This window comes from Leifsonia sp. CL147, assembly GCF_900114565.1.
Classification (GTDB): domain Bacteria; phylum Actinomycetota; class Actinomycetes; order Actinomycetales; family Microbacteriaceae; genus Leifsonia.
In genome coordinates, this window is sequence record NZ_FOTM01000013.1 from 56,575 (window position 1) to 113,743 (window position 57,169).

Consider the following 57,169-nt stretch of genomic DNA (forward strand, 5'->3'; position numbering starts at 1 on the left):
GGTGTAGTCGACGGCGTTCGCCGCAGCCGGGGCCGCAAGCAGCAACCCCGCTGTCACAGCGATCGCCGCCAGGATCTTCTTGAACATGGGGCCGCCTTTCTGGTGGGGTCCGGCACGGAGTCCGGGACTTGAGCAATCCTCACCTTACGATGGAAGAGCACTGCACGACAATGGGGGCGACCGAGTCGTGCACCCCCACAACGGGGGACGTGCCATCCCCGGGAAGCGTCGGAGTCGTGACGACGCTGAGCGCGGTCGAGGTCTGCTGCTTGTTCAGGAACTGCACCGCGACGGTCTTCGACTGCCCCGGCGCCAGCTCCACCGTGAAGAGGCTGACCGGACGCGCCTGATCGACGCCGGCGACGGTGGGGTAGTCCCCGCCGTCCTCGCTCTGCGTCGCAGCGAGAAGACCACCGGTCGGGCCGTACACCGCGACGCGGGTTCGGATGGAGCCGGGAGGCACGCCGTAGGTCCCGCCGCCGGTCACATAGCGCGGCAGCGACGTGGCAGCATCCGCCGGGGCGTGATTCGTCAGGGTCACCCGCACCACGCTCGACGGCAGGCCGTCGGCCCGGCACACGGCGGACCCGGCGGCGACGGAGGTGCTGAGGTAGTAGTCCATCTTGGCGCCGGTGGCGTCGTCGAAGTAGACGCCGATGCCGGCGGTCGAGAGGTCCGAGGCGGGAAGGGCTCCGGCGATGGTCGTGGTTCCGAGGATCTTCTGTTCGGAGTCGTGGGCGCTCCAGATGAGGACGCGGTGCGACGCGCCCGAAGCGGCGAGCGCGCTCACGAGCTTCCGTGCGTCGACCTGGCCGGACGACAGCCGATCGAACACCGCACTGGCCGCCGAGGCGAAGAAGGCGTCCTGCTGCGCGGGATCGGAGAACCGCTGGTAGACGTCGCTCAGCAGCAGTTTCACCACGTTGGAGGACGTCAACCGGTCGGCACTGGAGAGGGTGATCGGGCCTGTCGAGGTCAGGAGTGCGCTGAGCACGACAGGGTCCACGGCGATGACCCCGTCGATCGTGCCTCCGTAGGTGGTGGTCCACATCCGGGCGGCCGTCGCGGCGGCGAGAGGGAAGTGCGGGGTGAGGTTGGCATCCTGCAGGTATCGCCCGACGAGCGGGCCGTAGAGACCCTCCGTGCTCAATGGCACGTCGGCGACGGAGCTCTGCCAGGGCCCGATCGCCGTGCCGGCCGACTGACGACCGAGCGTGATCGCCCCCTTGTCGGCGTGCAGGAGCGCGACGGCGCCGATGAGGCCACCCGTCGCCCGCAGCTCCGCCGGGTTCTGCGCCGCCAGCAGGTAGTCGCGTGGACCGTCCGCGCCCAGCATCCCCGGCAGCAGGCGGACGGAGTTGTCGAGTGCTTCGATGTCCGGAGCCGCGCGGCCGAGCACGTCCTTCAGCCGGTCGATCCCCGCGGCGACCGGGTTCGCGATCGCGCCGGTGTCGATGCCGGCCACGCTCGCGCGGGCGGCGGTGAAGGCGGTCCGCGCGCGAGCCACCGCCGGCTGCGCTGCGATGATCGGGGCGAGATCCATGCGACCGTTCGCGATGGCCATGGAGCGGAGGCCGACCGCGGCGCTGACAGTGACGAGGGGCTGCACCACGCGCGCCGCCACGGTGTCCGACGCAGCGGCCGCGGTCCGCACGGCGGTGAGGTTGGGGCCGAGCCACGGCACGGCCTCGACCGTCAGCCAGACGGGGTCGGAGGTGAGTGCTGCTGCCGTACGGGTGTGGTTCCGCAGGTCGGTCGCCGCCCGGCCCGCGGCGGCGACATCGTCGGAGGCGATCGCGGTCTTGACCCGGGTCGCTGCCGGGATCGCGTCGTTCAGCTCCCGCTGGGCGAGGAGGCCGCGGAACCCGATCCAGACGGCCGTGAAGAGGAGGAGGACTGCGACGCCGAGGAGCACTCCCGTGGCTGCGGGATGGCGCAGTCGCCGGCGACGCACCGAGGGCGATGGGGACCCCTCAGACACTCCGGAGGGCGCCGCGGCGGGCCCCGGTAACACGCTCGGCACGTTGAGACCTGTCGCCATGCAACAAATCTAACAAATCCTCACTTTTTTGGCTCCCCCCAAAATCGGGCGAGTCGGCCGGTCTCAGCGCCCCAGACCGCGGTAGGTCCATCCCGCTGCACGCCAGCTCGCCGGGTCGAGGGCGTTCCGGCCGTCGATGACCGTGCGGTGCGCCACCAGCTCGCCGACAACCGCCGGGTCGAGCTCCGTGAACTCGGGCCACTCGGTGATCAGCAGGATGACGTCCGCCTCCCGGACCGCCTCCTCCGCGGTCGCCGCAAAACTCAGTCCCGGCGCCCGGCGGCGGGCGTTCTCGAGCGCTTCCGGGTCCGTCGCCGTGACGATCGCTCCGGCCTCCGCGAGCCGCATGGCGATCTCGAGCGCCGGCGAGTCCCGGATGTCGTCCGAGTGCGGCTTGAACGCCAGACCGAGGACGCCCACCCGCACGCCGGCGAGACCGCCCGCCTCCTCGCGGACCAGCTCGACCACCCGGGTGCGCCGCCGCAGGTTGATCTTGTCCACCTCGTCCAGGAACTGCACGGCCTCCCCGCGCCCCAGCTCACGTGCGCGAGCGCTGAAGGCACGGATGTCCTTCGGCAGACAGCCGCCGCCGAAACCGACGCCGGCGTTGAGGAAACGGCGGCCGATGCGCGCGTCGTGACCGATGGCATCCGCCAGTTTCGTCACGTCCGCGCCGGTCGCCTCCGCGATCTCCGCCATGGCGTTGATGAACGAGATCTTCGTCGCCAGGAACGCGTTCGCCGACACCTTGACCAACTCGGCCGTCGCATAGTCCGTGACGATGACGGGCGTTCCCGCGGCCACGGCGGACGCGTACACCTCGTCGAGCAGGCGCGCGGCCCGCTCCCCCGCCTCACCGTCGGGCACTCCGTAGACCAGGCGGTCGGGGCTGACGGTGTCCTTCACCGCGAATCCCTCGCGCAGGAACTCCGGGTTCCAGGCCAGGGTCGCGTCCGGCTGCTTCCCGGCGATCAGCTCCGCGAGGCGAGCGGCCGTGCCGACGGGGACGGTGCTCTTGCCGACGATGAGGTCACCGGGCTTCACGTGATCCAGGAGGGAGGCGAACGCCGCATCCACGAACCGCATGTCGGCCGCATCCCCATCGGCGATCTGCGGCGTTCCGACGGCGACGAAGTGCACGTCCGCGTCCTCTGCCGCAGCCAGGTCGGTCGTGAACCGGAGCCGGCCGGTCGCTGCGGCCGACTGCAGCACCTCCGGAAGTCCGGGCTCGAAGAACGGCGCCCGGCCGGCTGCGAGGGAGGCGATCTTCGCCTCGTCGACGTCGATGCCGACGACGTCGTGCCCGAGGTGCGCCATCGATGCGGCATGGACGGCACCGAGATAGCCGCAGCCGATCACGGAGATTCTCATGGGTGTCCCCTTCGTTCGGGTGGGGTTGCCGTCGGGCGGAGCGAGTTCCGCGCCGTGGGGCGTCAGGTGAAGTCGGGGTCCGGCTCGTCGACGTACGCGGGGGCCGCATCCACGGGCCAGTGCCTGCGTCCGTTGTTCAGCACGCCCCGGCTCTCGTCGAGGTAGCAGTTACCGCAGAGGGATTCGTAGGACACGGAGGCGCCGTCGATGGCGACCTGGTCGCCGTCGAAGACGAAGACGCCGTCGATCTTGCGCGCGTTGAAGATCGCCTTGCGACCGCAGCGGCAGATCGTCTTCAGCTCCTCGATGCTGTGCGCGACCTCCAGGAGCCGGCGACTGCCGGGGAACGCGACCGTCTGGAAGTCGGTTCGAATGCCGTAGGCGAGCACCGGGACGTTGTCGAGCAGCGCGATCCGGAGGAGGTCGTCGACCTGCGCCTCGGTGAGGAACTGGGCCTCGTCCACGAGCAGAGCGCTGATGTCCGTGTCGAAGCGCTTGATGGTGCGCTCGCGGTGCCGCTGGAACGCGCCGTACGCATCCGTCTCGGGCGTGATCAAGAAGTCCACCGCCCGGGTCACTCCCAGCCGGGAGAGGACGCCGAGGTCGCCCTTCGTGTCGATCGACGGCTTGGTGAGCAGGACGCGGTGCCCGCGTTCCTCGTAGTTGTACGCGGCCTGAAGCATGGCCGTGCTCTTGCCGCTGTTCATCGCGCCGTAGCGGAAATACAGTTTTGCCACGCCCCGATCCTATTCGGGCCCGGCTGTGAGACGGCGAGGACGACGGCGACGGCGCGTCAGGTGAGGTAGCCGTCCTCTGCGGCCCTGCGGATGAGGTCGGCCCGGGAGCTGGTCGGACGGCCCGCCTTTCCGTACTTCTCGCGGACGCGGCGCAGGTAGGTCTTCGCGGTCTCGTACTGGACGTTCATCGCCTGTGCGACCTCCGAGGTGGTGCGTCCGTCGGCGTAGAGCACGAGCGCCTGTCGCTCGCCGTCGCTGAGGCGCGGCCGCGCGGACTCGGGGATGAGCGGCTTCGGACGCCATGCCTGCTGCGTGGGCGCCGTGCGCTCGGGTCCGCGGCCCGACGCTGCGAGGGCAGCGGTCAGCAGCTCGGTCATCGGCTGCGACTTCGTGACGTACGCGACGGCGCCGGCGGCGAGCGCCGCATCCCGGTCCTCTGGCGTGTCGACGGCACTCAGGACGACGACCTTGGCCCCTGCCGCCCGGCAGGTGCGAACGCGCGCGCCGATCGAGACCGATTCCTTCAGCTGGAGGTCCATGATGACGAGGTCGGTGGGGAACGCCTCGCTGTGGACGAGCTCCAGCCAGCTGCTGGCGCGGACCACGAGGTCGAACTGGGGCGCGTTCTTCTCGATCCAGGAGGCGAGGCTGTCCAGGAGGATCTCGTGGTCGTCGAGAATCGCCAAGCGGATCGGAGGCTCGCCGTCGCGGCCAGCGGCCGGCGGGGTGGTCGCCGCCGGATCGTACGGAGGCGTTCGGGTCATCGTCTCCCCCTTTCGGGAACCGGGAAGCCGGCTTCGGGATAGGCGAACCGGACGGTCAGCTCGCTGCTCCGGAAGCGCATCGTCGCGCGCATGGCGACCGAGTTGAGGCAGCTGACGAACGGCAGCAGCGCGCGTCGCAGTTCCGAGCGGGGCTCCTCCACGTGCGCCCGCAGCAGGAAGACGGGCCGCTCGGGCTCGCTCGCCGAGATGCGTACCGTCGAGGGGTCGAGGCCGGGACGCGCGGCGAGAGTGGCGACGAGCGCCCCCACGATCGCGCGCTGGTCCGCCGTCAGCACGCGCTCCAGCCGGTCGGGGTCATCGACGCGGGAGGAATCGGCTTGAGCTGCGGAGGTGGCGGGGGCTGCGGCGGCGGCGGGGGCCGCGGCTGCGGCGGGTTCAGAAGCTTCACCGGCCGCGAGCCTCGGTGCCAGAGCGAGCTGCACGGTGTCCTCGAGCCAGGTCCGTCGGACTGCTCGCACCGACATCGCGCGCAGATCCTCGGCGATCGCCCGTGCGCGCTCGCTGTCGCCGTGCGTGACAGCTCCGCGGCGCAGGAGGGCAGCGAGGAACGGGACGGCCTCCGCATCCAGAGCGGTCATCTGGTCCTGCACGATCATCCGCTCCGCCGCCTGGCGCAGCTCGCCCTCCAGCCGGGTCTGGCCCTCGCGGGCGACCTCCCGCCAGCGCAGTGTCTCGCCGGTGAGCGTCCAGGCGTACCCGGCGCCGCCGGCAGCGAGCGCGAGGATCGGCGTCGCCGACACGGTCGCGTACACGAGCGGCACATTGGCGATCACGAGCGAACTCTGGGCCGCGGCGACGCCGCCTATCACGAGAGCCGAGACGATGGCACTGGCGGCCACCTCGCCGACCGGCCGGTACAGCGGCATCCAGACGAGGAGGAGCGCGACGGCGATCTGGCCCCAGTCGTCCTGGAGGAGCTCGTTGCGTCCCCAGACCGACGAACTGAACAGGCACGCGGCCACCACGGTGACGCCGATCACCGAGAAATGCGACCACCGTCCGAACGGCGCCAGGCCGGGGTGCGAACGGATGGAGGCGACGACCACGGCGATCAGCAGCACTCCGATCGCGATCACGGCGAGCGAGACGTCGCGCAGCTGGCCCGCGTGCAGGACCGTCGAATACACGGCGTAGGCGACGGCCACCCCGCCGAGCAGAGGGACCAGCAGCCAGGCCGACTGGGCCCCGATCGGGTCGAGCCGCTGCGGCGTGCGCTCCAGGGCAACGGAGCGTGCGCCGACGATGGTGCGAGCATTCAGACCGCTCATGCGGCGCCCTTGGTGACCGCTGCCCCGGGAGCGACGGGGATCGTCATGATGACCGTCGTGCCGATGTCCGCACTGGAGTAGATGTCGACCGAGCCGCCGACCCGCGCGATGCGATCCTGGACGGACTGCCGGAGGCCCAGCCGGTCGGCGGCGGGTGCGGAAGCGGGGAACCCGCTGCCTCCGTCGACGACCATGACCGAGACGGATCCGCCGCCCGCCGACAGTGCGACTTCGGCACTCGCGCTTCCGGAGTGCCGGAGGACGTTGACCAGGCACTGCCGTACGGCGAGGCCGAGCGCGCGGCGCGCATCCTCCCCCAGCCGGGCATACGAGGTGCGATCGCCCGAGATATCGATGGCGAGCCCCTCGTCGCGCGCCGCCTCGATGGCGTGGTGCAGCTCGCTGTCGTACCAGGGATCGGCCGGTGCGGGGCGCTCGGACGGGCTTCCGGCAGCACCGGGAGGGCCGCTCGGGAGTCCGGGGAGCGTGCGGAGGTCGGCTTCGATCCGCCGGGCGAGACGGTCGTCGAGGGGGCCCGGCCGGGATCCCGCGAGTGCCAGGAGCTCGCTGAGTACGGTGTCGTGCAGGTCGGCAGCCGATGCCGCCGCCCGTTCCCGGCGGAGGTCGACGAGTCGCGCGTCCCGCACCGCCCGGTGGAGCGCCGTCTGCGCTCGGGACCGGGTCCCGCGCGTGAGTCCGTCGTACGCGAGGACTCCGACGAGCAGGAGGTAGGCGCCGAGGGAGACGGCGTCGGGAACGTACGCCCGCGAGGCGGTGGCGGCGCCCAGGATGACGGCGGTCTCCGCCAGGGCGAACCCCAGGCTCGCCCACAGGATGCCGGCCGGGGCTCCCGTACCGGTCCCGCCCACCAACGTCATCGCGATGACCGGCAGGGCGATCACGAAGAGGTTCGTGTCGCGGTACGACGGCGTGCCGAGGAAGAGCGCCACGACGTAGAAGTAGGTGCACGCGGTTCCCACCAGGAGGTACGCGATCGTGAGCGCCACCGTACGGCCCCGGGAGAGTGCGAGCAGGACGACGACCATCGGGATGAGGACGAGCAGCGTCACCCACGACGCCATGGTGCCGTGCATCAGACTCGCGCTTCCGACGTTGACGACGGCCGCGGCGAGGCAGACGAGGCCCGCCCACCGGGCGGCTGCGGCGAGGGCGCGGGAGTTCGCGGGTCGCGCCAGGTGGCTGGGCAGACCGAGCGACACGTCGCCGTCCCTTCTGGACGCGAGCACACCTCGGTCCTTTCGGGATTATGGCATTCCGGACCGCTGGTGTGTACCCCGGGCGCCGTGTACCCCGCGGCGCCGCGTACCCCGCGGCGCCGTGTACCCCGCGACGGCGTGCACCCCGCAGCGCCGTGCCCCCGCGGTGCGATGCACCCGCAGCGCCGTGCACCCCGCGACGGCGTGCACCCCGCGACGCCGTGCACCCCGCAGCGCCGTGCACCCGCGGTGCGATGCACCCGCAACGCCGTGCACCCCGCGGCGCGACAGCCCCATTCCTAGAAGAGCGTCGGCTGCACCCCCAGTCCCGTGAGCGACGCACTCACGACGGAAGCCGCATCGGGCGCCGCCGCCGGCCCGCCCGTCCGCATCACAGCCCCTTTGGGCCGGCGCTCGCCCTCGCCGTCCCGCAGCATTCCGAGCGCCGTCGACCGCACGCCGCCCGTCGCCGGGTCTTCCCTCCCCCGCTCGAGCCCGTGTGCGCGGATGAGCGGCTTGATCCGGGCCGCCAGCCACGTGCGGTACTCCTGCGGCGCGTACGTCCCACGGCCGTACAGCTGTCGATACTGCGGCAGCAGCTCGGGATGCTCGCGCCCGAGCCAGAGGTAGAACCACTCCTTCACGCCGGGCTTCAGATGCAGGGCCGAGTACAGCACGGACGTCGCCCCCGCCTCGTGCGCCTGCCGCAACGCCTCGTCGAGGTGGGCTTTCGTGTCGGTGAGGTACGGAATGATCGGCATCAGGAACACCCCGCAGTCGAGCCCGTGCTCCCGCACCGCCGTCACGGCGGCGAGACGCGCTTTCGTGGACGGCGTACCGGGCTCCACGGACTGCTGCAGCTCGTCGTCGTAGACCGCGATCGACATCGCCAGGTCGACCGGGACCCGCTTGTTCGCCTCCGCCAGCCGATCCAGATCACGTCGGAGCAGCGACCCTTTGGTGAGGATGCTGAACGGCGTGCCCGACTCCGCCAGCGCATCGATGATTCCGGGCATCAGCGCGTACCGCCCCTCTGCCCGCTGATAGGGATCGGTGTTCGTGCCGAGCGCCACCGGATGATGACCCCAGCTCGGCTTCGTCAGCTCTTTGCGCAGCACCTCGGCCACGTTCACCTTCACGATGATCTCGTTGTCGAAGTCTTTGCCCGAGTCGAGGTCGAGGTAGGTGTGCGTGGGACGTGCGAAGCAGTACACGCAGGCGTGCGAGCATCCACGGTACGGGTTGATCGTCCACCCGAACGGCATCGGCCCTCCCCCGCCCGGGATCTTGTTGAGCGCCGACTTCGCCAGCACCTCGTGGAACGTGATGCCGGCGAAGTCGGGCGTGCGCACCGAGCGCACGAGATTGTTCAGGCGGGCCAGCCCGGGCAGGGCCGACGGCTCGTCTGCCGACAGTTCCTGACCGCTCCACCTCATGCTTCTATTCGAACATACGTTCGAAGGTTAAGCAAGGTGCACGGCGTCTCCCGTCCACCCGGATCGCAGCCACCGATCGTGACTGGCCACGACGACCGCGCCCGGATACGCGCCCAGCGCCTCCTCCAACTCCGTCGCCAGCGCGAGGGAGAGGTGGTTCGTCGGCTCGTCGAGGAGGAAGAGATGCGGAGGCCGCGCCACGATGAGCGCCAACGCCAGCCGCCTCTGCTGCCCGACCGAGAGCGAGCCGACCGGGCGATCCGCATCCCGCGGGGCGATCAGGCCGAGCGAGGTCAGCGGAACGGCCTCGGCCCGCCGCTCCCCCACCGTCGCCTCGTAGATCCGGCGCGGGCTGGAGGTCGGGTCGGCGAACCGCACATCCTGTTCCAGGAGTGCCACCCGGAGGCCGCGGCGGCGCTGCACGGCGCCCGACTCCGGCTCGAGGCGGCCCGCGAGGACCGACAGCAGGGTCGACTTCCCGGCGCCGTTCGCCCCGGTGACGAGGATGCGCGCGCCCGGGGGAACCGAGAGCTCGGCCAGGTCGAGACGACCCGGGATGCGGACGCCTCGAATCAGGACCAGCACCCCGGAACCGTCGCCGAGCGTCTGGAACCCGGACGGAATGCCCGGGAAGCTGAGCGGCGCCGGCGGCTTGCGCACCTGGCCGTCGCGCAACTCATCGAGCCGCCCCTCCGCGTTCCGGATGCGTCGACTGATCTGGCGATCGAGCGCATTTCCCTTCACGGACTTGACGAACTTGTCGTTGTCCCGGACCTTCCCCGACCAGGCGATCGAGCGAGCGGTCACATCCACCGCGTGTTTCAGCTCCTTCAACTCGCGCTGCTCGTCGGCGAACTGCTTCTCCCAGCGGGCCCGCTCGGCCGACTTCTCGGCGAGGTAGGCGCTGTAACCGCCTCCGAAGACCGTCGTCCCGGACCGCGACGGATCGAGATCCAGGAGTGCGGTCGCGACGGCGTCGAGGAACGTGCGGTCGTGGCTGGCGAACACGACGGGACCCCGCCACTCCCGCAGCTGCCGCTCGAGGAAGGCCGCGGCCTCGTCGTCCAGGTGGTTGGTCGGCTCGTCGAGGAGGAGCGCGTCCGGTCGCCCGAGCAGCAGCGCAGCCAGCGCGAACAGGCTGCGCTGCCCGCCGGAGACCTCGCTCAGCCGCCGGGCCAGCGGGATGTCGCCGACGCCGAGCCCGTTCAGCAGCTCGTCGCGGCGCGCATCCACACTCCACAGCTCGGCGCGTTCGGCCGCCTCGAGGGCAGCTTCATAGCGAGCAGCGGCATCGACCTCGCCGTGGGCGAGAGCGGTGGAGGCCAGCTCGAGCTCGCGCTCGATCGCACGGACCTCGGACAAGCCGCTCTCAAGGAGTGCGCCGACGGTCTCGCCCGGCTCGAAACGCACCTCCTGCCAGAGGAAACCGGTGCGCGCCGGGCGCGTGAAGACTCCGGCATCCGGGGTCTCGGCGCCGGACAGCACACGCAGCAGCGTCGACTTGCCCGCTCCGTTCTCGCCGATCAGGCCGAGCCGGGCGCCGGGCGCGACGGTGAGCGAGACATCGGTCAGCACGCGACGCTCGCCGTAACTGACGGAGACGCCGTCGGCGCGTACGGGTGTGAGGGCGATGGTATGCATGGGAACCGTCCTTCCGGGCGCTCCACAGGGAGCGGGTTCCCGCCGGGCGATCTCCGTCGTGAGCGGCGCCGGAGCGCCCAGGTGCCTGACCAGGCAGCGCAGCGACCGAAGGGTCCTCACTCACATCGACGGCGCCTCAGGCGCGGGATGTCAGGAGGTTCTCACTTCATAGCGCTGACGACCATAACAGGTCAGGCGCGCGTGTGTCCAGCACCTCGCGGGCGGCGGACCTGCTCCGGGCCGCCGCCGGGCGGGGGCACGACATTCGTCACGAATGTCGCCCTGCGCCGGGTAAAACCGCACATTCGTCACGAATGTCGCCCTCCGCCGGGTAAAACCGCACATTCGTCACGAATGTCGCCCTCCGCCCCCGCGAGCACGACATTCGTCACGAATGTCGCCCTGCGCAGCGGCGAGCACGACATTCGTCACGAATGTCGCCTTGCGCAGCGGCGAGCACGACATTCGTCACGAATCTCGCCCCGCGCCCCCGGGAGCACGACATTCGTCACGAATGTCGGTGGGGGGCGGGGCCGCGGCGGCGGTGAGGTCTAGGCCTGCAGCTGCAGCGTCTCGGCCGTGGAGGCGAGCACCCGGTGCGCCTCGTCCGGCTTGTCGTTCAGCGTCGTGCCCACGGTCGGAATGAGTTCCTTCAGCGTAGGCAGCCACGCGCCGAAACGATCGGGGAAGCAGCGCTTCAGAAGGTCCACCATGATCGGGACGGCCGTGGATGCGCCCGGCGAGGCGCCGAGCAGGCCCGCGATGGTTCCGTCCTCCGCCGCGACCACCTCGGTGCCGAACTGCAGCACTCCGCCCTTCTTCGCATCCTTCTTCATCACCTGGACGCGCTGGCCCGCAGTGATGAGCTCCCAGTCCTCCGGCCGCGCCGTCGGCATGAACTCCTTCAGCGCCTGGAACTTCTTGTCCCGGCTGGCCAGCAACTCGCCGATGAGGTACTTCATGAGGTCGAAGTTGTCGCGCGCCACGGCGAGCATCGGGCCGAGGTTGCCGGCCCGGATGGAGCCGGGCAGGTCGAACCACGATCCTGTCTTCAGGAACTTCGGGCTGAATCCCGCATACGGTCCGAACAGCAGCGAGGCCTCGCCATCCACCACGCGGGTGTCGAGGTGCGGCACCGACATGGGCGGCGCGCCGACGGCGGCCTTGCCGTAGACCTTCGCCTGATGCTGCGCGACGAGCTTCGGGTCGCTGGTGCGCAGGAACTGCCCGGAGATCGGGAAGCCGCCGAAGCCCGCGATCTCGGGGATGCCGGCCTTCTGCAGGAGGTGCAGGGCGCCGCCGCCCGCGCCCACGAACACGAATCGGGCGGTCACCGCGTGCGAGGTGTGACCGACGTCGTGACGCACGCGGAGGCGCCAGAGTCCGTCCTTCGTGCGCGAGATGTCACGGACGCTGTGGTTGAGGGCGAGCTCGGCGCCGTTCTCGACCAGATTGTCCATGAGCGCCCGGGTCAGTGCGCCGAAGTCGACGTCGGTGCCCGAGGTCGTGCGCGTCGCCGCGATGCGCTGCTTGGGGTTGCGCTTCTTGGTGAGCAGCGGGGTCCACTCGCCGATGACGGCCGGGTCCTCCGAGTACTCCATGCCGGAGAAAAGGGGCTGGTCTTTGAGCGCCTCGAACCGCTTGCGGAGGTAGCGGACATTGTCCCGCCCGCGGACGAATGTCATGTGCGGGGTCGAGTTGATGAAGGTGCGCGGCTCGGGCAGGTCGCCGGCGGCCACGAGGCTCGCCCAGAACTGCCGGCTCAGCTGGAACTGCTCGTTGATGCTGATCGCCTTGGCGGGATCGACGCTGCCGTCCGGTGCCTCGGGCATGTAGTTGAGCTCGCACAGCGCGGCGTGACCGGTGCCGGCGTTGTTCCACGGATTCGACGACTCCTGGGCCACCTCGCCCAGACGCTCGTAGATGCGGATGCTCCAGTCGGGCTGCACGCGCTGGATCATGGCCCCCAGCGTGGCACTCATGATGCCGCCGCCGATCAGGACGACGTCGATGGGAGAATTGCTCACCCGCCAATCCTATGATGCGGGCGCGTCACGACCGCCGCGCGAGCACCACGATCTCTCGATGTCGAGAGATCGGGTGTTCGCGCGGCGGATGCGTCGACGCCGACAGGAGCGATCGGGCTACGCGGTGACGGGGTTCGCCAAGCGCTCGGCGACCAGCTCGGCGATCTGGACGGCGTTGAGCGCGGCACCCTTGCGCAGGTTGTCATTGCTGACGAACAGTGCGATGCCCCGGCCCGCGGGAGCGCCTTCGTCGGCACGGATGCGGCCCACGAAACTCGGGTCGCTGCCTGCCGCCTGCAGCGGCGTGGGGACGTCGGTGACCTGGACGCCCGGCGCCTCCGCCAGAAGCTCGGCGACCCGCTCCGGACTGATCGGCCGGGCGAACTCGGCGTTGATCGACAGCGAGTGACCGGTGAACACGGGGACGCGGACGCACGTTCCGCTGACCAGCAGCTCCGGCAGACCCAGGATCTTGCGCGACTCGTTGCGCAGCTTCTTCTCCTCGTCGGTCTCGTTCAGCCCGTCGTCGACGATCGAGCCGGCGAGCGGGATGACGTCGAACGCGATCGGGCGGACGTATTTGACCGGTGCAGGCAGCGCAACGGCCGAGCCGTCGTGCACCAGATCGAGCAGATGCTCGTCGGCGACGGCCGCACGGGCCTGCTCGGCCAGCTCCTCGGCGCCGGCGAGGCCGGATCCGGAGACGGCCTGGTAGGTGCTGACCACGAGACGGGTGAGGCCGGCCTCGTCGTGCAGGGGCTTGAGGACCGGCATGGCCGCCATGGTCGTGCAGTTCGGGTTGGCGATGATGCCCTTGCGCGCCTCGGCGATGGCATCGGGGTTCACCTCGGAGACCACGAGCGGGACCTCGGGGTCCATGCGCCAGCCGCTCGAGTTGTCGATGACGATGGCGCCCGCCTCGGCGAACCGCGGCGCGTGCGCCTTCGATCCGGTGGCTCCCGCGGAGAACAGGGCGATGTCGATCCCGGAGATATCGGCGGTCGCGACATCCTCCACGGTGATCTGCCGGCCTTTGAACGGCAGGGTCGTCCCGGCCGAGCGGGAGGAGGCGAAGTAGCGGATGCTCTTCACCGGGAAGTCTCGCTCCTCCAGGAGACGGCGCATGACGCCGCCCACCTGGCCGGTGGCGCCGACGACCGCGATGTCGAAGCCGTTGCTGTCGAAATCGGTGGGCTCGCTCATGTCAGTCCTTCGGATCGTTTGTGAGGTCAACGGCCGTGTCGGGGCCGGCATTCCCTGAGGTTCTGGATGGTTCTAGCGGCCGGTCCCGGCGTAGACGATCGCCTTCTCGTCGCCGTCCAGCCCGAAGGCCGTGTGGACGACGCGGGCCGCCTCGGCGACCGTGTCCGCCCGGGTGACGACCGAGATGCGGATCTCACTCGTCGAGATCATCTCGATGTTGATGCCGGCATCGTAGAGGGCCTCGAAGAGCTTGGCGGAGACACCGGAGTTCGTGCGCATCCCGGCTCCGACCAGGGCCAGCTTGCCGATCTGGTCGTCATACTGCAGCGACTGGTAGCCGACCTCGTCGCGCTCCGCGGTCAGCGCGGTCAGCACGCGCTGTCCCTCGGACTTCGGCAGTGTGAAGGAGATGTCGGTGAGGCTCGTCGCGGCGGCCGACACGTTCTGGACGATCATGTCGACGTTGGCGTTGGCCTTCGCCACGATCTTGAAGATCTGCGCTGCCTTGCCCGGCACGTCGGGTACGCCGACGACGGTGATCTTGGCCTCGGTGAGATCGGTGGCCACGCCGGAGATGATGGGCTCTTCCACGGTTCCATCCTTCTTGGCCGCCTGCGCGGCCGCAGCTTCGTTGAGGACGTAGGTGCCCTCTTTGTTCGAGAACGAGGACCGCACGTGCAGGGTCACGTTGTGGCGTCGGGCGTATTCCACCGCACGGATGTGCAGCACCTTCGCACCCGCGGCCGCCAGCTCGAGCATCTCCTCGCTGGTGATGCGGTCGATCTTGCGGGCGAGGGGCACAACGCGCGGATCGGACGTGAAGACGCCGTCGACGTCGGTGTAGATCTCGCACACCTCGGCGCTCAAAGCGGCCGCCAAAGCGACGGCGGTCGTGTCCGAGCCGCCGCGGCCGAGGGTGGTGATGTCGCGGGACTCGCGGCTGAAGCCCTGGAAGCCGGCGACGATGGCGATGGCACCCTCGTCCAGCGCATCCTGGATGCGGCCGGGCGTGACATCCACGATGCGGGCCGCGCCGTGCTGCGCGTCGGTGATCATGCCCGCCTGGCTTCCGGTGAACGAGCGCGCGTCGTAGCCCATGCTCTTGATGGCCATCGCGAGGAGCGCCATCGAGATGCGCTCCCCGGCGGTCAGCAGCATGTCGAGCTCGCGGGGGGCCGGGATCGGGGTGACCTCGTGAGCCAGGTCGAGGAGCTCGTCGGTGGTGTCGCCCATGGCGGAGACGGCGACGACGACCTCGTTGCCGGCCTTGCGCGTCTCGACGATGCGCTTCGCGACGCGCTTGATGCTCTCAGCTGTCGCGACGGACGAACCGCCGAACTTCTGGACGATGAGGGCCACGAACACTCCTGAACTCACGGGCTTCCCATCTTACCGGCCGCCCTATGGCCCCTTCTTCATGTGACGAAACGGTGCGCGGGTTGGATGTCCGCATCCCGTTCTCCTGCGGGGGGCCGTCGGAAACGGAGGTGTCCACGGTGAGTGAGGGGCCGTTTTCGCGGGAAGCGGAGGGGATTTCGAGGTCGGCTGGGCGAGTTCGCCTCCGTTTGCGCCGATGGGAGGTGAGGGAGGGTGGTTGGGAGGTTGGGAGGTTGGGAGGTTGGGGTGGGTCAGGAGACCTGGCGGCGGCCCTCGAAGGCTCGGCCGAGGGTGACCTCGTCGGCGTACTCGAGGTCGCCGCCGACGGGCAGTCCGGAGGCGAGCCGGGTGACACGGAGGTCGAGCGCGACGAGCAGCCGGCTCAGATAGGTGGCGGTCGCCTCGCCCTCCAGGTTCGGATCGGTCGCGATGATGACCTCCTGGACGGTGCCGTCCGCGAGCCGCTGCATCAGCTGGCGGATGCGCAGGTCGTCGGGGCCGACGCCGTCGATCGGGCTGATCGCACCGCCGAGGACGTGGTACAGACCGCGGAACTCGCGCGTGCGCTCGATCGCGACGACGTCCTTCGCCTCCTCGACCACGCAGATGAGAGCGGGGTTCCGGCGCGGATCCCGGCAGATGGAGCACGTGGCCTGCTCCGAGACGTTGCCGCAGATCTCGCAGAAGCGCACCTTGTCGCGCACTTCGAGCAGCACCTCGGCGAGGCGGGTGACGTCGAACGTCTCGGTCTGCAGGATGTGGAACGCGATGCGCTGGGCGGACTTCGGGCCGATGCCCGGCAGCCGCCCGAGCTCGTCGATCAGCTCCTGGACGATGCCTTCATACACGGCCTACCTCATCCCGGGATTGGGAGGCGCGGGCTGCTCCTCGATGAAGGTGGCGCCCAGGATCTCGCGCACCACGGCCTCGCCGTAGCGCTGAGGCTGCTGGAACGTGGGCGTACGGGACCCGGCCGCGGCCGGGGCCGACGCCGAGCGCGCTGGGACGCCGGGTGCCGCGGTGGAGGGCGCGGGCGCGGAGGCTCCGGAAGCGGAGGCCCCGGAAGCGGAAGCGGAGGGCGCGGAGGCTCCGGAAGCGGAGGGCACGGAGGCTCCGGAAGCGGAAGCGGAGGGCACGGAGGCGGCGCGCGCGGAGGTAGCGGCCCCCGGGGTCGCGGGCGCGGAAGGCGTCGAGGCGACGGGTGCAGCAGCGGGGGGCGCCGAGGCCGCCAGCGCGGAAGCGGGTCGCGCCGGGCGGGCGGCGGCGGTCGGGGCCGCTGCCCAGTCCCCGGCCGGCTCCTCGGGGACCGGAGGCTCGAACGGCGGCTCGATCTCGGGCGGCGGGACGTCGTCGTAGGGCGGCTCGTCCGGAGCGGCCTCTCCGCGTGAAGCCGGAGTCCGGTCCGAGGCCGCTGGAGCGGATGCAGTCGCGGTCTCGGCGGGCCGCTCCATCGTCGCCACGGAAGCGGTCGCGTTCACAGGCATCGATGAGCCCGCATCCTGCGCAGACGCGGACGGAATGGTCACGGTCGCCCACTCGGTGACGATCGCAGCGGAATCGGGAGCCGCCGAGGCAGGCCCGGCCGGCCCAACGGAGGACGACCCCGCCGAGGCAGGCCCTGCCTGCCCCAGAGACGAGGATGCCGCTGAGGCAGCGGGCGCCCCACCGGTGTGCGCCGGGTCCGCGCCGGATGCGGTGCTGGCCGGCACGGCCGACCCGGCAGTAGCGGAGGCCTCGGCCGTTGCACGCAGGCCGGAGGAGTCCGCTCCCGGCCAGGTCTCGGCCACGGGCACGGTCGGCGCTCCCGCCGAGGGGCGGGGCGCTGCGCCCGGTCCGGGCGTCGAGTCGGCCCGGGCGATGAACTTCACCCGGATGCCGAGCACGTCGACGATTCCCTGGCGGAGGTACTCGCTGACGCCCGGTGCGCCGCCGGCTTCGGGCTGACGGAAGCTCTGCACGTCGTTCTCGCTCGGGAAGGAGAGCGTCAGCACGTCCCCGTTCAGCGAGCGGACCTGAGCGGTGAAGACGACCATCCAGGCGCTGCGCTTGGCGCGCTGCACCGCATCGAGGATCTGCGGCCAGGCGTCCTTCACCTGCTGCGTCGTCACCGCTCCGACGACCGCGGCCGTCGGTGCGGCCGCACTCGGCCCGGCGGCAGGCGCGGGCGATTCCGGGGACTGGGAAGACCGGCCCGTCTGGGAGGCCGGCGCCTCGGCGGTCCGCCCTTCAGCGGTCTGCCCCTCCAAGGTCTGCCCCTCGGAGGTCGGCCCCCCGGTGGTCCGCCCCTCAGTGGTCCGCCCCTCAGTGGTCCGCCCCTCAGTGGTCCGCCCCTCAGTGGTCCGCCCCTCAGTGGCCCGCCCCTCAGTGGCCCGCCCCTCCGGGCTCCGCAGCTCGCCGGCCCGCACCTCGCCGGCCCGCGCCCCGGCAGCGCTCTGCGACGAAACAGCGGACCCCGCGGCCGGCGACTCCGCCACGGCAGCTACGGCAGCCGCAGCAGGCGCGCGTTCCGGCTGCGCCGCCCGCCCCGGGCCGACCGCGTCGCTGACGCCGACGCGGCGCTCCAGCCGCTCGACGCGCGCGAGCGCGCCCCGCTCGCTCTCGTCGCTCGAGGGCACCAGGACGCGCGCGATCATCAGTTCCAGGTGGAGTCGCGGCGAGGTGGCGCCGGTCATCTCGGTGAGCGCGGCGTTGACGATGTCGGCCGCGCGGCTGAGTTCGGCCGCGCCGAACTTCATGGCCTGCACGCCCATCCGGTCGAGCTCGTCCTGGGGCACTCCCCGCAGGACCGCGGCTGCACCCTCGACGCTCGTCGCGGCGACGACGATGAGGTCGCGCAGCCGCTCCAGCAGGTCTTCGACGAAGCGCCGCGGATCCTGCCCGGTCTGGATGACGCGGTCGACCGCCGCGAAGGCGCCCGCCGCATCCCGGGCCGCGATCGTGTCGATCACGTCGTCGAGCAGCGCCGCGTGCGTGTACCCGAGGAGGGCGACCGCCCGCTCGTACTCGATCGCACTGCCCTCGGAGCCGGCCATCAGCTGGTCGAGCAGCGAGAGCGTGTCGCGCGGCGAACCGCCGCCGGCGCGGACGACGAGGGGCAGGACGCCTGGAGCGACGGTCATCCCCTCGCTGTCGCACAGGCTCTGCACGTACTCCAGCATCTGGGCCGGAGGAACGAGCCGGAACGGGTAGTGGTGCGTGCGGGAGCGGATGGTGCCGATGACCTTCTCGGGCTCCGTCGTCGCGAAGATGAACTTCACGTGCTCCGGCGGCTCCTCCACGATCTTGAGCAGAGCGTTGAAGCCCTGCGGGGTGACCATGTGCGCCTCGTCGAGGATGAAGATCTTGTAGCGGTCGCGGGCCGGCGCGAAGATGGCGCGTTCGCGGATGTCGCGGGCGTCATCCACACCGTTGTGGCTCGCGGCGTCGATCTCGACCACGTCGAGCGAACCGCTGCCGTCGCGGCTCAGCTCGATGCAGCTCGCGCACTTCCCGCAGGGGGTGTCGGTGGGGCCCTCCGCGCAGTTGAGGCAGCGGGCCAGGATGCGCGCGGAGGTGGTCTTGCCGCAGCCGCGCGGACCCGAGAAGAGATAGGCGTGATTGACGCGGTTGGTGCGCAGCGCCGTCATCAGCGGCTCCGTCACCTGGGACTGGCCGATCATCTCGGCGAAGGTGTCGGGCCGATAGCGGCGATACAGGGCGGTTACCACTCACACATGGTACTCACCGCCGCCGACATTCGGGTGGGCCCGGGCCGTTCAGGGGCCGCGGACGTTCAGCGCCCGGGCGATGGCCGACCACAGCGTCACGCGGGCGTCCTCCGTCGCCTGCGCCTGGGGTGCCGGAGGCAGGTACAGCGGCGTGTACGGCGGCGTGTAGAAGACGTGTCCCGACTGCGGCGCCCGGACATACGCGTCGCCCCCGTGCGCCGGCCGGAGGGCCGCAGCGGCGTCGAGCCACTGGCAGCCGTTGTCGAGCTGCTCGTCGCGGCCGGCGCATCCCAGGATGACGGGTCCCGGGATGCGCCGGAGGTCGAGCACGGACGCCGGCGACACCTCCCGGGTACCGCTGACGCACGGGACCCACGCCCCGCCCACCGTCACGGCCGGGACCGGAACCGGCGACGGGCAGACCAGGCCCGTGGTGCCGGCGGGCGCGATGGCGCCGTACACCAGCTCGGGATGCGCGGCGGCGGTCCACAACGCCAGCTGCGCTCCCCGGGAGGCGCCGAAGACGAACACGCGCCGCGGGTCGACCCCCGGCTGCGCGCGCAGCCAGCCGAGCGCGGCGACGACCCGCTCGGCCGGGAGCGTGCGGACCGGTTCCAGCTGCCCGGCCGATCCATAGGTCGACAGGGCGAGGGCCGGATACCCCATCGCCGAGAGCGTCGCAGCGGCCAGGATGCCGGTCTGCACGTCCGGCTCGGTCCCGTCGAAGACCAGGACGGCCGGACCGGGGGCGCGGACCCCGCGGGCCGGCGCGAAGTAGTCCCCGGTGATGCCGTCGTCGAAGACGGCGCGCGAGGGCGCCACCGACGACAGCCCCACGCGATGCAGCCGCCGCACAGCGATCCGCCGTCCGTCGACGAGGGCGTCGAGCTCGACGGTCAGCGTCGACCCGGCCCACTGCTCCTGCGACGTCGCCGGATCCCCGTTGTCGCTGCGCAGCGACCAGAACAGGCCCATCCCGTCCGCTCCCGTGAACGGCGCCTCCAGGGGGACATCGTGATCGAGGTCCACGACGCCGGACGAAGGGATGGCGTACACCGCCTCCGAGCTCCACGACGGCCCGCCCAGCACCACGGAGGCGACGTGCGCCTGCACGGTCACCCGTTCGCCGGGCGGGAGCGCGACCAGGCGGAGGTGCACCGGCTGCCACACTTCGCTCGGTTCGTCGCTCGCCTCGATGCGCGGCCCGCCCGCCGCGGAGCCCGAGCATCCCGTCACGGCGGCCAGCGCGGCGAGTACCAGCACGACCGCCGCCGCCACCCGTCTCACGGGCGCATCGCCCCGTTGAGCTTGTCGATGACGACAGTCCAGAACTGGGCGCGCGCCGCTTCGGTCGCCTGGGCGGTGAGCGGCGGCAGGTCGCTGAGACCGATCGGCAGCAGCGGAGGCGTCGTGATGTCGTGGCCCGCTCCCTGCGCATAGAGGAAGGTGTCGCCTTCCTGGTTCCCGCGCGCCAGCTGTCCCGCCCGCGTCCAGGCGCACGCCGTGGGTAGCAGCCGGTCGCCGGTGCCGCAGGCGAGCACGAGCGGACCGGGGATGCGCACCAGCGGCAGGATGTCCGTCCCGGCGATCGTGCGGTCCGGATTGGCGCAGGGCAGCGGGAGCCCGTGCTGGATGAGCAACGGGCTCCCCGAGGCAGACGTGCACTGCAGCGCGGTGGCGCCGTCGGCGGCGATGGCGCCGTGGATGCGGGACGGCTCGTTCGCCGCGAACCACAGGGCGAGGGCGGAGGCCGCACCGGTCCCGTAGACGAAGATGCGGTCCTCGTCCACGATCGCCAGGGAGGAGAACCACGCGAGCGCCGCATCGAACGTCTCGACGGAGAGCGCGGCCGAGCCCGGGATCTGTCCCGCCGGAACGAAGGCGGGCAGCACGAACACGGGGAAACCGGCCGACGCGATCATGTGTGCGGCGAATGCTCCGGAGGCTCCGCCCTCGTCGCCGTCGATCAGGATGACGCCCGGCCGCAGGTCGACCGGCGTCGGCAGCGCGGACACCAGCGCCCCGACCCGGGCGGTCGGCGCGAAGCCGGACGCGTCCGGGTCGCCCGTCGCTGCCAGATCGCTCCCGAGCACATCGCGGTCGCGCGTCCCGGTCGCCAGCGGCGGACGGTGAAGCACGGTGGAGGCGACCAGCCTCCCGCCCTGCTCCGCAGTGAATCCGACGTCGAGACTTCCGAAGGCCCACTCCGCCTCCAGCTGCTGCTGGCTGAGCGGCGGACCGGTCATGCTCCAGAGCAGGCCCGCCGGGTCGGGACGGGGGTACGGCGCCGCCACAGGCTCCTGCGTCGACAGCTGGATACGGCCGTCCGGCGGCACCATGTACACGGCTCGGGAGGACCACGATCCCGACCCGATGTGCGCCTGCGCCCTGAGGACGACCGGTTCGTCCGGTTCGAGCCCCGTGACCTGGATGCTGACGGGCTGAGCGATCCCGTCTCCTGACCGGCCGAAGAGGAAACGCGCGCTCCCCCCGAAGTCCGACGTGCAGGCCGAGGCGAGGAGTGCCACCGCGATCGCCGTGACCGCCATGCGAGCGCACCGCGCGCGTAAGGTCCGCGGCATCCCCTGCCGCCCGCCCTCGCCGCGCCTTCGCCGCATGGCCTGTGCTCCCGTCAGCCTCCGGTGGTCCCACGCACAGCCTGCACCGACTGCCGGGCGATCTCCAGTTCCTCGTTCGTCGGCACCACCAGGACGGTGACGGGCGAGTCGTCCGTGGAGATGACCCGCGCCTCCCGCGACGCGCTCCCGTTCCGCTCGGGATCGAGCCGGATGCCGAGCACCTCCAGCCCGGAGAGCACGTCGGCGCGCAAGGCGGTGTCGTTCTCGCCGATCCCGGCGGTGAAGGTCAGCACATCGAGGCCGCCGAGCAGGGCGACGTACGCCCCGAGGTAGTGCTTGAGCCGATGGATGGTGACCTCCAGCGCCAACCGCGCGGACTCGTCTCCTGCGTTTGCGGCCTCGCGCACATCCCTCATGTCGCTGCGCCCGGAGAGGCCGAGGAGCCCGCTGCGCCGGTTGAGCAGCTCGTCCAGGTCGTCGGTCGAGAGCTGCGCGCGCCGGGCGAGGTGGATGAGCACTGCCGGATCGAGGTCGCCGGAGCGCGTGCCCATCACGAGCCCCTCGAGCGGTGTCATCCCCATCGAGGTCTCGACCGAGCGGCCGCCGTCGACGGCGCAGGCGGAGGCGCCGTTCCCGAGATGCAGCACGATCTGCCGCAGCTCGCCGAGCGGCCGGCCGAGGAACGCGGCCGCCGCTTCGGAGACGAACTTGTGCGAGGTGCCGTGGAAGCCGTACCGCCGGACGCGGTGACGCTCGGCCACCTCCGCGTCGATCGCGTACGTGTACGCAGGCGGCGGCATGGTCTGGTGAAAGGCCGTGTCGAAGATCGCGACGTGCGGGACATCCGGGAAGGCCTTCTTCGCGGCCCGGATGCCCTCCAGATTCGCCGGATTGTGCAGCGGAGCCAGCTCGGAGAGGTCCTCGATGTTGATCTCGACGAGCGGAGTGACGATGGTCGGCTCGAAGAAGCGCTTGCCGCCGTGCACCACCCGGTGCCCGACCGCCTCCAGCGGGTTCTGCTCCAGGCTCGGCCCCTCTGCGGCGAAGGCGTCGAGCATGACGCCGAAGCCGGCCGTATGGTCGGGGATCTCGAGCGAGCGCTCCGAGGTGCCGCGCGGTCCCCGATGCGTCGCGCTGCCCATCCCCTCTCCGATGCGCTCCACCAGCCCCGATGCGAGCGACTCCTCGGACTCGCTGTCGATGAGCTGGTACTTGAATGAGGACGAGCCGCTGTTCACGACGAGGACCGCGCTCACGAGAGTGCCGCCTGGATGGCCGTGATGGCGACCGTGTTGACGATGTCGTCCACAGTGGCCCCGCGGGAGAGGTCGTTGATCGGCTTGCGCAGCCCCTGGAGGACCGGTCCGATCGCGACGGCGCCCGCGCTCCGCTGCACCGCCTTGTAGGTGTTGTTGCCGGTGTTCAGGTCCGGGAAGATGAACACGGTCGCGCGCCCCGCGACCTCGGAGCCGGGCATCTTGGCGGCCCCGACCGCCGCATCCGCTGCCGCGTCGTACTGGATGGGCCCGGCCACCGCGAGCTGCGGCGCCCGCTGCCGGACGAGCTCCGTCGCGACGCGCACCTTGTCGACGTCGACGCCGGCGCCCGAGTCCCCGGTGGAGTAGGACAGCATCGCGACGCGCGGCTCGATCCCGAACTGCTCGGCGGTCCTGGCCGACGAGACGGCGATGTCCGCCAGCTGCTCGGAGGTGGGGTCCGGGATGACCGCGCAGTCCCCGTAGACCAGCACCCGGTCGGCCAGGGCCATGAGGAAGACGCTGGAGACCACCGAGACCCCCGGCGTCGTCTTGATGATCTCGAACGCGGGCCGGATGGTGTGCGCCGTCGTATGGGCGGCGCCGGACACCATCCCGTCGGCGAGCCCCAGGTGCACCATCATGGTGCCGAAGTACGAGGGGTCGGTGACCGTGTCGGCCGCCTGGTCCACGGTGATCCCCTTGTGGGTGCGGAGCCGGGCGTACTCGTTCGCGAAACGGAGCCGCAGTACGTCGTCGAACGGGCTGAGCACGTCCGCCTCCGCCAGGTCGAGGCCGAGCTCGATCGCCCGCGAGCGCACCTCGAACGGCTCCCCGAGGATGGTGAGCCGGGCGACCCCGCGGCTCAGCAGCGTGTGGGCGGCGCGCAGGATGCGGTCGTCCTCGCCCTCGGGCAGCACGATGTGCTTCTTCACCTCGCGCGCGCGCTCGATCAGGTCGTACTCGAACATCAGCGGCGTGACGACCTCGTGCCGCGAGACGTTGAGACGCGCGAGCAGCGCATCCGCATCCACGTGCCGCTCGAACAGGGCGAGCGCGGTGTCGTACTTGCGCTGCGAGTCGGCGGCCAGCCGGCCCCGCGCGTGCGTGATCCGTACGACCGTGTCGTAGGTGTCGAGGCTGGTGCGCACGATCGGCAGGGGCGAACGGAGGCCCCCGAGCAGGCGCTCGATCGGCTCGGGAAGGTCGAATCCCCCGTTGAGGACGATGCCGGCGATGGAGGGGAACGTTCCGGAAGCGTTGGCCATGACCACCGCGAGCAGAACCTCGGTGCGGTCGCCGGGCACGACGACGACCGAGCCCTCCACCAGCCGCGGCAGGACATTGTTCATCGACATGCCGGCGACGACGACCCCGAGGGCCTCGCGCGCCAGCAGCGCCTCCTCGCCGGCGACCAGGCTCCCGCCGGTCTCGTCCATGATCGAGCGGATGCTGGGAGCGACCAGGAACGGGTCCTCGGGGATGGCCCACACCGGAGGACGGTCGTCGCTGCCCGCGACGACGGCCGCAGCACCGACGGCCGCGCCGACCGCCGCCACGATCTCCGGGAGGTGCGCCTCGTCCGAGCGGTTGGCGACGACCGCGAGGAGCCCGGCGTGGGCGGTGCGCAGCTCGGCGATCGCCAGTTCGGCGAGCTGTCGGAGCTCCTCCGGCGTGCGCGGGTCGGCTTGGCCGAGGCGCTCGCCGAAGCCCTGGCCGACCCGGCCGCCGAGGACGAGCAGCACCGGCGCTCCCAGGTTGGCGGCGATCCGGGCGTTGTAGCCCAGCTCGGTGGGACTCCCGACGTCGGTGTAGTCCGAGCCGAGGATGACGACCGTGTCGCACCGCGCCTCCACGGCCCGGAAGCGTCGTACGATCTCGGCGAGCGCGGTATCCGCGTCGGCGTGCACATCGTCGTAGCCGACCCCCAGCGCCTCCTCGTAGGTGATCTCCGCGGTGACCCGCTGAAGGAGCAGCTCGAGCACGTAGTCCCGCTCCGCCGTCGAACGCGCGACCGGGCGGAACACGCCGACCCGGCCGACCGAGTGGCGGAGTGACTCCAGGACCCCGAGCGCGACCGTCGACTTGCCCGTGTGGCCCTCGGCCGACGTGATGTAGATCGAGCGCGCCACGTCAGGCGATCCGCTCGATCGCAGGGACCCGGTAACGCCCGTCGAGCACCTCGTCGCCCGGCACGTAGAGGCGCAGGATCGGGCGGAAGCGTCCAGCGGGCGCCGGCAGCCAGTTGGCGGCGGCCTTCTCGTCGGTCGGTCGGTCGGCGCTCATCGTGATGGTCAGTCCTCCGTCGTCGTCGTACTCGAGCCCATGCGTCCTCTCCCCCACCGAGTACCGCCCGAGCACGTTCGGGACGAGGTGGTGGAGCGGGAGATCGTACATCGTCAGCGACCAGAACGCGCCGACCGGCGGGGTCGGGCGCAGTCGCAGGCGGTAGCTGTGCTCGCCGGTGAGGGGCTCGCCGTCCGCGTCCTCTTCGGTCGTGAACTCGGCCACCTCGTAGGCGTGGTCGCCCCACAGTCCGCCGAGCGCCGCCGTCGCACGGTGCGCGTACCGGGTCCGGGGGTCCGGGACCTTCCACTCCGGTGCGTCGATGGCGCCGACCTCGAAGAAGTCGAGGTTGTAGTCGAACACGTGGAGGTCGACCCGCCAGTGGTCGACGTCCACGCCCACCGGCCGCAGGGCCGACTCGAGCGCCTCCTTGCCGAGCGCGTAGCCGGTCTCGAGGGCGTCGCGCACACTGTCCGGCTGCTCGGTGAGCGGATACGGGCTGAGCAGCCCGAGCGGGGCGTACGAGTCGAGCGCGGGCTGGTCGCGCTCCGCCGGCGGGAACGCCTGCGACCAGGTGCGCAGCTTCTCGAAGAAGTCGAGGGCCTCGCTGGCCTCGGCGGGGACCAGCGGAACGCCCTCCGCAGGCGAAGCGCCGAGCGGTGTCAGGACCAGCGCGTCCTGGCAGGCGTGAACCGCCGGGAGGTCGTCCTCGCCGTCGACAGCCCAGCGCCCCACGATCGTGGCGACGCGGGTGGGGAAGCGGATGGCGCGCGGGCGCGGTGCATCCGCTTCCGTGCCGCCATCCCGCTCCGTAGCGGGCTCCGCTGCAGGCATGTCAGCCTCGGGCGGGAGGAGCAGGAACTCGCCTCCGTGGCCACCGGTCGCGCGCGTCCCGAGGTAGGCGAAGCTGTTGGTCCACGCGTCCACGAACTGGAGCACGTGGTACCGCTCCACCGCTGCGGGCACGGTCAGCCGGATCGGCCCAGCGCCGAGGTCGACCTGCGCGATGGAGAACAGGATGTCGGGGTCGGCCGAGACGGCCGCGTCCTCCGGTCGCGGCAGGCGGCGTTCATGCGCGAAGGAGTTGAAGGGCGCGGGAGGCACGCCATCGATCCCGTGCCCGGTGAACCGGACGACCTGCTCCAGGTCGAGGACCAGCGGGAAGCCGACGACGTAGGCCTCGGTCGCCAGCTCGGTCAACTCCTCAGTCACGTCCGCATCCCGTCCGTCCATCGATCCACTGGAAGACACGATCATTCTACAGCGCGTAGAAGACCCGGCACCATCGCGCACAATATACGCGGAGCGGGTGGCCTGCGGCTGCACAAGAAAAGACTCCCCACGCACCCGCCAGAGCCCGGTTACCCTTGCTGCGTTTCCGCCCTGGGGGAGTTGGCCTGGATGGCGCCACGTGGGGAGCCGGGAATCATTGTAGCGGCTGGCGCTGGATGACGCGTGCGCGAGCACCGCCGCGGATCACGTAGGATACTGTGAGCCGTCGGCCGCGAGAGCGGAAGGCGACGCCAGGAGAATTCGCCTAGTGGCCTATGGCGCACGCTTGGAAAGCGTGTTGGGTGCAAGCCCTCGGGGGTTCGAATCCCCCATTCTCCGCCATTTTCGTGATGCGCCGCGGGGTGCGCGCACAGCGTTCACAGGGAGTTCGAATCTCCTATTCTCCGCCATTTCCGTGATGCGCCGCTGGGTGCGCTCACAGCATTCAGAGGGGGCTCGAATCCCCCATTCTCCGCCGGGTCCGACGAAGGATTCCGTGCTGTCGGTCTAGCGTGATCACCAGAAAAGGAGAACGCATCGTGCCATCCACGCCCATGCCTGCTGACAAGCGATTCCCCCGGTCCGTCTTCGGCACCGGAAGCGAACCCGATGCCCGGTTCAGCCTGGCCAACGAGCGCACCTTCCTCGCCTGGATCCGCACGGGACTCGCTCTGCTGGCGAGCGGCGTCGCCCTGGAAGCGCTCAGCCTCGGCATCCATCCCGGCTTCCGCCTGGCGGCCTCGCTGCTGCTGCTGGTCGCCGGCCTCGTCACGCCGATCCAGGCGTGGTTCGGCTGGAAACGGACCGAGTCCGCGCTCCGTCAGGAGGCCCCCCTTCCCAGTGCACCGCTGACGATCTTCCTCACCGTCGTCGTCACGGCTGTCGGAATCCTCGTCCTCATCGGCGTCCTGGTCCGATGAACGGCCCGGTCGACGCCGGCCTCCAAGCCGAACGGACGGCACTCGCCTGGCGGCGGACCTGCCTGGCGCTTCTCGCCGGTTCGCTGGTGGCCACACGCATCCTCCCCGAGTTCTTCGGGGCGTGGTCGGCCCTCCTGGGGGTCACGGGTGCGGTCTGCGCCGGATTGCTGCTGGTGGCGATCCAGCGACGTTATCGATCGCATCACAGCAGCCTCCAAGGCGACGGCGACCGTGAGCCCCTCGCGGCAGGCGGCCTGATCGGCGCGCTCGCCCTCTTCGCGGTCAGTGCCGGCGTGATCAGCATCGCAGCCGTCGCTGTGGTCATCTTCAGCCGCGACATCCGGTAGCTGCTGGTCGAAACGTAAGGAGATTCGCATGAATGCCGTTCGAATCCCCTTCACTACTGCCGAATGAAGGAGATTCGGCACCCGATCTCCTTCGATTCGCACTGGGGGGGGAGCCTGACAAGCGCCTGAGCGAGGCTGGACCGCCGCCGGAAAGCGGTCTATCGTCCGGTTCCGGTCTGTGCTCTCTCATCGGCTGGACCGCGGAAGGAACACTGTGACCCTCGACTTGTCCCCCTCCCCCCAGCTCAGCGCGCGGTTCGCCCCGGACGCGACCGGGGAGCTCATCGTCGACGGCGTCCGGGAACGCTTCGCCGAGGAGAGCACCCAGCGACTGCGGGAGGCTGTGCTCGGCCGTGTGGGCGAGATCGCGGCCGCGGCGGGCCGGCCGGTGCAGCTGATGGTCTCCGACGAGGAGGGCGACTGGCTGCTCGCGGTGCAGCCCGACGGCAGCATCGGCGACGAGGAGGCACTGTCCGCCGACCCCGACCCCGACCCCGACCCCGGCCTCGACCCCGACCCCGACCTCGACCCCGACCCCGACCCCGCGCCCCTCCGGGAGGCTCCGCCTCGCGAGTCGTTCCTCCGGGTGGAGCGCGCGCGCCCGGACCGGGCCCGGCACGGAATCCGTGGAGCGCTGGCCCGCGCGGGCGTCCCCCTCGGACCGTCGGCAGCCGAGCTGCGGGAACGTGCCGAGCGGGATGCGGTGAGCCGTCACTGGGCCGGCCCGCGCACGATCGCGATCGTGAACGGGAAGGGCGGCGCGAACAAGACGCCCACGACGGCCCTCCTCGCCGCCGTCTTCGCACGAAACGGCGGCTCGGGCGTGCTGGCCTGGGACAACAACGAGACCCGAGGAACGCTCGGATGGCGGACCGAGAAGGACCACCACGATGCCACGGTGCAGTCCCTGCTTCCTGCAGCCGGCACCCTGCTCTCCGCAGGCGCCCGTACCGCCGACATCGGGCACTACATGCACCACCAGAACGCGGACAAGTACGACGTGCTCCGGTCGAACCCGACCATGCTCGCGACCGAGCAGCGGATCTCGAGTGCGGATTTCGACCGCCTCCATGCCGTCGCCACCAAGTTCTACCGCCTGGTCATCATCGACAGCGGCAACGACGAGTCCGCCGAGCGGTGGCTCCGGATGATCGACCACACCGACCAGCTCGTCATCGCGACCACGGCGCTCGGCGAGCACGCGGAGGCCGGAGCTCTGCTCCTCGAGGCGCTGATGCAGCGCGATGCCAACTCGGCTCGCCTGGCGCGGGACGCCGTCGTCATCGTCTCCCAGTCGGAGCGCACCGGACCGGCTTCCGACGTCCGGCGGGTCGCCACGGGCTTCCAGCCGCTCGCCCGGCGCGCGGTCACCATCCCGTTCGATCCGGAGATGCACGGCGGGCGGCTGTCCTTCGAGGCGCTCGCGCCGGGGACCCAGCGCGCCTGGCTGCACGCGGCGGCTGCCGTAGCCGAGGGGCTGTAGCGGCGCTCCTCGTCGGCCGCCGTGCTTCCGAGTGCACGCGCTGACCCGTCCTCAGCGGTCGACACCCTCATCCGGGTGTCCCCCAAAATGCCGCTACCGGAGGGCTCCGACATAGGCGATGCTCATCAGGTGAGCGAGCAGACGGACGTGGGCACGGGCGCGGAGGCGGCCCGGCGGAGCGTCCTGCGCCCCCGCCGGCAGCTGTATCTTCGCGGGATCATGGCTGTGCTCGCGCTGACGACACCGGTCTTCGCGGTCCTGTACTGGCTGGCCCTGCCGTCTGGCGATTGGCCGTTCGTCCTCGTCGCCCACGTGATCGTGGTCGTCGCGACCGTATCCGGGGTGACGTCGTTCCTCAATACGACGATCACCCTCGGCCCGTCCGGCGTGCACGAGCGCGGATTCTTCGGGCGGACCCTCCACGTCGGCGTCAGCGAGCCCGGCGAGGTCATCCTCGTGCAGGTCTACGAGGGCAGCACCCTCGACATCCTCCCTCAGCTGTTCGTGGTGTCGCGCCAGGGCCGGCTGCTGATCCGGATGCGCGGACAGTTCTGGTCCGAGGCGGACATGGAGCGCGTGGCGGAGGAGTTCGAGGTGCCCGTGACGCGCCCCGCAGAACCCATGACGATGAATCAGGTGCGGCGCGCGTGGCCGCGCGCGCTGTACTGGTTCGAGCGGATCCCGCTCGGACGCTGACCGCGGGGCAGGGTCCGTGCGGCCGATGAGCGGCGCGGCCGGAGCGCCCGTGAGGCCGATGAGCGGCGCAGGCGTGCGGCCGATGAGCAGCGCGGCCGGAGCGCCCGTGCCAGGATGACAGCGTGACCGCCCGCATCCATGCCGAGCCGCGCAGCAAGGGGCTGCTGACACCGCAGCGGACGGACTCCGCACTCCCCCCGCCGGTGATCATCGCACGCCATGCCGCCGTCGGCCGGGCGAGCCTCTTCGTGCGTCACTACTGGCTCCCGCGCTGGGAGCTGCCGCCCTCCGCCGGCGTCCGTCAGGATGTGCTGGAGTACCCGACCGCGAACCTCGTGATCGAGCCCCACGCGGCCGCACTGTACCGCGCGCAGCGGGGAGCCGGCTCGCGCACGCTCGAAGGCTCGGGATGGGCGTTCGGCGTCCTCCTGAACCCGGGAGTGGCGCGGAACTGGGCGGGCGTGTCCGTGCGCAGCCTCCCCGCCGCCACGCCGCTCGACCGGCTCGTGGCATCCGGAACGCCGCAGTTGACGCTCGCGGTGCGCGACCGCATGTCATGCGGCGACGACGAGGGCGCGATCGAGGCATTCCAGTCCTGGCTGGATGGCCGGTCCGAGCCGGACGAGGACGCGCGGTTGGTCGGCCGGATCGTCGCCGAGGTCGAAAGCGATCGTTCGCTGCTGCGGGTCGAGGACCTGGCCGTCCGCTTCGGCCTCGGCGTCCGCCACCTCCAACGGCTGGTCGCCGGCCACATCGGCTTCGGGCCGAAGTGGCTGATCCAGCGCTACCGGCTGCAGGAGGCGGCGGCCGCGCTGCGCTCGCAGGATCCGCCGTCCCTCGCGATGCTCGCTGCCGAGCTGGGCTATGCCGATCAGGCGCACTTCAGCCGCGAGTTCCGCACGGTCATCGGCGCGACTCCCGGCGTCTACGCGGCCGCGCAGAGTCGGCCGTGACCTTCCTGCCGAGGAAGAACGGATGCGGAGCCGTCGCCTCCGCCGCGAGGCGGTAGGCCAGCGGCGTCCATACGATCACCGCGACGGCCGCTCCCAGCAGCAGCCCTCCGACCGTGTCGCTGATCCAGTGCGCGCCGAGGTAGGTTCTGCTCACCGCCATCAGGACCGCCCACATCACGCCCACGATCCACACCCAGACCCGGGGGAACAGGATGCCGAGTACGACGACCATCGTGGCCGCATTGGCTGTATGCCCGGACGGGAATGAACCGGTGTCGACGTGCACGAGGATCTCGGTAGGCCGTGCGCGGTCGACGGTGTGCTTCAGCAGCTGGACGCACGCGACTGAGACGATGCTCGCGGCCGCGAAGAACGTCGCGCCCCACGGCCGGCGGAAGGCGAGGAGCAGGAGGACGATCAGGACAGGAATGACCATCGAGCCGAGGATGCCTCCCCCGACGTAGTTGAAGAACAGGGCCGGCCCCAGCCAGAGCGGGGAGCGGTGCTCGACGATCTCGCCCATCCACTCGGCATCGATGCTGAACGGCTCGTGCGGACGCAACGCGATGATCGCTCCGAGACCGACCACGAGCGCGACGGCGACGGAGCCTGCGATCACCGGCCACCGCCGGGTGACCCGCGCCGCCTTGACGACGTCGTGGCCCTCGGCGTCCCCCGGCGGGACAGCGGGCTGCTGCGTGCTCATACCGCCAACGTACCCGCGGTCCCCAGCCCGGTCCCCCGAGGGCGGCTCGGTCCCCCGAGGGCGGCCCGGTCCCCCCCAGGGCGGCCCGGTCCCCCGAGGGCGGCTCGGCCCCCCGAGGGCGGCCCGGTCCCCCGAGGTGCTCGTTGTTGCAGTCCGCAACGGCGTGTCGGACGCAACAACGAGCACTTCGGCGGACGGAGCGCACGGACACGGCCACGCGGACGACTCGGCGCGACCGCGGTCCCGGCGCGGACGGCCCGGCGCGACGGCGGTCCCGGCGCGGACGGCCCGGCGCGACGGCGGTCCCGGCGCGGACGGCCCGACTTCGCACCGCTCGGCGCGAACAGCTCGGCGCGGACAGCTCGGCTTCGCACCGCCCGGCTTTGGCGAGGTGCTCGTTGTTGCAGTCCGCTGCGGCGTGTCGGACGCAACAACGAGCACCTCGGCAGGTGGAGAGCTGGGAGACGGTCGCGCCGACGGACTCGGCACGAGCGGCGGTTCCGGCGCGGACGGCTTGGATTCGGACGGCTTGGATTCGGACGGCTCGGGTTCGGACGGCTCGGATTCCGCGAGGTGCTCGTTGTTGCAGTCCGCAGCGGCGTGTCGGATGCAACAACGAGCACCTCGGCAGATGGAGAGCGGAGGAACCGGGCGCCGTAGGCCGAGGGCCCGGCCGGAAGGCCCGGCCGGAAGGCCCGGCCGGAGGGCCCGGCCGGAGGGCCAGGCCGAGGGCCCGGGCGGAGGCCCCGGCCGGAGGCCCCGGCCCGAGGGGTCAGTGCGCCAGTTCGGGCACGCTGCGGGGGCGGACGACCAGCCAGAGGGAGGCGATCGAGACGACGGCGCAGATCGCCATGACGGCTCCCATCGGGGCGGCGCTGCCGACGCCCAGGATGCCAACGACCGGCGAGACGATGCCGGCGGTCCCGAAGTTGAGCGCGCCGAGCAGGCTCGCCGCCGTCCCGGCCTCGTGCCCGTGGCCGTTGAGCGCGAGCACCTGGACGCACGGGAAGCCGAAGCCGCAGGCGGCGATGAAGAACCAGAGCGGGACGACGGTCCCCCAGAGTCCGACGTGCGCCTGGTCGAGCACGACGATCAGCACCGAGGCGGCGAGCATCACGACAGTCGAGCAGGCGAGGATCCACTGCGGCCCGACGTACTTGGTGAGCCGTGCGGAGGACTGCACCCCGATGATGATGCCGATCGAGTTGACGGCGAACAGGAGGCCGTACTCCTGGGCGTTGAAGCGATAGATCTCCTGGAAGATGAACGAGCTCGACGACAGGTAGGAGAACAGGCCGGTGAAGTTGGCGGCGCCGACGATCGCGATCCCGACGAAGACCCGGTCGCTGAGCACCGACCGGTAGCGCTGGCCGACCGTGGCGTGGCCGGCGTCATGGCGACGGGCCTTCGGGAGCGTCTCCACGATCCAGAGGGCGACGCAGACCAGGACGAACAGGCCGTACGCGGCGAGCACCACGAAGATGCCGCGCCACGGCATCACCAGCAGCAGCGTCGAACCGAGCACGGGCGCGAGGACCGGCGCGAGGCCGTTGACGAGGGCCAGGCGGCTCAGCATCCTCACCAGCGGGCGACCGCCGAACAGGTCCCGGACCATCGCCATCGCGACGACACCGCCGGCCGCGGCTCCGATGCCCTGCAGGGTGCGGGCCACGCCGAGCAGCTCGACGTTGGGCGCGAGCGCCGCGGAGAGACACGCGATGATGTGCACCGCGGTCGCGACCATCAGCGGCATCCGCCGGCCGACCTTGTCCGACCACGGGCCCACGAGCAGCTGCCCCACGGCGAATCCGATGGTCGTCGCCGTCAGGGTCAGCTGGATCGCGGCCGTGGAGACGTCGAAGTCGGTCTGCAGCGTGGGCAGCGCCGGCAGGTAGGTGTCGATGGTGAAGGGGCCGAGTGCGGTCAGCGCACCCAAGACGAGGATGTACGCGAGGCGCTGACGACCGGAGAGCGAGTCTCCGGGATGCACGACGGTGGTCACGAAAGAGTCCTTGGTAATCGAGTGCGGACGGGCTGGGAGGGCATCACCGCCCGCCATCGGACGCAATGACAACAGCACCGCGCGGCAGGCGGTGCTGTGTGGGAGCCTCGAATCGATTCGATCGACGGCTGGAACCAATCCTATACGCGCTCCGGCCCGAATGTGAACGTACACATTCGAATAGCGGTCAGGAGGCCGGAGCCGCCAGCAGTGGCCCGAAGGCGAGTTCGGCCGCACCGATCATCAGGATGTCCGAGCCGAGTTCCGCGCGGACGATCGACAGCCGCTCGGCGCTCGCGGCCAGCGCCTGTGCGGAGACGAGGCGCGGCAGGCGCTCCGGGTCCAGCCCGTGGAGGGCGCCGAGGAACCCGCCGAGCACGATCAGCTGGGGGTCGAACACGTTCGTCGCGGTGCGCAGGGCCGTCGCGAGGAACCCGAGCTGGCGCTCCACCTCGGCCGTGACCTGCGGCTCGCCGGCGGCGACCGCCGCCGTCAGCGCGCGCTCGAGCTCCTCCGGGTCGGCCGCCTCCATCCCCAGGACGCGCAGCAGCGCCCCCTGGCTCACCTCCGTCTCGAGGCACCCGATCGCGCCGCAGTGACAGCGCACGCCCGCCGAGTTGACGAGGGTGTGACCGAGCTCGCCGGCGTAGCCGCTGATGCCGGTCAGCGGGACGGCACCGGCGATGACACCGGCGCCGATGCCCGACGCGCCGCCGTTCAGGTACACCAGGTCGCTGGCGCCCCGGCCGGCGCCGAACAGGCGCTCGGCGTTGGCGCCGAGGCTCGCATCGTTCGCCGCGCGGACCGGGAACCCCGTCGCCGCGGCCAGCTCCGCCGCGAACGGCTCCTCCGCCCATTCCAGGTGCGGGGCGAGACGGACGACGCCGTCGTCCTCGCGCACCAGGCCGGGGACGGCGACGCCGATCCCCACGACGCGCGTCGCGGCCGACAGTTCCGGCCGGAGTCCGTCGATGACCGCCGCGGCGATCCGCACGGCCTCGGCCGCGGTCGGGATGCGCGCGGCCGGGAACCGGACGCGCCGCTGCACGCTCGCATCCAGTCCCACCACTCCGACGGTGATGGCGTCGATCTCCGGGTTGAGGGCCAGCGCGACGACGCGCCCATCGGGAGCGACGACCGGCGACGGGCGGCCGACCCGGTTGCTCGCCTCCGGCTCGCGCTCCTGCACGAGGCCGAGATCGGCGAGCTCGCCGACGAGAGCGCCGACGGTCGACCGGTTGAGCCCGGTCGCCTGGGTGAGCGCCGAGCGGGCCAGCGGACCCTCGCGATGCACGAGTCCGAGCACGGTGGCGAGGTTGTGCCTCCGCACCGTGTCGAGGTTGGTCCCCGTGCTCGCCCTGTCATTCATTTTCCCCGTAACTGTATCGTCGTCGCGGCCGTGGCCGCTCTGCCGCGTCCGGCTCGGCGGCGGTAAGGTCATACGTATGGCACTCGACGCGATGGCCGCCTCCCGGCTGATCCCCCAGCGGCTGCCCGCGGCACGCCTCGGAGTCGCCGTCGTGGCGGAGCTCGTGGAGCTCATCGTCACCGGGCAGTTGAAGGAGGGCGACCTCCTTCCGCCGGAAGGCCCGCTCAGCGAGCATTTCGGCGTGAGCCGTACCGTGCTGCGGGAGTCGGTCAAGCGGCTCGAGGAGAAGGGGCTCGTCATCGTGTCGCAGGGCCGCGGCACGCAGGTCCTCGCTCCGGGGTACTGGAACATGCTCGACCCGGTGGTGCTGTCCGCCCTCATCGACAACGACGAGAGCCTCGGCGTGCTCGACGAGCTGACGATCGTGCGCGCGAGCCTGGAGTCCGCGATGGCCGCCGCCGTGGCCCAGTCGCACACCTCCGAGGAGCTCCTCCGGCTCGAGAACGCGCTCACCGCGATGCGCGCGAGCGAGTCCGAGACGGACTCCTTCCGCCAGGCGGACGTCATCTTCCACTACGCCCTGATGGAGATTTCGGGCAACCGGCTGGCCGAGAACATCGCGAAGCACCTGTACAAGCGGGCCGTCGAATCCACCCGTTACCAGGGCATCAATCCGCCGGATGCGGTCGCCCTGACGTTGGACGAGCACGCCGCCATCGTGGAGGCCATCGGCCGCGGGGATGCCCCGGGCGCGGAGAAGGCGATGCACGACCACATCCACGTGTCGTGGGAGCGACGGAGGCTGCCCGACCACGCGCCGCGGGCGAAGGCCGCCAAGAAGGCTCAGCCGAGCGAGTAGACCGCGGCCGCGGTGCCGCCGAGCACGGCATCCCTCTCCGCCGCCGACAGGCTCCCGAGCAGCCGCCCGGCGGCATCCCGCCAGGCCGGCGCTCCCCCGCCCAGCTCGGCCAGCGGCCAGTCCGAGCCGTACAGCAGCCGACCCGGCCCGAAGGCGTCGAGGGCCGTCTCGACCAGCGGCCGAAGGTCCTCCGCGCTCCACGCGCCCGGGACGAGACCGGACGTCAGACCCGACAGCTTGGCCCACACGTTCGGAAGCGCGCCCAGCTCGCGGATCCCCCGCTCCCAGCGGGCCGGTTCCGCGTCCTCCGCGAGCGGTCCGCCGAGGTGATCGAGGACGAACCGAAGCGACGGATGACGGCGGGCCAGGGCCGACGCCTGCTGCAGCTGCCACTCGCGCACCACGAGGTCGAACACCAGTCCCGCGTCGGCGAGCGCGGCGAAGCCGGTGGCGACGGACGCTCCGAGCATCCATTGGGGATCCGGGTCGATGTGCGCGAGGTGCCGCACACCGACGACCGGGACCGTCGCTGCGTCCCGCACGCTCTCGAGCTGGGCTGCGACGTCCGCGCTCAGGTCGGCCCAGGCCACCAGCCCGGCGACGACGCGAGGATCGCAGCGTGCGAGCCGCCGGCTCTCCCCCAGGCTGTTGCTCGCCTGGACGACGATCGCCCGCTCCATCCCCGTCGCTTGGAGCATCGTGGCGAGCTCCGGGGTGCCGAAGTCACGGTCGATGACGGCCATAGAGTCCGGGTCGATCCAGTCCTGCGGGTCGAGGGCCCGGTTCCACAGATGCACATGGGCGTCGATGCGCTCGCTCACCCCAGGTGCCACACTTCGTCGAGCGGCTGCCAGAGCGCCCCCGGGTTGCGTTCGTCCGCGACCCTGACCTGGCACGGATCGGTGTGGGTCAGCCAGCGCTGCGTCATCGGGTCCGCGTCGAGCCGGCGCATGTCGGCTTCGTAGTCGTCGCCGACGTACTCGTAGTACGCGAACAGCACGTCACCGAAGACGTAGATGCTGTAGTTGCGGATGTTGCCTTCGACCAGCGCCGCCTCCACCTCGGGCCACACCGAACGGTGCAGCTCCAGGTACTCCTCGCGCTTCTCCGGCCGCACCCCGACGACCATGCCGAAGCGCCGCGGTTCCGCGGTCACGAGACGGGCCTCAGCGGGACGGTCGGGTCGTCGATCACATCGGGCTCGGCCACCAGGCGCAAGGCTGCACGCTCCGGACGGATGTGCGGACCGGTCGCCGGCGGAACGGCCTGACCGCTGTCGCTGGAGAGCAGGGACTCGTCGACGACGATGCCGATGCCGGGCCGGTCGCCGAGGACGATGCCGCCGTCGTCGAACTGCTGGTCCACATCCAGTCCCACCGGGAATCCCAGGTCCTGCACCTCGAAGGTGAGCAGGTTCGGGACGGCGGCAGCGGCATGCGCGATCGGGTTCGTGTTGTACGCGACCGGGCTGACCGGGAGGTCGTGGCCGTGCGCGAGGGTCGCCACCCGCAGGAAGTGGGTGATGCCCCACACGTTGCCGACCTGCACGATGTCGAGCGCGTTCGCGTCCAGCAGTGGACGGTACTGCTCGAGCCCGGTGAGGTTCTCGCCGCTCGCGATCGCCGCGCGGATCTTGCCGCGCAGGGCGGCCATACCGGCCGCGTCCCAGCGCCGGAGCGGCTCCTCCACCCAGGTGAGATCCATCCGCTCCTCGATCGCGCCGATGTAGCGAGCCGCCTGCGCGTGGTTCCACGACTCGTTGACGTCGAACATGAGGGCGGGATGCCGGGAGTTGCGGCCGAGCACCTCCCGCATGATCTCCAGCCGAGGCAGGTCGCGGTCGAGGTCGCGGCCGCCCTTCAGCTTGCCGGCCTTGAAGCCGCGGTCGGCGAACCGTCCGTACAGCTGCGCGAGCTCGTCGTCGGTCAGGCCGTACTCCAGGCCCGAGGCGTACCCGGGGACGAAGCGCTCGCGGGCCCCCAGCATGCGCCACAGCGGCTCCCCCGCCGCCTTCGCCTTGAGGTCCCAGAGCGCCATGTCGATCGCGCCGATGGTGCCGAAGGTGCTGCCGGAGTGACCGGCCTTGAACACCCAGTCGAGCATCCGGTCGTACAGGGCGACGACGGAGCGCGGATCCTCGCCCTCCACGGCAGGGAAAACGCGGGCGACATCGGGATGCGCGCCGACGCCGATCCCCTCCAGCCCGCTGTCCGTCTCCAGGATCAGCACAGGCACAGGAGTGGTGTCTCCGCTGTGCACCCCGTTGACGTCGCCGGTGACCCGGCCCCAGTCGTGGACCGTCGCGAGGCTGCGGTAGCCGGTGATCTTCATCGGTGGTTCTCCTTCTTCGGCGACGCGGTCATTCCTTGGTCCCCCCTGCCGTCATACCCGTGACGAGGAATCGCTGCGAGAAGAGGAAGACGATGAGGACCGGGAGGATGGACACGATGGTCGCCAGGGCCAGGGTGGGGAGCTGGACGGAGTCGGATCCCGCCGAGCTGGGGTTGAATGCCGGGGTCGACGCGAGCAGCGTCGTGAGCCCGACCTGAATGGGGTAGCCGTCGCTGGAGGGCAGCATGACGAACGGCAGGAAGAAGTTGTTCCAGTTCTGCACGAAGCTGAAGAACGCCACCAGCGCGACGATCGGAGCGGCGAGCGGCAAGGCCACCCGCGTGAACACCTGGAACTCGGAGCATCCATCGATCCGGGCCGCTGCCAGCAGATCCCGCGGGATGCTCGTCGAGAAGTAGATGTAGGTGAGGTACACCCCGAACGGGAAGAACGACATGGGCAGGATGACCGACAGCGGGCTCCCGATCAGCCCGACGCTGTTCAGCTCGAGGAAGATCGGCAGCACCAGAGCGGTGCTGGGAATCAGCATCACGACGAGGGTCAGCACGAGAAGGGCCCGGCGGAGCCGGAACTCGGTCAGCGCGAGGGCGTAGCCGGCCGGGATGCTGACCAGCAGCGTGATGACCAGCGCGCCGAGCGAGTACAGCGCCGAGTTGCCGATCCAGGTGATGACCGCGCCGTCCTGGAAGCCGAACAGCTGGTTCCAGTTCGCCACGAAGTCGCCCCACGACCCGACCGAGAACGGGTTGGCGACGATGAGCGCGTTGGCCGATTTGGTCACCGCGAACAGGAGCCAGACGATGGGGATGGCGAAGAACAGGACGAAGACGACCAGCACGACGCCTGCGATGGAGCGGCCGCTCCAGCCGCGCAGGCTGGGGAGACGGCGACGCTCGCCGGTGAGAGCGGTCATGGTCATTCCCTTTCGAAGAGTCCGCCGCGGGTGACGAACACCCAGGACAACAGGAGCGCGACGATCAGCAGCAGCAGTGAGATCGCGGCCGCTCCGTTGAAGTCGTTCTGCTGGAAGGCGTACTGGTAGGCGAGCTGGTTCAGCGAATAGTCGTTCGGCACGACAGCGTTGCTCGCCTGGCTGAGGAGCTGCGGTTCGACGAACAGCTGGGTCCCGGCGGCCAGCGACATCACGCCCATGTAGGCGATCCACTTGCGGAGCATCGGCAGCTGGATGCGCAGCGCGATCTGCACCGCGTTCGCGCCGTCGATGCGTGCCGCCTCGATCACATCCGTGCTGATGTTGTTGAGGGCTCCGTACATGATGACGATCCAGCCGCCGGCGCCGGTCCAGAAGGCGATGATCGCGAAGATGGCGGGCAGATTTCCCGGCTGGATCACCTGGACGAAGCTGTGCATCCCCATCAGCCGCAGCAGCCCGCTGACCGGGCTTGCGGTCGGGTCGAGCACGAAGAGCCAGAGCAGGACGCTGGAGGCGCCGGCGAGCGCACCCGGCAGGTAGTAGATGAAGCGGAACGTCGTGCTCGCCCAGCGCACACGGAGGGCATGGACGATCAGCGCGAGCAGGACCACGAACAGCACCAGCGCGATCAGCCAGATCACCAGGTACACGGTGACGTGGAGGACAGCGGGCCAGAAGCGGAAGTCGGTGATCACCGTGACGAAGTTGTCCACGCCGGCGAAGCCGCCGTCGGCGTGGGTGAAGGCGAGCAGCACCGCGTACAGCGCCGGAACGATGCCGAAGGCGATGGCGAGCAGGGCGTAGAGGGAGACGAACACGTAGCCGATCGGAGTGCGGCCGGGTGCCCGGCCGCTTCGGCGGACCGACCGCCGGCGCTCTGCAGCGCCGGCGGCCAGCTGTTCGCTCGGTGGAGCGAGGGTCATGTCAGTTCACCGTGTATCCGTCGACCTTGGCCTGGTTCGCGATGGCGTCCCGCCAGGTGGGGAGCAGGCTCACGATCGACTTCCCGCCGGTGATGGCCGGGGTCATCGTCTTGGCCCAGACCGCCTCCTGGCTGAAGATCGGGTAGCCCCAGCCGTCCCAGACCTCGGACGCCGCGCTGACGACCGGTGCGAGGGAGGTGGCGAAGTACTTGCTCGACTCCTGCTTGGCGATCCACTTCGTGGCCGCCGGCGCGTAGGCCGGGTAGCCGGGAGCGGCATCCACCTGGTAGTCGTCCGCTGTCGTCACGAACTCGGTGAACTTCTCCGCGGCCTTCAGGTTCTTGGAGTGACTGGAGATGAACCAGGTACCGCCGCCGACGTTTCCGGCGAAGCCCTTGCTGTCGTCCTTCCACTTCAGCGGAGCGGCGACGCCGAGCTGGCCGGCCGGCACATTCAGCGACTGCTTGTTGTTGAAGATGGCTCCGGCGTACCAGGAGGGGCCGGGCATCATCAGCACCTTGCCGGTGTAGTTCTTGACGAACTCCGGGGTGAAGACGCTGATCGCGGGAAGCGTGCCGTCACCACGCAGGGTGTCGAGCATCGAGGCGACGCGCTTGCACTCGGTCGTGTCCGTCTTGACGGTGACCGACTTCGGACCGGTGACGTCGTTCGCCTGGCACTTGCCGGCCCACATGTAGATCTCCGGGGCGAAGGCGTCGCCGGCGGCGCCGACGATGTAGCCGGGGTGCTCGGTGGCGAGCTTCTGCCCCAGAGCCTGGTAGTCCTCCCAGGTGGTCGGCAGGGTGTAGCCGAACTGGTCCATCAGCGACTTGTTGTACCACAGCACGGTCTGGGCGAGGTCGTTGCGGAGGCAGTACACCTGGCCGTTCACCGTGCACGGGTTGAGGGAACCGGGGGTGAAGTTGTCGAGCGTCGCCTGGGGCACGAGGCCCTTGTCGAGCACGGCGGCGAATGCCTGCTTGCCGTTGGTCTTCTGGCTCGCCCAGGATGCGTCGTTGTTCTGGCTGGAGAACACGACGTCCGGCCAGCCGCTCCCGGCGCGGTCGAACAGCTGCATCTTCGTGCGGAACGAGTTGGAGCCGTTGGCCGAGCCGTCGTAGGTGACGACCTTGACCTTGGTGTTCGGATTGGCCTTCTCGAATGCCTTCGCGGCGGCCTGGCGGTCCGCATCCACCCAGACGGTGATCGTCGAGGAGGCGTCCTGGCTGGCTTCGGGAAAGCCGTATGACCCGTTCGTCGAGCTCCCACCGGTGCTGCAACCGGTGAGAGCAAAGAGCGCCGTCGCGGCGCCGAGTGCGGCGACGGTCAGCGCCGACCGGCGGCGTGAACGCACCACAGTGTGGATTCCGACCATGAGATGTCCTTGTCTTGTCGACTTCGTTGACGACTGCGGCGTAGGGGGCCGAGGCGTGTCTCCGAGTATAGAGCATACGTATGATGTTTGCCAAGTGCTGCGGCGATGGGGGCTGCACATTCGTCACGAATGTGCACTCAGAACCCGCGCAACGGCAGATTCGTCACGAATGTGCACTCAGACCCCGCAGAACGGCACATTCGTCACGAATGTGCACTCAGACCCCGCAGAACGGCACATTCGTCACGAATGTGCACTCAGACCCCGCGCAACGGCACATTCGTCACGAATGTGCATTTTGCGGGGTTGTAGTCGGGCATTCGTCACGAATGTGCATTTTGCCGGGTTGTAACGGCACATTCGTGACGAATGTGCATTTTGCCGGGTTGTAACGGCAGATTCGTGACGAATGTGCATTTTGCCAGGGCTTAACTGGGCATTCGTGACGAATCGGGGGGGCGGCGCGGAGCCTCACCGGCCGAGCCAGCCGCCGTCGACGGGGAGAATCGCGCCGGAGACGTAGCGCGCGGCGTCGGAGGCGAGGAAGACGGCCGCGCCCCCGAGGTCCTCCGCCGTGCCCCAGCGGCCCGCCGGGATCCGGTCGAGGATCGAGCGCGAGCGCTCCGGGTCGTCCTGCAGCGCCTGCGTGTTGTCCGTCGCGATGTAGCCCGGCGCGATGCCGTTCACCGTCACGCCGGCGCCCGCCCACTCGTTCGACAGAGCGCGAACCAGCCCGGCGACGCCCGACTTGGCGGCTGCGTATCCCGGCACGTTGATGCCGCCCTGGAACGAGAGCAGGGAGGCGGTGAAGATCACGCGGCCGTGCCCCTGTTCCAGCATCCGCGCCCCCAGCGCCTGGCTGAGGACGAAGCCGCTGGTCAGATCCACTTCGAGCACCTCGTCGAACCACTCGAGGGGATGCTGCACGGCCGGCGCCCGGCGGATGGTGCCCGCGTTGTTGACCAGGATGTCGACCGGCCGCTCCCCGCCCGCCAGCCGGGAGCCCAGCCCGGCCACCTGGCGGCGATCCGCGAAGTCGACGCGGTGGCCCTCGAAGCTCCGCCCGAGCTCACGGACCCGGTCGCCGATCGCCGAGGACTCCGGGTCGAGCGTGGCCGAGACGCCGACGATGTCGGCGCCCGCCGCGGCGAGCGCCTCGGCGATGGCGAAGCCGATCCCCCGCTTCGCCCCGGTGACCACCGCCCGTCGGCCGGTCAGGTCGAACGCGTTCATCGCCCGACCTCGACCAGCAGCTTCATCGCACGGCCTTCCTCGAGCGCCTCGAAGGCGGAGGCCGTCTCGGCGAGCGGGACGATGCGCGTGATCAGCCTGTCCGCCGGGATGACGCCCTCGGCCACCAGCTCGACCGCGCGCTCGAAGTCCCGCCGTTCGTAGACGCGCGCCCCGAGGATGCGCAGCTCGCGCCAGAACAGGCGGTGCAGATCCAGCGGACGAGGCTGCGAGTGGATGGCGACCACGACGAGCGTGCCCCGCACCTTGGCGAGCGACGTCGCACCGAGCACCGCGGCCGCAGCGCCGGAGACCTCGAACACGACGTCCGCGCCGGCGCCACCCGTCCACTCTTCGACCCAGGCGACCTGGTCGACCGCCGACGGATCGAGCGTCCGCAGGCCCATCTCCTCCGCAGCCGCACGGCGGTTGGCATCGATCTCCGCGATGACGACCTCGGCCCCGAAGTCTGTGGCGACCGTCGCGATGAGCACGCCGATGGGGCCTGCGCCGATGACGACCGCCCGGTCGCCCGGCCCGAGCTCGGAACGCCGTACGTCGTGCACAGCCACCGCGACGGGCTCGACGAGCGCCGCATCCCGCAGCGACACCCCCGCGGGGAGGCGCACCAGGGTGGAGGCGGGGACGTTCCAGTGCTCCTGCAGGGCACCCGGGCTGTCGATCCCGATGAAGTCGAGGTTCTGGCAGATGTGCTCGTTGCCGGCGAGGCATGCCGGGCAGGTGCCGTCCCAGGCCAGCGGCATGACCGTCACCGCATCCCCCACCGACCAGCCTTCGACGTCGGGGGCAAGGTCGACGATCGTGCCCGACATCTCGTGGCCGATGGTCGCCGGCCGGGCGACGCGCGCATCCATGTCGCCGTGAAAAATGTGGAGGTCGGTGCCGCAGATGCCGACGTAGGCCACCGCGATGCGCGCCTCGCCGGGCCGGAGCGGCTCGGGCTCCCGTTCCTCGATCGTGATGGTCCGGTCGCCTGTGTAGTTCGCCGCCAGCATCGCCGGGCGCTCCTTCCTCGTGACTTCGTTGTGCTTCGTCGTGCTTCGTTGTGCTTCGTTGTGACTTCGATGCGACGTCTTCGTGACGCGAATGCGCTGCCTCGTCGCACCGTACCCAAACATAATACGTATGCTCTACGCACTAGGCTACGGTCATGGACTCGGATGCGCTCACCCCGCCCCTGCCGACCCGGACGCTGCGGACCGGCCACCGGCTCACCGAGCTCGGCTTCGGCGCGGCCCAGCTCGGCAATCTGTTCCGGGAGACGACGGACGACGCCTCGCGCGATGCCGTCGCCGCGGCCCTGGACGACGGCCTCCGCTACTTCGACACCGCACCGCACTACGGCCTCGGACTGTCGGAGCAACGACTCGGCCGGTCGCTGGAGTCGACGCCCCGCGACTCCATCGTTCTCTCCTCCAAAGTCGGGCGTCTCCTCGTCGACAGCCCGGAGACCGCCGACCGGTTGGACGACGACGGTTTCGTCGTTCCCGCCACGACCCGGCGGGTCTGGGACTTCAGCCGGGACGGGATCCTGCGCTCGGTGGAGGCGTCCCTCGCCCGGATCGGGACCGACCACCTCGACATCGCCTACCTCCACGATCCGGACGAGCACTGGGAGGCCGCCTCCACGACCGGTGTCGCGGCCCTCGTCGAGCTCCGCGAGCAGGGCGTCGTGGGAGCGATCGGAGCGGGGATGAACCAGTCCGCGATGCTCACCGAGTTCATCCGGCGCACCGACGTGGATGTGATGATGGTCGCCGGCCGCTTCAGCCTGCTCGACCAGTCCGCCCTCGAGGAGCTGCTGCCCCTCGCTCAGCAGCGCGGCGTGGGCATCGTCGCCGCCGCCGTGTACAACTCGGGGCTGCTGAGCAGCGAGCAGGTCGATCGATCAGCCCACTTCGACTACGGCACGGCGCCTGCGGAGGTCGTCGACCGCGCGGTCGCGATCGCCGAGGCCTGCGCGCGGCACGGAGTCAGCCTCCCGGCGGCGGCCATCCAGTACCCCCTGAGGCACCCGGCCGTCGTCTCGGTCGTGACGGGGATGCGGACCTCCGACCACGTGCACAGCACGGTGGCGCGCTACCGGGCAGAGATCCCGGAGGGACTGTGGGAGGACCTGGATGCCGCCGGTCTCGCCGCCGACCCGGCGCGCGTCGCGACGGGCTGACCACGCGTTCGAGGAGCGGCTCGGCACTCATCGGGCGCAACGAGTGGATGGGCCGTCCGCTTCTCCGAAACGTCGAACATCCCTTGCAGCAAACATCATACGTATGATAGCTCTGGATGCGGCGGCATCGGGGCCGCCCATCACAGGAAGCGACCCAACATGACATTGACGTCAGACTCGCGACGTTCGATGACCGGGCGGAAAGGACGCAGACAGGCGGTGCTCGCGCTCCTCGGCGCCGGCGCGGTCATCGTCTCCGTCCTGATCCCCCTGAAGGCGCATGCCGATCCGGCGACGATCTTCTACGCGGCACCGGACGGGAAGGACTCGGGGCACTGCAGCCAGTCCCAGCCCTGCTCCCTGGAACGGGCGCAGCACGTCCTGCGTCCCTCCATCAAGCACGGCGACGTGACCGTCCAGCTCGCGGACGGGACCTACCGCCTCTCGACGCCGCTGAGCTTCGATGCGTCCGACGGCGGCGGATCCGGCAGCACCGTCCACTGGGCGGCCGCACCGGGCGCGCATCCGGTGATCACGGGCGCCTCCGCCGTCACGGGATGGTCCAAGTCCGACGCGGGGACCGGCATCTGGCAGGCGGACACGCCCGCCGGGCTCGACACGCGCCAGCTGTACGTCGACGGAGTGATCGCGCCGCGCGCATCCATCCGGCTCGCCAACTCGGATGTGACGCCGACCGCTACGGGGCTGACGATCGACAACCCCGCCCTCGGCTACCTCGCCGGGCTGCCCGACCAGGGGCGCATCGAGTTCGAGTCGCTCGGCGACTTCACCAACCGGTACTCGCCCGTGCAGAGCATCAGCCCGACCGCGATCACGATGGCGCAGCCGGCGTGGGACAACAACACCTGGGGATGGGACACCGTCCAGAAATCCTTCCTGGCCGGACCCAGCTGGTACCTGGACAACTCGCTGGCGTTCCTGACGCAGACGAACCAGTGGTACATCGACCCGCACGGCGGAAAGCTGTACTACAAGCCGGCGGACGGCGTGGATCCCAACAAGCTGGACATCGAACTGCCCCACCTGCAGTCGCTCATCAGCATCGGCGGCAGCTACGACCAGCCGGTCAGCGGACTGTCGTTCGAGGGCATCCGGTTCTCCGGCACGTCCTGGCTCGGCCCGTCCACCGACGGCTACGCCGACCAGCAGAACGGGCTCTTCATCAAGGGGACGTACGACTACCGCCCGGCGGACGCGTTCACCAGCTGCGCCCGCGGCTGCGAGATGTTCGAACGGGCCCGCACCAGCTGGTACCAGGAGCCCGCGGCCGTCCAGGTCTCGGCCGCCAGCCGCATCTCGTTCACGGGGAACACGTTCACCAACCTCGGCTCCTCGGCGCTCGGCATCGGGAACGACGCCAACGCCACGCTGACGGGCGTCGGCTACGGAGCCAGCGGCATCCAGGTGGTCGGCAACACGTTCGTCGAGGACAGCGGCCACGGTGTCGCGGTCGGCGGAGTGCTGCCGGATGCGCACCACCCGAGCGACCCGCGGATGACCAACCAGGACATCACCATCCAGGACAACACGATCGACCGCGTCGCTGTGGACTACAAGGACAACAGCGGCATCCTGAGCACCTACGTGACGCGAGCGCAGATCCTCCACAACGAGGTCGCGAACGTCCCGTACGACGGCATCGACACCGGCTACGGCTGGGGCATCAACGACGCCGGCGGCTCGAACGACTACGTGGACCGCGGGTACTACAACTGGAACCCGCTCTACACGACGCCGACCACGCTCAAGGACAACCGGGTCGAGGGCAACCTCGTCCACAACACGAAGGCCCGGTTCGCCGACGGCGGCTCGGTCTACAACCTGTCGGCCAGCCCGGGGACGATCGTGGACAAGAACTACCTGTTCAACATCTCCGGGGTCGGGCTCTACCTCGATGAGGGATCGCGGTCGATGACCTACGAGAACAACGTCGTCCAGGGCGGGTCGTTCGTGTTCACCAACGCGTACAGCCTGCGCAACAACACGAGCGACAACGTCATCCGGAACAACTGGTACAACTCCGGCGGCATCTCGGCGCCGAACGCGGCCGCCCACAACAACACCCTGATCAACAACGTCAAGGTGACCGGGGCCGCCTGGCCGGCCGCCGCCCTCGACGTGATCTGCGCGTCTGGAGTTGCACCCCAGTACCGGACGTCGCTGAACGCCAACCAGTTCGGCTTCAGCGCCTGCCCGGTGTCCGCTCCGGTGACGGACGGCTTCCGCACGGCGGGCGCCTCGGCGGCGACGTCGGTGTTCGGCCAGACCGGGGGCGCCTTCGGGATCGCCGCAGCCGGTGCGGATGTCTGGGGCGCGGGCGGCCAGCACGACGACCAGTACGGCGCGATCTACCGGGCCGGCTCGTTCGGGCCGACGGCGAGCGTCTCGGCGCGCGTCGTGTCGGTCAACGACGCCAACGTCTGGGCGAAGTCCGGGGTGATGGTCCGAAACGACATCACCCGGGCCGGATCCTCGACAGGGTATGCGGTGGTCGCGGTGACGGCGAGGAACGGAGTCGTCTTCGCCTGGGATTCAAACGGCGACGGCTACATCGACACGCAGGCGCAGGCCTCGGTGGATGTGTTCCGCCCCATCTGGGTGCAGCTCACCCGCTCGGGCACCACGTACACGGGGTCGTACTCGTACGACGGCATCAACTACGTGCCCATCGGCGCGGCGGTCGCCCTGCCGTCCGCGGCGGCGACGCAGGACGCGGGGATCTTCTCCACCTCGCACGACGCCTCGCAGTCGGCGATCAACCAGTTCGACTCGGTGTCGATCCGCTCCGCACAGTGACCGGCTGACGAGGGCGTCGGGCGGAAGCCTGCCGCCCTCGTCAGGCGCTGCGGCGGCCACGTGCGCCGGTTCGGCCGCTGGATAGAGTAGCGGTATGACGGACGGCGGGACGCGGCAGCAGATCCTGCTGCACGCGGCACGCCTGTTCGGCCAGCGCGGCTACTACGGCACCACGACGCGGGACATCGCCGACGCTGTCGGCATCCGCCAGCCGTCGCTGTTCTACCACTTCTCCGCCAAGCATCAGATCCTGGCCGAGCTGGTGGATGCGGACCTCCAGCAGACGATGGACCGCCTCCAGGAGGCGCGGCAGCTCGATGCGTCGTGGGCCGAGCGCTTCCACTACTTCCTCACCGCGAGCTCGCGCGACTACCTGACGCTTCCGTACGACGCCCGCGGATACTACAGCGACGCCATCTTCACGGAGCCGGAGTTCGAGGAGCAGCGCAGGGAGATCGAGCGATTCCATCAGGTGACCCGCGACTTCGTCAGCGCGGGGATCGGAGCCGGCGAGTTCCGGCCCGTGGACCCCGAATTCGTGCAGCGTGCCATCACCGGCCTGCAGTTCGAGGGGATGCGCGAGCGCGAGACGAGCGCGTCGGCGCCGGTCTCGGAGCGACCGCTGCAGCTGTCCGACTTCGTCCTGCGCGCGGTGCTCACCGACCCGGGCCGGCTCTCGGAGGTGCGCCTCGCCACCGAGGCGCGCCTGCGTCACACCGGGTAGGCGACATTCGTGACGAATGTCACCTTCACCCGCGTGTGGCGCAACATTCGTCACGAATGTCGCGTTGGTACGGGGCCAGGGCAGCATTCGTCACGAATGTGCACACCAACGCGGCCCAACGCGACATTCGTCACGAATCTCACCTTCACCCGCGTCTAACGCAACATTCGTCACGAATGTCACCTTCAGCCGCGTCTAACGCAACATTCGTCACGAATGTCGCCTTCACCCCCGTCTAACGCAACATTCGTCACGAATGTCGCCCTCAGCCGCGCCGGTGAGCAACTATTCTCGGCCCGGACATGCAGCCGAAACAGGGCGGCAACATCGGCGTTCTATCAATTGATAGACAACGCACCTATCGCTTGATAGTCTTCTCGACGGCTCACCCCGAGCCGTGGAGCATCGAGCATCGACGGAGATCCCATGCACACACGCACACGCATCAGCGCCGCAGCAGTCGTCACCGCAGCAGCCCTCGCCCTCGTAGGCTGCTCGGCGGCAGCAAGCCCGAGCGAGAGCAGCAGCAAGCCGGTCGCCACAGTCGCGCCGCCATCCATCCGCACGGCGGGCACCCTGTCCGTCTGCACGACCAACCTCGGGTCGCCGCCCAACATCTCCACGGACGCCAGCGGCAACCTGGTCGGAAGCGAGATCGACCTCGCCAAGGCAATCGCCGGCAAGGTCGGACTGAAGCCCGACTTCGTCACCGTGGACTTCGCCGCCCTCATCCCGAGCCTGCAGGCCAAGCAGTGCGACGTGATCATGGCCTCCCTCTACATCAAGCCGGCTCGCGAAAAGGTCGTGGACTTCGTCCCGTACCTGACCTCGGCCACGGGCGTCGCGGTCAAGAAGGGCTCGAAGAACGGCGTGACCGGGCTCGACGACAGCCTCTGCGGCAAGAAGGTGATGGTCACCGTCGGCACGACCGCGCAGTCGCTCGCGGAGGCCCAGTCGACCACCTGCACGGGCGCCGGCAAGAAGGCGCTCGACATCAGCACCAACAACCAGGCGACGGTCGGCTTCCAGCAGCTCGTCAGCGGCCAGATCGACGCGTACCTGGATGCGGCCGAACTGATCGGCTACTACCAGAAGCAGGGCACGACCGGGATCCAGCTCGTCGGCCGGCCGACCTCCCCCGTGGACATCGGGGCCGCGACGGTGAAGGGCGACAGCGCACTGCACACCGCGGTCCAGAAGGCCTTCGACGACCTGGTCTCCTCCGGCGAGTACACCACGATCCTCGACCACTGGGGGCAGTCGAAGCTCGCCTACACGAAGAAGGGCTGACAGTGAACTTCGACTGGGGCTTCTTCTGGAAGAACCTCCTGACGCCGGGGACGCCGTTCCTGCAGGGCCTGGTCCTCACGATCGTGATCTCGGTGCTGGCCATGGCCGGGGCGCTGATCGTCGGCCTCGTCGTCGCCCTCATGCGCCGCTCGCGGTTCGCGCCGCTGCGGATCGTCGCCAGCTTCTACATCTGGCTCATCCGCGGCACGCCGCTCCTGGTGCAGCTGGTCCTGATCTACACGGGGTTCGCCGCCGCAGGGCTGTTCCGCTTCGAGGATGTCGACCTGGCCGGCCTGCTCGTCAAGGCCGCGGTGCAGGCGGCGATCGTCGGGCTGATCATCAACGAGAGCGCCTACATCTCGGAGATCATCCGCGCCGGCCTCGACTCCGTCCCGATCGGGCAGAGCGAGGCGGCGGAGGCGCTCGGGATGTCCGGGGCGTCCGCGATGCGGTGGATCATCCTCCCGCAAGCCCTCCGCCTGATGGTGCCGCCCCTCGGGAACTCGTTCAACGGGCTGATGAAGAGCACGTCCATCCTCAGCGTCATCGGCGTCTCGGAGATGTTCCTCGTCTCGCAGAGCATCAGCGCCGCCACCTTCCGCACCTTCGAGATCTTCGCGGTCGTCGCCATCTACTACTTGGCGCTCACCACGATCTGGACCATCGTCCAGGCCGGGATCGAGAAACGCCTCAACGCCCGCGTGGGCATCGAGGCGACCGTCTCGCCCTGGCAGCGCCTCTTCGGCGGCCGCCGCGGCGCGGTGCTGACGCCCGCGCCCATCCCCCAGCAGGAGCTCTGAGATGACCGACACCGAATCCCCCCGGGCCGCCTCCCCCATCGTCCAGGCGCGCAACGTCTGCCGCAGCCTCGGCGGCCGGGAGATCCTCCGCGGCGTCTCGCTGGAGGTGCAAGCGGGCGAGGTCGTCGTCCTCGTCGGGCCGTCCGGCGCAGGCAAGACCACGCTGCTGCGCACGATGAACGGCCTCGAGACGATCGACGACGGCGAGCTCATCGTCGCCGGGCAGCCGGTCGGCTACCGGATCGGCCGCGACGGCAGGCGATCACCCGCGTCGCGTACCGCGCTGATGCGCCAGCGTCAGGAGATCGGCTTCGTCTTCCAGCACTTCAACCTGTTCCCGCACATGACGGCGATCGAGAACATCTGGCACGCGCCGGTGCGCGTCCGGGGTGTCGACAAGCGGGAGGCGCTCGCCCAGGCGGAGGCGCTGCTCGCCCGTGTCGGCCTCGCCGACAAGGCGGACGCCCGGCCGAACAAGCTCTCCGGCGGCCAGCAGCAGCGGGTCGCCATCGCCCGGGCCCTGGCGATGAAGCCGCAGCTGATGCTCTTCGACGAGCCGACCAGCGCCCTCGACCCGGAGATGATCGGCGAGGTGCTCGATGTGATGAAGGAACTGGCGGCCGACCACATGACGATGGTCGTCGTCACCCACGAGATGGGCTTCGCCCGCGAAGTCGCCGACCGGGTCGTGGTGATGGATGCGGGAGCGATTATCGAGGTCGCCCCGCCCGCCCGGCTGTTCGCCTCGCCGCAACACCCGCGGACGCAGACCTTCCTCTCGAAGATCCTCTGACCGCGCCCTCTCCCCCTCCGTCCGGACAAGGAAGAACCATGCCTGCACCACTCACCGGCGCCGTCGCCACCCCGCACGCCGCCGCCACCCGTTCGGCCGAGCGCGCCTTCGCACGCGGGGGCAACGCTCTGGATGCTGCCCTCGCGGCTGCCGCGACCCTCAGCGTCGTCTACCCGCACAACGTGAGCATCGGCGGGGATCTGATCGCGCTCGTGCGCGACCCCTCCGGCCGCATCCACTGCGTCAACGCGTCCGGCCCGGCCGGGTACGCCGTCGACCCGGCTGCTCTCCGGCACACGCACGGTGAGGCGCTGCCCTACCGCGGCATCGACACGGTCACGGTCCCCGGAGCGATCCGCGGCTGGGAGTCGCTCCACCGGCTCGGCGCGCAGCGCCCCTGGGCGGAGCTGTTCGAGGATGCGGTCGTGGCGGCACGCGACGGGTTCCCGGTCTCGCGCTCGCTCGCGGCGGCGTACATCGAGGAGCGCGACGTGATCGGCTTCGACCCCGGATTCCGCAGCGTGTTCCTGCCCGACGGCGGCCTGCCCGTCGAGGGCGACCTCATCCGCCAGCCGGCGCTCGCGGCCACCCTGGGTGTCCTGCGCGACGAGGGCGCGTCCGCCCTCTACGACGGCAGCCTCACCGACGGGTTCGTCGCGGGGCTCGCGGCTCTCGGCTCGCGGATCGGGCGAGCCGACCTGATCCTGTTCCACCCGGAGCGTGTGGAGCCGCTCGCGCGCCGCTTCCGCGGGCTCGACATCCACACCAGCCCGCCGAACACGCACGGCTTCGTGCTGCTGCGCGTCCTCGACGAGCTGGAGCGGGATGGCGTCGGCGACCTCCTCGGCGAGGGGTTCGGCACCATGATGGAGCGTTTCTTCGGCGCGAACGCGGTCAGGGACGAACTCCTGGCCGACCCGCGGGTCACGGCGGGCACCTTGAGCGCGCTGTTCGAGGAGGAGCCGGCCCCGGCGAACGACCCCGTCGCGCACGGGTTCCGCCCGCCGCGAGGTGACACGGTCGGGATCGCGGCCTCGGACTCCTCGGGATGGTCGGTGTCGCTCATCCAGAGCGTCTACCACGCGTTCGGTGCCGCCGTGGTGGAGCCGGGGACGGGAATCCTGCTGCACAACCGCGGCACCAGCTTCTCTCTCGACCCGGACTCGCCCAACACCCTCGCTCCCGGAAAGCGCCCGCTGCACACGCTCATGCCGGTGATCGTGACGGACGGGGATGCGGTCCGCTTCGTCTCGGCCGTCATGGGCGGTCAGGGTCAGCCGCAGATCCACGCGCAGACCCTGCTGCACGCCATGGCCGGCACGACGGCGCAGGAGGCGGTCAGCGCCGCCCGCGCCATCGTCGGGCCCCAGCGCGACGGCGACCGGCCGTCCGACGTGTACGTGGAGCCGGGGATCGGGGAGGATGCGCGACGTTCGCTGGAGGACACGGGCCTCCACCTCATCCCCGCCCCGGAGCTCAGCGAGCTCGTCGGACACGCCAACCTGATCGCGAGCGCGCCGGACGGCACGATGGATGCCGGGAGCGACCCCCGCTCCGACGGCGCAGCCAGCGTAGGCTCCTACCCTCGGACCGCGGAGGAACGATGACCGACGTCACAGTGCGGCAGCGCGAACTGACCCTGGTGCTCATGCTGGCGCTGACGTTCTCCACGGGCATCGTCGACGCCGTGGGCTATCTGGGCCTCGACCGCGTGTTCGCCGGCAACATGACCGGCAACGTCGTCATCCTCGGGATGGCGCTGGTCGGCGCCGACGGCCTGCCGTGGATCGGCCCGTCGATCGCTCTGGCCGCGTTCCTGGCGGGCGCGGTCCTCGGCGGCCGGACTCTCCGGCGGGAGAGCACCGGCTGGAACACCCGGACCAGCTGGTCGTTCACCGCGGTCGCGCTCGCACTCGCCGTGCTCACCGCCACCACGGCTCTCACCGGAGGCGTTCCGCCGAAGCCGTGGGAGCTCGCCATCACGACGCTGCTGGCCGGCTCCATGGGCTTCCAGGCGGCGGTCGCCCGGCACCTGGCCGTGAAGGACGTGACCACCGTGGTCGTGACCTCGACCATCACCGGTCTCGCCGCGGACTCGGCGCTGGCCGGCGGCTCCGGGCAGCCCTGGCGGAGGCGCGTCGGCGCGGTCGTGCTCATCGCTCTCGGCGCCCTGGTCGGTGCAGCGCTGCTGCGCCTGCACATCGCGCTGCCGCTGGGCCTCGCCACCGTCGTGACCGCAGCGGCCGCCGCCGTCGGCCACCGCGCCGCCCACGAGGCGCGCGCCGACCGCGAGGCGCGCGCCGACCGCTGACGATCCGGCCTCAGCTGGCTGGAGCCTCCCCGCAGCCTCCCCGCCAGCGAAGGAGATTCGGCCGGATTACGTTCGAATCTCCTTCAGCACTGCCATTCGAAGGACGATCGAGACCGGATCTCCTTCGATAGAAGACCAAACGGTTTCACCCGGAGTTCACCCGGGCCGCCAGCCGGACCAGGTTGCGGGCGGCCATGGCGATCGTGAGCGGTCCGACGCGCGGGACGAACACGCTCGCGCGCTCCATCACCGAGGCGTCGAAGTTGGTGAACTCGGCGACGTCGACGCAGATCGCGCCTTCGCGGAGCTCATCGCCGCGGATCAGCTCGAAGTCCCGGGACGGCACGGCGGAGATGACGACATCCGCGGAGGCGAGAGCAGCCGCCCGGTCGATCCCCGAGTCGCGGACGTCATGGGTGTGGCGGCCGATCGCCGGCTCGAACGTGACCGATCCGGCGAGGTCGAGCGAGTGGACGAGGGCGCCGTCGTTGGACAGCATGGCGGCGAGCGGACGCCCCACGAGCTCGCTCCGGTTGATCACGCAGGCGGTGACCCCGGCGAGCGGCGCGCTCCCGCCCGACCCGCGCATCCCGGCCCGCTCGAGGAGCTTCAGGATCGCGAGCGGTGTGCACGGCAGGATGGCGCGGACGGTGTGAGCCGGGTCGATGTACCGCTGGTTCTCGTAGAGCAGCCGGCTCCAGAAGGAGTGCATTCCCTCGACGTCCTTGCGCGGGTCGACCAGTTCGCGCAGCCAGCGGTCCCCCGCCCGGTCGGTGAGCGGGTAGTAGAGGAACAGTCCATCGACGTCCGGGTCGATGTTCGCTGCCGCGACCGCGGACTCGACCTCCTCCGGCGCGACGTGACGCAGGTCGAACTGGATGCCGACATCGTCGAAGCCGCGTCGCGCGAACCGCGCGTACGTCGCCGCCGGGCCGCTCTCCTGACCGAGCAGGCCCACCACCCGCAGTGGACGTCCCTCGGAGGCCAGTCGTTCGACGTCACGGCGGACCTCCTCGCGGAAGGCGGCCGCGACGGGCGACGGATCCAGAACTGTGGCGGTCATGCGGCAGCCTCCAGACGGCGGGCTAGTTCGTCCCGGCGCGTGCGCAGCTCGGACGCCTGGGCGGACGAGGACCGGTCGAGCTGCTCCAGGTTGATGTCGGCGGTGCGGATGGCCGCGCGTGCGGAGCCCGCGATCAGGTCCCGGCCGGCCAGAACGTCGCTGACGACGCCGGGCTTCACGGCCGGCTCGAGGTCGTGCGACAGCTCGATCGCCTGGAGGAGTGCGCCGACGAGCGCGAGGGGGCCTTCCGTCGCTCCGACGGACGCGTCCTCGATGGCGGCGCTCCGGGCATCCCGCTGGGTGTCGTCCTCGCGCGGCAGGCGGTAGGCGGCCATCAGGGCCTCGAAGTCGCGCACATCCGCGTCGGCCGCCCGCACGATCCTCGTCTGAAGGGCCGCGAGCAGGGCGTCGAGCGGGGCGAGGGACTCCTCGGCGGTCACGGCGACGGCCATCCGCAGGAGACCGACGCCGAGCCCTCCGGAGATCGCCGAGATCGACCCGCCGCCGGGCGTCGGATCGGAAGACGCGGTCCTCGACAGCAACTCCGACACGGGCATGGCCCACAGACTCTCGCTCATCCCGTCCAGCCTACCGATGGCGACGAGCGCGGTCGGCTGAGCCGGGGATCACGTCACCAGGAGTCAGCCTTTCCCTGCTGGAGGAAGTGTTCCCGTTCCTCAGCGTGCTGGGTGGTCATCGCGCCGAGATCGTCCTCGAGGCCTGCGATCACCTGGTCGGCCCCGCGGAGGTTCTCTTCCATGTCGTCCGACACGCGCTGGAGTGCCCCCCGGAATCCGGGGTCGTACTCGAGTCCCTGACGGGCTGCGAGCTCGTAGTAACCCTCCTGGACCGCGGTGATCCGGGAGCGGTAGTGTGCGCGATATTCCTCCGCCTGCTCGATGCGTCGTCTCGCGGCCGCGCTGGCGTCCTGCTGCGCCTCGTCGAACTCACGCAGGGCGTTGTGGTTCGTCATCCGATGCTCCTCACCGCCCGCGCGTAGTCGTTGTTCGAGGTGAGATGACCGAGTCCCTCGGTCACCGTGTCCCCGACTCGGCCCGACAGCACCTCGTTGCTCGCGCCGGCGGCCGCCACGGTGAAGCGGACGATCTCGGATGCGCCTTCAACAGCAACCCAACTCCCGGACTTGATCAGGAGGTTGTTTGCATGGACCATCGGCGGAAGGAGGGCGTTCATCAGCTCCACTGCCGCTTGGTGGGCGAAACCCTCGATACCGTCCATCGTCATATCGGTCGTGTCCCGTTCATCGCGGACGGCTTGGTCGATCAGATCGCCTAAGAGAGACACATCGTGCTTCTTTCTGGGCTACCGCCCGTTGGTGGCCGCTGCCCATTGCACATCCTGTGCAACGGTGTTCGTCACGGCTCTGAGAATGCCGTCGGAAAGGTTGTTCACGACCGCGATGTGGTCATCCACCAGGCGATCCACAGCGGCGACGGCGTCCAGGTCGATGTTCTGGTGGACATGCAGGCGATGGACGTCGACACAGCGGTCGATGTCCGCCTCGGTGACGAACGGGTACACGTATACCAATTGCTTCGCTCCATCCAGGCCCGTCTGCATACGTTCGACCAACCCATGATTCTCCGACTTGATCGTCTGCAACGGGCCAGTCGTTCCCGCGATGCTAGCCGCCAGCGACACAGCCGCGACCGTGTCCACCATCACCCTCAGACCGGCCAACCCGGCTGTGCCCACTGACACGGCCGCAGACATTCCCGCCGCGTTCACTGCTGACATCAGCTCCGTCACCTTCACAGCGAGGTTCAGTTCCGGGTCTGTCAAGGTCAAAGCATTCCCCATGATCTCGGCGAGGCTGTGGCCCTGTGCGCCCGCACCCACAACAGCGCCATCAGGATCGAACCCGAACGCATCCCACAGATTGTGGTAGTCCAGCGCCGCTCTCCCCGGGTAGTCCTTCACGAACACCGCCGCGCCTGACCCGTTCCCTCGAGAGTTCCCGATCGGGTCCCACTCGTTCACGTAGTTCACGAAGTTTCCGGCCGCGACCTGCTCACGCACCCACTTCTGTTCCTCCGGCGACAAGCGATCCCACAGGTCGGGTGCGTTGAACGTCATCGACGACCAACGATTCTGGGCCGCGATCCACTGGGCCAGATACCCGCCCAGCGAATGGCCCGTCGTCGTGACAACCGCCCCGGGATGTTCGCTCTTCACCTCCAAGTTCACGGTGGAGGCGAAGATCTCGGCGGAAAAGAGTTGGTCCCCGTTCTGGCCGCCGACAACCGTCCCCCCATCCGTCCCGAGATCGCCTAGATCGACAGGATTCGTCCCCGCGAAGGCCACAACCACCTCTGAGTAGTCCGGCTGGCCGTTCACCACCTGGACGGCGGATATCCCCTGGAAGCCCGACGCGGGGTCAGTGAAGGTGTCATCGACCAGATACTCATGCTTGCCATCGGGGGAAAAGAACGACTCCCCCTTCACCGACGGAGGGTTCTGCCACTTGGGGTCGATCTTGTAGGCCTTGTCCGCAATCGTCGCGTAGTCCTCCGGAGTCATCACTTCAGCACCTCAGACGACCCGTCACTGTAGATGACCGTCACTGGTGCCGGAGTCGCGGGAGGCGCAAGGGTTGGCATCCGTTGCCCCAAGAGCGACCACTTTCTCAGGCCGAGGATTTGGAGGTACTCTCGGCCTCCTACGGTGACCACCGCGTTGACTGCCCAGGCACCGCTACCCCCGACGGAGCCCTCCTGGGTGAATCTGATCTGTTCCACCCCCGACTGGGTCTCGAGCAACGCGAGAGCCGCTGTCCGCTGATTCGCCAGATTCGTCTGCTTCACCGTGTA

The 57,169-nt window shown here is 70.2% G+C and carries 50 protein-coding genes, 1 tRNA gene and 1 other RNA gene (1 of these 52 cut by a window edge); 15 read left to right on the plus strand and 37 right to left on the minus strand.

The window, feature by feature from the left end; all coding sequences use genetic code 11:
* The 20 genes from BM287_RS12015 to ffs form a co-directional block, all read right to left on the minus strand.
* Positions 1-87 carry the 5' end (the start) of an LPXTG cell wall anchor domain-containing protein gene (locus tag BM287_RS12015; protein WP_090039892.1) on the minus strand. 471 nt of this gene lie to the left of the window's left edge, so the window shows 87 of its 558 coding nt (coding positions 1-87); it begins with the start codon at positions 85-87; its stop codon lies beyond the left edge, outside the window.
* A gap of 52 nt (positions 88-139) precedes the next feature.
* A complete protein-coding gene (locus tag BM287_RS12020) occupies positions 140-2,041 on the minus strand; it encodes a DUF4012 domain-containing protein (RefSeq protein WP_090039890.1) in 1,902 nt (633 codons plus the stop codon).
* Positions 2,042-2,104: 63 nt separating this feature from the next.
* Positions 2,105-3,412, minus strand: a complete 1,308-nt coding sequence (locus tag BM287_RS12025; protein ID WP_090039888.1) for a UDP-glucose dehydrogenase family protein — start codon at positions 3,410-3,412, stop codon at positions 2,105-2,107.
* Between the two features lie 62 nt (positions 3,413-3,474).
* Entirely contained in the window at positions 3,475-4,149 is a 675-nt protein-coding gene (locus BM287_RS12030) for a thymidine kinase (RefSeq protein ID WP_090039885.1), read from the minus strand.
* Between the two features lie 56 nt (positions 4,150-4,205).
* Positions 4,206-4,913 carry a response regulator transcription factor gene (locus BM287_RS12035; protein WP_090039883.1) on the minus strand — a complete coding sequence of 236 codons (708 nt, stop codon included), beginning with the start codon at positions 4,911-4,913 and terminating at the stop codon, positions 4,206-4,208.
* A complete protein-coding gene (locus tag BM287_RS12040) occupies positions 4,910-6,202 on the minus strand; it encodes a hypothetical protein (RefSeq protein WP_090039880.1) in 1,293 nt (430 codons plus the stop codon). Before BM287_RS12040 ends, BM287_RS12035 begins: the two co-directional genes overlap by 4 nt.
* Positions 6,199-7,449, minus strand: coding sequence for a sensor histidine kinase (locus tag BM287_RS12045; RefSeq protein ID WP_090039877.1), 1,251 nt, complete (start codon positions 7,447-7,449; stop codon positions 6,199-6,201). The genes BM287_RS12040 and BM287_RS12045 overlap by 4 nt, the downstream gene beginning before the upstream one ends.
* A 269-nt stretch (positions 7,450-7,718) precedes the next feature.
* Positions 7,719-8,855, minus strand: coding sequence for an Rv2578c family radical SAM protein (locus BM287_RS12050; RefSeq protein WP_090039875.1), 1,137 nt, complete (start codon positions 8,853-8,855; stop codon positions 7,719-7,721).
* 27 nt (positions 8,856-8,882) lie between these two features.
* On the minus strand, positions 8,883-10,496 hold the full coding sequence (locus tag BM287_RS12055) for an ABC-F family ATP-binding cassette domain-containing protein (RefSeq protein WP_090039873.1): 1,614 nt from the start codon (positions 10,494-10,496) through the stop codon (positions 8,883-8,885).
* A gap of 551 nt (positions 10,497-11,047) precedes the next feature.
* Positions 11,048-12,523, minus strand: a complete 1,476-nt coding sequence (locus BM287_RS12060; protein WP_090039870.1) for a malate:quinone oxidoreductase — start codon at positions 12,521-12,523, stop codon at positions 11,048-11,050.
* A gap of 117 nt (positions 12,524-12,640) precedes the next feature.
* Positions 12,641-13,726, minus strand: coding sequence for an aspartate-semialdehyde dehydrogenase (locus BM287_RS12065; protein ID WP_090039868.1), 1,086 nt, complete (start codon positions 13,724-13,726; stop codon positions 12,641-12,643).
* Positions 13,727-13,798: 72 nt separating this feature from the next.
* Entirely contained in the window at positions 13,799-15,085 is a 1,287-nt protein-coding gene (locus BM287_RS12070; protein ID WP_090040021.1) for an aspartate kinase, read from the minus strand.
* Positions 15,086-15,354: 269 nt separating this feature from the next.
* Positions 15,355-15,951 carry a recombination mediator RecR gene (recR, locus tag BM287_RS12075; protein WP_090039865.1) on the minus strand — a complete coding sequence of 199 codons (597 nt, stop codon included), beginning with the start codon at positions 15,949-15,951 and terminating at the stop codon, positions 15,355-15,357.
* Positions 15,952-15,954: 3 nt separating this feature from the next.
* Positions 15,955-18,810, minus strand: a complete 2,856-nt coding sequence (locus BM287_RS12080; protein WP_090039863.1) for a DNA polymerase III subunit gamma and tau — start codon at positions 18,808-18,810, stop codon at positions 15,955-15,957.
* A gap of 48 nt (positions 18,811-18,858) precedes the next feature.
* Positions 18,859-20,097, minus strand: coding sequence for an acyl-CoA thioesterase/BAAT N-terminal domain-containing protein (locus BM287_RS12085; RefSeq protein WP_244528201.1), 1,239 nt, complete (start codon positions 20,095-20,097; stop codon positions 18,859-18,861).
* Positions 20,094-21,359 carry an acyl-CoA thioesterase/BAAT N-terminal domain-containing protein gene (locus BM287_RS12090; protein WP_244528203.1) on the minus strand — a complete coding sequence of 422 codons (1,266 nt, stop codon included), beginning with the start codon at positions 21,357-21,359 and terminating at the stop codon, positions 20,094-20,096. Before BM287_RS12090 ends, BM287_RS12085 begins: the two co-directional genes overlap by 4 nt.
* Before the next feature lie 83 nt (positions 21,360-21,442).
* Complete coding sequence (locus BM287_RS12095; protein WP_090039854.1) at positions 21,443-22,645, minus strand: acetate/propionate family kinase; 1,203 nt, start codon at positions 22,643-22,645, stop codon at positions 21,443-21,445.
* A complete protein-coding gene (gene pta, locus BM287_RS12100; RefSeq protein ID WP_090039851.1) occupies positions 22,642-24,777 on the minus strand; it encodes a phosphate acetyltransferase in 2,136 nt (711 codons plus the stop codon). The genes BM287_RS12095 and pta overlap by 4 nt, the downstream gene beginning before the upstream one ends.
* 1 nt (position 24,778) lies before the next feature.
* Positions 24,779-26,182 carry a DUF1254 domain-containing protein gene (locus BM287_RS12105; protein WP_244528204.1) on the minus strand — a complete coding sequence of 468 codons (1,404 nt, stop codon included), beginning with the start codon at positions 26,180-26,182 and terminating at the stop codon, positions 24,779-24,781.
* Between the two features lie 76 nt (positions 26,183-26,258).
* Positions 26,259-26,355: signal recognition particle sRNA small type (gene ffs / locus BM287_RS12110), an RNA gene on the minus strand.
* 102 nt (positions 26,356-26,457) lie between these two features.
* On the opposite strand from ffs, the gene BM287_RS12115 reads away from it, so the two are divergent.
* The 6 genes from BM287_RS12115 to BM287_RS12140 all read left to right on the plus strand — a co-directional run bounded on the left by BM287_RS12115 (position 26,458) and on the right by BM287_RS12140 (position 30,602).
* Positions 26,458-26,545: transfer RNA gene (locus tag BM287_RS12115), tRNA-Ser, on the plus strand.
* A gap of 212 nt (positions 26,546-26,757) precedes the next feature.
* Entirely contained in the window at positions 26,758-27,123 is a 366-nt protein-coding gene (locus tag BM287_RS12120; protein WP_090039846.1) for a YidH family protein, read from the plus strand.
* A complete protein-coding gene (locus tag BM287_RS12125; RefSeq protein WP_090039843.1) occupies positions 27,120-27,470 on the plus strand; it encodes a DUF202 domain-containing protein in 351 nt (116 codons plus the stop codon). The genes BM287_RS12120 and BM287_RS12125 overlap by 4 nt, the downstream gene beginning before the upstream one ends.
* A gap of 214 nt (positions 27,471-27,684) precedes the next feature.
* Positions 27,685-28,953, plus strand: coding sequence for a MinD/ParA family ATP-binding protein (locus BM287_RS12130; RefSeq protein ID WP_244528206.1), 1,269 nt, complete (start codon positions 27,685-27,687; stop codon positions 28,951-28,953).
* Positions 28,954-29,082: 129 nt separating this feature from the next.
* Complete coding sequence (locus BM287_RS12135) at positions 29,083-29,649, plus strand: hypothetical protein (protein ID WP_244528208.1); 567 nt, start codon at positions 29,083-29,085, stop codon at positions 29,647-29,649.
* Between the two features lie 122 nt (positions 29,650-29,771).
* Positions 29,772-30,602 (plus strand): AraC family transcriptional regulator, encoded by an 831-nt coding sequence (locus BM287_RS12140; protein WP_090039838.1) that lies wholly within the window; start codon positions 29,772-29,774, stop codon positions 30,600-30,602.
* Here the strand turns inward: BM287_RS12140 and BM287_RS12145 are convergent.
* From BM287_RS12145 to BM287_RS12155, 3 genes are all read right to left on the minus strand, one after another.
* Positions 30,553-31,308, minus strand: a complete 756-nt coding sequence (locus BM287_RS12145; protein ID WP_170857534.1) for a phosphatase PAP2 family protein — start codon at positions 31,306-31,308, stop codon at positions 30,553-30,555. The two genes, BM287_RS12140 and BM287_RS12145, sit on opposite strands and share 50 nt — an antisense overlap.
* Before the next feature lie 772 nt (positions 31,309-32,080).
* A complete protein-coding gene (locus BM287_RS12150) occupies positions 32,081-33,310 on the minus strand; it encodes a multidrug effflux MFS transporter (protein WP_090039836.1) in 1,230 nt (409 codons plus the stop codon).
* Positions 33,311-33,497: 187 nt separating this feature from the next.
* On the minus strand, positions 33,498-34,679 hold the full coding sequence (locus tag BM287_RS12155; protein ID WP_090039834.1) for an ROK family transcriptional regulator: 1,182 nt from the start codon (positions 34,677-34,679) through the stop codon (positions 33,498-33,500).
* A gap of 76 nt (positions 34,680-34,755) precedes the next feature.
* Here BM287_RS12155 and BM287_RS12160 point away from each other — a divergent pair, with 76 nt between their 5' ends.
* The gene (locus BM287_RS12160; protein ID WP_090039831.1) at positions 34,756-35,538 is read left to right on the plus strand and encodes a FadR/GntR family transcriptional regulator; all 783 of its coding nucleotides are present in this window, start codon (positions 34,756-34,758) and stop codon (positions 35,536-35,538) included.
* Here BM287_RS12160 and BM287_RS12165 read toward each other — a convergent pair.
* From BM287_RS12165 to BM287_RS12200, 8 genes are all read right to left on the minus strand, one after another.
* A complete protein-coding gene (locus BM287_RS12165; RefSeq protein WP_244528210.1) occupies positions 35,523-36,359 on the minus strand; it encodes an amidohydrolase family protein in 837 nt (278 codons plus the stop codon). The genes BM287_RS12160 and BM287_RS12165 overlap by 16 nt on opposite strands.
* Positions 36,356-36,694: an L-rhamnose mutarotase gene (locus BM287_RS12170; protein WP_211772973.1), complete on the minus strand. Its 339-nt coding sequence runs from the start codon at positions 36,692-36,694 to the stop codon at positions 36,356-36,358. Before BM287_RS12170 ends, BM287_RS12165 begins: the two co-directional genes overlap by 4 nt.
* Positions 36,691-37,869, minus strand: a complete 1,179-nt coding sequence (locus BM287_RS12175; protein ID WP_090039827.1) for a mandelate racemase/muconate lactonizing enzyme family protein — start codon at positions 37,867-37,869, stop codon at positions 36,691-36,693. The genes BM287_RS12170 and BM287_RS12175 overlap by 4 nt, the downstream gene beginning before the upstream one ends.
* A 28-nt stretch (positions 37,870-37,897) precedes the next feature.
* Complete coding sequence (locus tag BM287_RS12180) at positions 37,898-38,803, minus strand: carbohydrate ABC transporter permease (RefSeq protein ID WP_244528212.1); 906 nt, start codon at positions 38,801-38,803, stop codon at positions 37,898-37,900.
* Positions 38,804-38,805: 2 nt separating this feature from the next.
* Positions 38,806-39,747, minus strand: coding sequence for a carbohydrate ABC transporter permease (locus BM287_RS12185; RefSeq protein WP_090039823.1), 942 nt, complete (start codon positions 39,745-39,747; stop codon positions 38,806-38,808).
* A 1-nt stretch (position 39,748) separates the two neighbouring features.
* Positions 39,749-41,122, minus strand: a complete 1,374-nt coding sequence (locus BM287_RS12190) for an ABC transporter substrate-binding protein (RefSeq protein ID WP_090039821.1) — start codon at positions 41,120-41,122, stop codon at positions 39,749-39,751.
* A 471-nt stretch (positions 41,123-41,593) separates the two neighbouring features.
* On the minus strand, positions 41,594-42,355 hold the full coding sequence (locus tag BM287_RS12195; protein ID WP_090039816.1) for an SDR family oxidoreductase: 762 nt from the start codon (positions 42,353-42,355) through the stop codon (positions 41,594-41,596).
* The gene (locus tag BM287_RS12200; RefSeq protein WP_090039813.1) at positions 42,352-43,368 is read right to left on the minus strand and encodes a zinc-dependent alcohol dehydrogenase; all 1,017 of its coding nucleotides are present in this window, start codon (positions 43,366-43,368) and stop codon (positions 42,352-42,354) included. The genes BM287_RS12195 and BM287_RS12200 overlap by 4 nt, the downstream gene beginning before the upstream one ends.
* A gap of 155 nt (positions 43,369-43,523) precedes the next feature.
* Between BM287_RS12200 and BM287_RS12205 the strand changes: the two genes are divergently transcribed.
* The 8 genes from BM287_RS12205 to BM287_RS12240 all read left to right on the plus strand — a co-directional run bounded on the left by BM287_RS12205 (position 43,524) and on the right by BM287_RS12240 (position 53,275).
* Positions 43,524-44,540 (plus strand): aldo/keto reductase, encoded by a 1,017-nt coding sequence (locus BM287_RS12205; RefSeq protein ID WP_090039810.1) that lies wholly within the window; start codon positions 43,524-43,526, stop codon positions 44,538-44,540.
* A 189-nt stretch (positions 44,541-44,729) separates the two neighbouring features.
* Positions 44,730-47,357, plus strand: coding sequence for a right-handed parallel beta-helix repeat-containing protein (locus BM287_RS12210; protein ID WP_244528220.1), 2,628 nt, complete (start codon positions 44,730-44,732; stop codon positions 47,355-47,357).
* A gap of 94 nt (positions 47,358-47,451) precedes the next feature.
* On the plus strand, positions 47,452-48,081 hold the full coding sequence (locus BM287_RS12215; RefSeq protein ID WP_090039806.1) for a TetR/AcrR family transcriptional regulator: 630 nt from the start codon (positions 47,452-47,454) through the stop codon (positions 48,079-48,081).
* A 426-nt stretch (positions 48,082-48,507) separates the two neighbouring features.
* Positions 48,508-49,371 carry an ABC transporter substrate-binding protein gene (locus BM287_RS12220; RefSeq protein WP_090039803.1) on the plus strand — a complete coding sequence of 288 codons (864 nt, stop codon included), beginning with the start codon at positions 48,508-48,510 and terminating at the stop codon, positions 49,369-49,371.
* A 2-nt stretch (positions 49,372-49,373) separates the two neighbouring features.
* Positions 49,374-50,171 (plus strand): amino acid ABC transporter permease, encoded by a 798-nt coding sequence (locus tag BM287_RS12225; RefSeq protein WP_090039801.1) that lies wholly within the window; start codon positions 49,374-49,376, stop codon positions 50,169-50,171.
* A gap of 1 nt (position 50,172) precedes the next feature.
* A complete protein-coding gene (locus BM287_RS12230; protein WP_090039799.1) occupies positions 50,173-50,964 on the plus strand; it encodes an amino acid ABC transporter ATP-binding protein in 792 nt (263 codons plus the stop codon).
* Between the two features lie 38 nt (positions 50,965-51,002).
* Positions 51,003-52,571: a gamma-glutamyltransferase family protein gene (locus BM287_RS12235; RefSeq protein ID WP_090039796.1), complete on the plus strand. Its 1,569-nt coding sequence runs from the start codon at positions 51,003-51,005 to the stop codon at positions 52,569-52,571.
* On the plus strand, positions 52,568-53,275 hold the full coding sequence (locus BM287_RS12240; RefSeq protein ID WP_090039794.1) for a YoaK family protein: 708 nt from the start codon (positions 52,568-52,570) through the stop codon (positions 53,273-53,275). The genes BM287_RS12235 and BM287_RS12240 overlap by 4 nt, the downstream gene beginning before the upstream one ends.
* Positions 53,276-53,420: 145 nt before the next feature.
* On the opposite strand, the gene BM287_RS12245 is transcribed toward BM287_RS12240, so the two are convergent.
* The 6 genes from BM287_RS12245 to BM287_RS17960 form a co-directional block, all read right to left on the minus strand.
* The gene (locus BM287_RS12245) at positions 53,421-54,338 is read right to left on the minus strand and encodes a bifunctional methylenetetrahydrofolate dehydrogenase/methenyltetrahydrofolate cyclohydrolase (protein ID WP_090039792.1); all 918 of its coding nucleotides are present in this window, start codon (positions 54,336-54,338) and stop codon (positions 53,421-53,423) included.
* Positions 54,335-54,916: a cyclodeaminase/cyclohydrolase family protein gene (locus BM287_RS12250; protein WP_090039789.1), complete on the minus strand. Its 582-nt coding sequence runs from the start codon at positions 54,914-54,916 to the stop codon at positions 54,335-54,337. Before BM287_RS12250 ends, BM287_RS12245 begins: the two co-directional genes overlap by 4 nt.
* 53 nt (positions 54,917-54,969) lie before the next feature.
* Entirely contained in the window at positions 54,970-55,311 is a 342-nt protein-coding gene (locus BM287_RS12255) for a hypothetical protein (protein WP_090039787.1), read from the minus strand.
* A complete protein-coding gene (locus BM287_RS12260; RefSeq protein WP_090107305.1) occupies positions 55,308-55,643 on the minus strand; it encodes a hypothetical protein in 336 nt (111 codons plus the stop codon). The genes BM287_RS12255 and BM287_RS12260 overlap by 4 nt, the downstream gene beginning before the upstream one ends.
* An 18-nt stretch (positions 55,644-55,661) precedes the next feature.
* Positions 55,662-56,879, minus strand: a complete 1,218-nt coding sequence (locus BM287_RS12265) for a Tle-like phospholipase domain-containing protein (protein WP_090107308.1) — start codon at positions 56,877-56,879, stop codon at positions 55,662-55,664.
* Positions 56,879-57,169: hypothetical protein (locus BM287_RS17960; RefSeq protein ID WP_090039780.1), on the minus strand; the 291-nt coding region annotated here is incomplete at its 5' end. The genes BM287_RS17960 and BM287_RS12265, both read right to left, overlap by 1 nt.

Coding starts and splice junctions, on each gene's coding strand:
- BM287_RS12240 (WP_090039794.1), top strand. CDS start 52,568: ATGACCGACGTCACAGTGCGGCAGCGCGAACTGACCCTGGTGCTCATG.
- BM287_RS12120 (WP_090039846.1), top strand. CDS start 26,758: ATGCCTGCTGACAAGCGATTCCCCCGGTCCGTCTTCGGCACCGGAAGC.
- BM287_RS12035 (WP_090039883.1), bottom strand. CDS start 4,913: ATGACCCGAACGCCTCCGTACGATCCGGCGGCGACCACCCCGCCGGCC.
- BM287_RS12210 (WP_244528220.1), top strand. CDS start 44,730: ATGACCGGGCGGAAAGGACGCAGACAGGCGGTGCTCGCGCTCCTCGGC.
- BM287_RS12175 (WP_090039827.1), bottom strand. CDS start 37,869: ATGAAGATCACCGGCTACCGCAGCCTCGCGACGGTCCACGACTGGGGC.
- BM287_RS12265 (WP_090107308.1), bottom strand. CDS start 56,879: ATGACTCCGGAGGACTACGCGACGATTGCGGACAAGGCCTACAAGATC.
- BM287_RS12155 (WP_090039834.1), bottom strand. CDS start 34,679: ATGAATGACAGGGCGAGCACGGGGACCAACCTCGACACGGTGCGGAGG.
- BM287_RS12145 (WP_170857534.1), bottom strand. CDS start 31,308: ATGAGCACGCAGCAGCCCGCTGTCCCGCCGGGGGACGCCGAGGGCCAC.
- BM287_RS12215 (WP_090039806.1), top strand. CDS start 47,452: ATGACGGACGGCGGGACGCGGCAGCAGATCCTGCTGCACGCGGCACGC.
- BM287_RS12185 (WP_090039823.1), bottom strand. CDS start 39,747: ATGACCCTCGCTCCACCGAGCGAACAGCTGGCCGCCGGCGCTGCAGAG.
- BM287_RS12205 (WP_090039810.1), top strand. CDS start 43,524: ATGGACTCGGATGCGCTCACCCCGCCCCTGCCGACCCGGACGCTGCGG.
- BM287_RS12065 (WP_090039868.1), bottom strand. CDS start 13,726: ATGAGCGAGCCCACCGATTTCGACAGCAACGGCTTCGACATCGCGGTC.
- BM287_RS12195 (WP_090039816.1), bottom strand. CDS start 42,355: ATGAACGCGTTCGACCTGACCGGCCGACGGGCGGTGGTCACCGGGGCG.
- BM287_RS12055 (WP_090039873.1), bottom strand. CDS start 10,496: ATGCATACCATCGCCCTCACACCCGTACGCGCCGACGGCGTCTCCGTC.
- BM287_RS12090 (WP_244528203.1), bottom strand. CDS start 21,359: ATGGCGGTCACGGCGATCGCGGTGGCACTCCTCGCCTCGGCCTGCACG.
- BM287_RS12255 (WP_090039787.1), bottom strand. CDS start 55,311: ATGACGAACCACAACGCCCTGCGTGAGTTCGACGAGGCGCAGCAGGAC.
- BM287_RS12180 (WP_244528212.1), bottom strand. CDS start 38,803: ATGACCGCTCTCACCGGCGAGCGTCGCCGTCTCCCCAGCCTGCGCGGC.
- BM287_RS12250 (WP_090039789.1), bottom strand. CDS start 54,916: ATGAGCGAGAGTCTGTGGGCCATGCCCGTGTCGGAGTTGCTGTCGAGG.
- BM287_RS12050 (WP_090039875.1), bottom strand. CDS start 8,855: ATGAGGTGGAGCGGTCAGGAACTGTCGGCAGACGAGCCGTCGGCCCTG.
- BM287_RS12160 (WP_090039831.1), top strand. CDS start 34,756: ATGGCACTCGACGCGATGGCCGCCTCCCGGCTGATCCCCCAGCGGCTG.
- BM287_RS12230 (WP_090039799.1), top strand. CDS start 50,173: ATGACCGACACCGAATCCCCCCGGGCCGCCTCCCCCATCGTCCAGGCG.
- BM287_RS12245 (WP_090039792.1), bottom strand. CDS start 54,338: ATGACCGCCACAGTTCTGGATCCGTCGCCCGTCGCGGCCGCCTTCCGC.
- BM287_RS12200 (WP_090039813.1), bottom strand. CDS start 43,368: ATGCTGGCGGCGAACTACACAGGCGACCGGACCATCACGATCGAGGAA.
- BM287_RS12040 (WP_090039880.1), bottom strand. CDS start 6,202: ATGAGCGGTCTGAATGCTCGCACCATCGTCGGCGCACGCTCCGTTGCC.
- BM287_RS12025 (WP_090039888.1), bottom strand. CDS start 3,412: ATGAGAATCTCCGTGATCGGCTGCGGCTATCTCGGTGCCGTCCATGCC.
- BM287_RS12020 (WP_090039890.1), bottom strand. CDS start 2,041: ATGGCGACAGGTCTCAACGTGCCGAGCGTGTTACCGGGGCCCGCCGCG.
- BM287_RS12220 (WP_090039803.1), top strand. CDS start 48,508: ATGCACACACGCACACGCATCAGCGCCGCAGCAGTCGTCACCGCAGCA.
- BM287_RS12125 (WP_090039843.1), top strand. CDS start 27,120: ATGAACGGCCCGGTCGACGCCGGCCTCCAAGCCGAACGGACGGCACTC.
- BM287_RS12190 (WP_090039821.1), bottom strand. CDS start 41,122: ATGGTCGGAATCCACACTGTGGTGCGTTCACGCCGCCGGTCGGCGCTG.
- BM287_RS12235 (WP_090039796.1), top strand. CDS start 51,003: ATGCCTGCACCACTCACCGGCGCCGTCGCCACCCCGCACGCCGCCGCC.